The organism is Synechococcus sp. RS9916, assembly GCF_000153825.1.
Classification (GTDB): domain Bacteria; phylum Cyanobacteriota; class Cyanobacteriia; order PCC-6307; family Cyanobiaceae; genus Synechococcus_C.
Window position 1 is genome coordinate 791,247 of sequence record NZ_DS022299.1, and the last position, 41,522, is coordinate 832,768.

The following is a 41,522-nucleotide window of genomic DNA, read 5'->3' on the forward strand; positions in this document are numbered from 1 at the left end:
CTGGTACGACAATGCAGCGATCAGCATCTACGAAGCCCAACTGGAGGAGGCCTGCCTGGAGGCCGACGTCCCCTTTTTGCCTCTCCACCAACCGATGCAACTGGAGCCTGGCTGGCTTGGCTGGATCGAGCCGGATGGCATTCACCTCAATGCCGATGGCCACCACTGGATTCACCAACGCCTGATGCATTGGCCTGCGCTGCTGGACTGGGCAGGTCTGGAAACACGCACCCAGGCCACACCTCTCTGGAGCTAACGAAGACCTGAATCCCGCGCTGCGGCGTCCGTAAAGTCCGTGCGACTGCCGATCCGTCTGTGCCGAACCCAACCGCGGCGATCATCGCCCAGGCCTCGACATCTCAACTCAAGGACTACCTGCTCGGATTCACTGAAGACGCCGCCATCCTCACGGTGCGAGAACTGATGAAGCGGGGTGAATCAGCCCAACAGGTGATCAGCGACCTGGAGAAGGAGCTTCAGCCCAGCCTCGACAACGGCATGCCGATGCGGTCATGCCTGGCGCTGATCGCCGCCCTCAAGCAGGAATTTCTCTCCGATCAGAACTGAAACGCCTCATCCCCTATCAGCCTGCGTCCCTCTGAAGGGGGAATCGGATTCACCATTCCTGGGGAGGAGCACCGCATTGATCACGCAGAGCGTGAATGCAGTGCGATTCCCATGCATGACTTCCGAACCCATCAATCGTCTCCAACAACGGCGGATCCGCTGTGAACAGCGGCGAAAGCTGCCAGTGTCAATTCAGAAACGCAACGCGCAGGTCTTGCGTCACTGCGGATTGGCCCATCTCGCCACGCACCGGCAACTGGGCCGTGGCTGTGGAGAGCACGACGATCTGCTTCAAGAGGCCTATCTCGGCTTAATTCAGGGATCTGAGCGCTTCGAGGCATCGCGCGGCAACCGCTTCAGCAGCTATGCGATGCGACTGGCAACGGGGCGCATCCAACACTTTCGGCGCGACCGCGTGCGCTGCCTGCGCATCCCCTGGCGCTTGGATGCCCTTCACACCCAAGCAATCCGCCTGCAGGAGCAGCGCGCCCATGCCCAGCGTCCCCCTTTTTCGGATCATCAACTGGCATCAACACTGGGCGTCAGTCTTGAGCGATGGCGACAGGCCCTTATCGGCCATCAGCAGCATCATCTGATCAGCCTTGATCAGCCCAGAAGCAGAGATCGCTATCCCAGCGACGCGGATGGGGACATCCCCCTGATCCAGGAACTCTCTGACATGACCGTCAGCTGTGATGACGACCAACAACGTGAGTGGTTGCAGGAGCAATTGGAGCAGTTGCCGCAGCGAGCACGAAGCTGCATCGAGAGGCACTACCTGGCAGGGACTTCAGCCAAAGACATCGCCAAGGAAGACGGCTGCAGTTGCTCGGAGATCAGGCGAATCCTGCGGAGCTCACTGGAAAAACTGCGTCAACTGGCCAACACAACCACTGCAGCCATGCCCAACACAGCAGCAACGGCCGTCTGAATGGCGTTGACCATTTCATTGGTCAACCAGGGTGTGCGCTCCTGGAGAAGGGCACCAAGCAGACTTTCCAGCAATGTCGCCAGCAGACCAACGGCCGCCACCAACCAGGCCAGAGGCCCTGCTGGCACCAACTGCACAGCCACAACAACTGCTGTCATCACCAGGCTTCCGATTGCGCTGGCCAAGGTTCCCTCAAGGCTCACGGCGCCCTCTGTTCCGGGGGGCACGCGGCGCAAGGTGGTGATCAACACCGTGGTGCGCCCATAGCGCTTACCGATTTCGCTGCCGAAGGTGTCGGCCAACTTGGCGGCGAAGCTGGCGGAAAAGCCAACAAGCAACAACGGCTTAGGCCCGAGACCGCTTCCGATCAGCAACGCCAAAAACGCTCCAACAGCGGCCGAACCCCAAACATTCGCTGGGCTTCGACGGCCACCGCGGGCTTCGGCGAGCCCCTGTCGCTGCTTCTGCTGGAAGCCCACCTTGGTCACCAGCGAGCCCAGTGCGAGGTAGAGCACCACAGCGGTCCATCCCTGCCAGCCCAGACAGCCCCAGAGGATCGTGCCCAGGATCGCGGCGTGACACCAACCGGCCCGCGTCAGCAAGGGAACCCGTTGTGCCAGTGCAATCAACACCCCATTGAGGGCAAAAGCGGTGACCCAAGTGGTGAGTCCTGCAGCGTCCGAGGCCATCAACCTGTGTTGCACTGCCCTAAGCATCAACCGTAGAGGGACTGGCGCAACGGATAATCAGCGGAGGTCACTGTCGAGTTCGCGGCATGCTGTTCAACAAGAAAGGCTTTTTCCTCGAACTCGGGGACGGATCTGAGCCTTCAGCTCCTGCGGCGATCGTGGCTCCAGTGAGAGAAGCCACAGAAGACGACCAAGAGATCAAAACCGAACCTGAAGCCAAGTCTGCCCAGCTCGCCGTTGCAGTCGCAGCTCCCTTGGAGACCGTCAAGGAGAGCCCGACCGCTGCGACTCCAGCTCCGAGTCAGGCCAAGAAGCCCTCACTGACCACCGCTGAAGCGATTGCAGCTGAATTGGCCGCGGCTGAATCCGCACGCCCGGAGGTGACACTCACCACATTCGCTGTCGATGCCCTGCAACCTGGCAATGCACTGCGGCCTCAGAAGCGCCGGCCTGGAGCCAACCTGAGCGGTTTCCGCTCCATGGCCTCCGACCTGTTCAAGAGCTCATCGACTGGGCGGGAAACCAGCCTCTAAATCGAACTCGCGGCCGAACACTACAGTTCAGCACGACGACCGACCTCACCCCGCATCTTGACGAGAGAGCCTGCTGTGACCGGCAGACATATCGAGAGCGGGGCTTTTTGGTGAATACACAAGAGCACAACAAAAAATCAACGAGCAGCTTCAATATCAGCAAGAAATTCTTTGAAAGCATCAGCGGCACGCATCTCAAGCTGTTGATTCCGCCAATTTTGGAATTCAGGCAACGCACTTCGAGCCGCCTTTGCACTTTTGATGCCAGCGGGAGATTGGTAAAAGCTCAAAATTTCTCGCAGTTCATTGATGGACAATTGAGCCCCATACAACCTTGACCACTCATCAACCATCTCCTCAACCGTTACACCCGAGCTGATTTTTGCAACAAACCGATCAAAGGCAGCTTGGAAGGTTGGAGGAAGCGTGTCACCTGATTGCTTGGCGATTTGGTCCAAAAGCCCTTTTGCCATCTGTGTGTTGGCTTCAGCAGATTTCGCAAGAGACTCAGACCAGGCTATTGGAAGCTGCTGTGCTTCAACAATTTGACGAACAAGGGTGTCTCGCGCATCCTGCGCGACTACAGGCAGCTGCATCAGAGGAGACAAAGCAACGCCCATTCCAATCATCAAGGCAGCGAACCTCATAACCAACGCAATCAGATCTTTTGAGACTAGAGGTCAAATTCAGAACACGCCAAAACCTCAACAACGCTGGAAAGAAGAAACACGTTCACGTTCATTGACCTCTCCAACAGTCTTCTCCGTTCAACGATCGACCCACTAAACAAGGTTCAGCACTCTCCGATCAGAATCGGGACGACCTCATCGTTTCCGCTTTTGACGGTCTGTGTGGCCATGACGTCTTGCCCACACAACGGGGCGTTGGATGATCAGGCTGGAGCGCTCTCGTTGTCGCGCGGCAACCGGAATCGCCAGTGGCTCAGCAACGTTGCAGCGGCCACGGCTGCAGTCGAGGTCCTCAAAATCGTGCGCCCCATCTCGAGAGGTGTCCACCCATTCCGCTGGGCATCGTCCTGTTCCGTCGCCGTCCAACCGGCCTCTGGGCCAATCGCGATCCAAAGCTCAGGAATGTTGCCGTGATCCAGTGCCGCTTGTTCGCACGCAAGCCAGTCATCGAAACGCACTGAATCCGGCTGACGCGTGGTCGCCAGGGCCTTGAGACTGCCCTCAGCTGGCATCGACCACCAGTCCTTCGCCTCCACGGTGGAGAGCAGCTCGGGCATCCACAGGCGCTCACACTGCTCCACCGCTTCCTTCAAGATCGTGTGCCAGCGATCGGGGCGATCCTCTGCCTGGGGTGTGCGCCATTGGGAGGAGAGCGGCTGGATGCAATCAATCCCCAGCTCACACGCCATCCGCATCACATCGTCCATACCGCGACGTACGCCCACTACTGCCAAACCAAGGCGGGGCCGAGGAGCCGAAGCGGTTTCCAAAGGTTGATCCAACGGTTGATGGAGGTCCAGCTGTTCGCCGCCTTCCATGAGTTGGGCCGACCAACTATGCCCCTGACCATCAACAACAGCAAGGTGATCGCCGGGGCGAAGCCGCAGAACCCGGCGAAGGTAATGGCGTTCATCCCCCTCCAAGACCAACACTGACCCACTGGTTGGCAACCGGGTAGGAGCAATGAGCAGGCGACGGAGTTCCGCCATCGCAGCGAGTCAGTTCATGGAGGGGAAAACGCTGTCGGGATGCTCTTCAGCAGGCCAATCCTCGTTTTCACCACCCACCAGCAGCTCCTCCAGCTGAACGACATCACTGTCCAACTGGCGCAGTGCATTGATCAGCACATCGAGAGCAAAGGCATCGGTGGTACCCAGATCGATCCAGCAACGCCCCCATTGCTGGTTGTATTCCAGCTGTCCCATGTTGTGCATCAGTGCTGGCATCGCGGCAGTGGCTTGCTCGTTGTCGTAGCTCATCCAACTGAGGTCCTCCCCCGCCTCATGGGCTTGAAGGTTCTCAGCGTTGAACCCGCCGAGTCGGCCCATCACATACCAGCTGTCAAACACGCCATCCACGTAGTTCCGTTCCCCCTGACTGGGGACATCCGAAAAACGCAGCCACAGCCAGCAGTTGAACGGGTCGACTTCACGAAAACGAACGTCCATGGTTGTGGCCATCTCACCCTCATCATCGCTGCAAGGGGGAGGGATCAAGCAAGCTGTGGCCACTGGCTCAAGGGAATCGGCTCAACCGGCGCACCATGCTTGAACTGAACGACCTGCAGTACCAACCCGCAACCACGGAACAACCCGTACTGAAAGGGATCAACTTGCGGGTCAGTTCCGGTCGGCCCGTGCTGATTTCGGGGGCGAGCGGCAGCGGAAAGACCAGTCTGATCGAGGTCGTCAGCGGTCTTGCAGGGGAGCAGCGAGGAACGGTGACGTGGAAGGGACAAAGCCTCACCCGTCGGCAGCGACGGTGGCTCTGTGGCGTGCTGTTTCAGTTCCCGGAACGCCATTTCCTCGGGCTGAGCGTGAGCCAGGAACTGAAGCTGGGGCATCGGCGCCTCAGCACCGACGCGATGCACCAAGCGCTGCGTCGCGTGGGCCTGAGCAATGTTGACCTCAAACAAGCACCCGAACGGTTGAGTGGCGGTCAGCAGCGACGGTTGGCATTGGCTGTGCAGCTGATGCGCCAAACCGATGTCCTGCTGCTGGATGAACCCACTGCAGGGTTGGATTGGTCGGTGCGCGATGACGTCCTCGAACTGCTGCAGGACCTGGCCCGCGACAAAGTGTTGATTGTGGTGACCCATGAGCCGGATCTATTCCAGCGCTGGGAGTGTGAGCAATGGAAACTGCAAGCCGGTCAGCTCCGTGCTCTGTCACCATTGGCCGCAGTTGACTGACCTCCATGAGTGACCGCCTTGTCCGGGCGACCGCCGCCGGAGGCGGCATCCGTCTCGTGGCCGTCACCACCACGGAGGCCACCCGTGAAGCCCGCCGCCGGCACGGTTTGTCCTATCTGACCACGGTGATGCTGGGGCGGGGCATGGGTGCGGGTCTGCTTCTGGCGAGCTCGATGAAAGTGGCCCATGGCCGCGTCAGCCTGCGCTTTGGGTCTGATGGCCCGCTCAAGGGGCTGATGGTCGATGCAGGACGGAACGGCACCGTTCGGGGTTACGTCGGGAACCCAAGCCTGGAACTGGACCCGATCGCCGATGCGGGCGGGCACTACAGCTTCGATTTCGCAGAAGCGGCGGGAACGGGGTACCTCCACGTCGTGCGTGATGAAGGCAAAGGAGAACCCTTCAGCAGCACCGTGGAGCTTGTGCGTGGAGGGATTGGCGAGGACGTGGCGTCCTATCTGCTCCACTCTGAGCAGACACCATCAGCCGTCTTTGTGGGGGAGCAGATCAACAGTGATGGGCTGATCTGCAGTGGAGCCCTTCTGGTGCAGGTGCTACCGAAAGCCGCCGAAGAACCGGCCCTTGTTGCTCTTCTCGAGGAACGTTGCCGTGAAATCGATAATTTCAGTGGCCGGTTGGCAGCATGCCAAAACAACCTGGAAGAACTCCTCAAAGACGTTTTCCCCGACCTGGATCCACAGCCCATTCCAGCGGGTGAACCCAGCCAGCCCATCCAGTTCCACTGCCCCTGCAGTTATGAGCGCAGCCTCGGAGCACTGCAAATGCTGGGCAGAGAAGAGTTGACGTCGATGTTGGAAGAAGACGGCGGCGCAGAACTGACCTGCCACTTCTGCAGTGAGGTCTATCGGGTCGACAGCGATGGGCTCAAGGCGCTGATCGATGGGCTGCCTACCGCCAGCTAAAGCGCCCTAGGCCAACAGCAACGCGCCGGCCAGCAACAGCAGCAAGGCCGGCAAGGCTTGAAGTTGGTCAGCGCCGAACAGAGGCACAACTGCTGAACCAGCAACTGCCACGAAAAGCGCTCCAATTGCAAGACCGACGGCCAGAAGCAACACACTCCAGCCAAGGGAGGCAAGAGGTCGACGACCACGCTTGATCTGGCTGAGGAAGAGGCCGATGGTGCCCAACGACAACACCAAATCAGCCGAACCCGACGTCGCCACCAGCAGCAGCAGACCAAGACCCCCAGCAACTGCGCGAACAAGAAGACCTTGGCCCTCAACAAGAGAGAGGGTGGGCGTCCAAGAGCCCACACTGACCGATGGTTTGGGAATGGAGAGCTGGCGGAGGCGGGTGAGAACCGTTGGACCGTTATTGAGTGCGGAAGCCTGGGAGGCCACCTGCTGCTCTCGCTCAGACGCACTCGCTGCAGCGACACTGAGCTTTCCGGTCTGCCGTTCCCGAAGACGAGCCATCAAGACCGCGTCGTAGGCGGCTTCAACCTTGGCCCTGGCCTGGGGGTCATCCCCCGCAGCATCGAGGGCTGCAGCCTTGGCTTGTTGCACCGCTTCAAAGCCGCTTTCGGCTGTGATGCCAAGCCTGGCGTAGGGATCCTGAGAGCCGGAATCGGAACCGGAATCAACCCCGGAGGCCATAACCGCAAGAAGCACTCAACTGAGCGTATCGAGACGGCTGCAGCAGCGGCGACGAATGCAACGGAGCCACGTCAAAAGACGGGGGGACCGTGCCTGTAACCGAGACAGTTCTCGAGGTGATCACGCCGATGTCGCGCTTGAGCAGAACCCAACGACAAGCGCGTTTTGATCAACGGCATTTGCGGGGGGAGGTGGTAACCCTCAAGGATCTCGACTTCCCCCTGTCGAGAGCGGAAACAGACGTAATCAATCCCGCCGTCATCACTGGGACGGTGCAACCAGATGGTGTCCACCATCGCGGTTCAAAAAAGTTGAAAAAGTCTGGCGAGCCCCCGGCCTGATCGCGAGAGCTGAGAAGGCGAACTAGAGACTGATGGGTTCCACACCGCTCACGACCGGCGCAACAGCACTCAGAGCAAAATCGGGATGCTCTTCACGCAACTGGTTGAGATTCCACTCGTTCTTGAACAGCAACACAGGCCGATTCCAGGCATCCCGGACCGTTTTGCAATTGAAGATACGGCCCACTTTCTCCAACTCCTGCCATCCACCGGTGACCCAACGGGCCACCTGGTAGCCGAGCGGTTCAAGCCGAGTGGCAACGCCATATTCATTCTCAAGGCGGTGCTGCACCACCTCCAGCTGCAGCTGGCCAACCGCAGCCAGAATCGGATCCCGCTTGCTTTCGTCAGTGTCGTAGAGGATCTGAACAGCCCCTTCTTCGCGTAGTTCGTTCACGCCCTTGCGGAAGTTTTTGAAAGCGGAAGGGTTGGGATTCCGCAACCAGCTGAAGATCTCCGGGCTGAAACAGGGAATTCCTTCGTATTCCACCTTGGAGCCCAGATAAAGGGTGTCACCAATGGCAAACATTCCTGGGTTGTTCAAACCGATCACATCGCCGGGGTAGGCGTCTTCCACCACTTCACGATCCTGGCCAAACAATTTCTGAGGCCGGGATAAACGAATGGTTTTGCCGGTGCGTGCATGCTGCACCGCCATGTCCTTCTCAAACTTGCCGCTACAGACGCGGACAAACGCCACGCGATCGCGGTGGCGAGGATCCATGTTGGCCTGGAGCTTGAACACAAAGCCGCTGAAACCTGGGCGAATGGTCTCAATTTCACCGGCACTGCTCGTGCGGGGCATGGGCTTCTGGGCCAGCTCAAGGAAGGCATCAAGAAAAGGCCGGACGCCGAAATTGGTCATCGCAGACCCGAAAAACACCGGTGTGAGCTCACCGGCATGGACCATTTCCAAATCCAGTTCCGCCCCTGCTGCCTCCAGCAGGTCCAGTTCCTCAAGCGCTAGTTCCAGCAGGTCAGACTCCACCATCTCCAGGAGACGGGGATCATCCGCGTCCATTTCAAGTTCTTCCGCCTGACGGCCCCGTTCAGCTCGGCTGAACAAGATCACGCGTCGCGTGCGGCGATCAATGACGCCTCGGAATTGCTCGCCACTGCCAATTGGCCAATTCACCGCCCAAGGGGTGAGACCAAGCTCTGACTCAATTTCATCGAGCAGCGACAAGGGATCGCGTCCTGGGCGATCCATCTTGTTGATGAAAGTGAAAATGGGGATCTGCCGCATGCGACAGACCTCAAACAACTTGCGCGTCTGAGGTTCAAGCCCCTTGGCCGCATCCTCCAGCATCACAGCGTTGTCCGCTGCGGCCAGGGTCCGGTAGGTGTCTTCTGAAAAGTCCTGGTGACCTGGGGTATCCAGCAGATTGATGGTGTTGGTGCCGTAGTCGAACTGCAACACCGTCGACGTGATGGAGATGCCGCGCTGCTTCTCCAGCTCCATCCAATCGGAAGTGACCTTGCGTTGCTCACCGCGGGCCTTCACGGCCCCGGCCTGCTGGATCGCCCCCCCGTAGAGGAGGAGCTTCTCGGTCAGCGTGGTCTTACCCGCGTCAGGGTGGGAGATGATCGCGAAATTGCGACGTCGATCCACCGCTTCAGCCAGGGCCTGAAGCTCGGGGTTTTCAGCTGAGACGGAGGGACTTGTCATCGGGCCAGCTTCTCAGAACAAGTGACCCCAGACCTCGAGATAGCGATCGTCGACGCTGGCGACGGAGAGCTGATCAGCCAAACCAGCATTCACAAGCTGTTCTGCCACCTCCTCCACCGTGAAAGCGGCATGCAAGGAAGCGACGTAATCCCGTTGCAACACGTCGGGAGCATCGCGCAGATAACGGTCTTTGAGGGCGTGCACGTCTTCTTCGCTGACGGGGCGACGCAGGTCTTTGATGTAAATGACTGCTCCTGGCATCCCAAGCGCTCTCACCGACTGCCAGAGCACGGCCGGATCATGGAGATGATGCAACAGGCTGTTGCTGATCACAGCGCTGTAGTCGCGATCAAGTGAACAGTCAGGCAAAACCACCTGACGGAAGTTGACACGCGCGCAGAGATCTGAACACTCTGCGCGGGCCTCTTCGGCCAATGCCAACATCACTGATGCCCCGTCGAAGCCCACCACATCAGCAGCTAAGAAGTGTCGCGCGAGACGAAAGCTGATGTTGCCGGGCCCGCAACCAAGGTCTGCAATGCGCTCACCAAGACCAGCGGGAAACAGAGCTTGAACACGATCGATCAACGCCTGATCACCCGCACTGAAATCAGCTGATGCATAAGCCAGAGCCTGCTCCTGGCCATTCATCAATTCAGGTTCAGGAATGCGTTTCATCGTGCATTCACTCACTTGAAATTAAGTGTTTGGGTGGGATAGGGGATATCAATTCCCTGCTCGCAAAGTGCTTGGATGAGTCGCCGATTCAAAGAATGCATGCTGTCTTCAAAAGCATTGTGGTCATCGTGGGTGGAGCCGAGCTCAATAACATAGTCGTAGCTATAGGGAGCAATTCTTTCCAATCGGCAGGAGAAGAATTCCAAATTTGGATCCTGCATCAGCGCCTGCTGAACCAAGCCAGGAACACACTGCAACTGCGCTGGAGAAGACCCTCTCGCGACCGGCAAAACAACCTCAGAAGCTTTTGCTTGAGCAACCAACTGCACAAGCCTCACAAGAATGACTTCACGAAGGGCTAAATACGATTCCCAGCCATGGAGTTCGATAATTGCGAAGACCACCAATGTTTCAGAATCATCCTCAACACGCCTGTGCAGCGTGACCAGAGGCTGCTGAAGAAGAGAATTAGCGTCCAAGAAACGGCGTGCTTGCTTCAGCAGCTCTCGCAACTGAAAAGGCGACATGGAAGAATCCAATGGAATCTTGAGATCCAAGCTTTGAACCGGGTGAGGAGATGGCGTTCTGTGAGATCGTGAATAGTTGACAATTGTTGCCTCATCAGCAACTGAATTAGGGATTGTGACCCTGCTTTCGAGGGTCTGCATCTCCAAAGAGCGCAGGCCAATTTTGTTGATATAGCCTATGTTTTCACCCACCATGCAAAATTCTCCAACCCGAAGCGGTCGATCCGTTTGGATCGAGAATCCAGCAAAGAGGTTCCCGAGCAGCTTCGAAGCCCCCAAACCGATTGCCAGACCGGGCACTGCGGAGAAAGCGAGCAACGTGCTTGCGGGAAGCCCTAGACGAAGCAGAAGTCGGTAAAAAATCAACGCGGCAACCAACACCCCAATGGCGCGGCAAAGTGGAATCACAAGACTCGACACACGCTGCTGACGCAGCTGGGATTCAGCACCCCGCAAATGGCTTGTGATTCGAGCAATGGATCGACCGAGGGCTTCAAACAACAGATAGGCAACAACAGAACCAGCCAAATGCTTAATGACATAGGCCGCATACGTGACCACCACCAAAGGGAAGGCCGTAAAATTCACCACATCGCCAATTAGATACTTAGCGAAGCTGGTGAGCGGAACCAGCGGCACGATGATCAGCAAACGTCGCCAAGCCAAACGCTGCTGCAACAATGACTTACGTATGCCAGGCGGGTTGAATGGCTCACGCCATGTGAGCACCAACATCCTTAAAAGAAAGAATGTCACTAAAGAATAAATTACAACAACCAAGACTGCGCATACAATTTGAAAAACAGTTTGCCCAAAGAAAGGAAGCTCTAGAAAGGCACGCCAAGGCTCAGGCCAACCTAAATACCAATCAGGTGGCACAAGATATCCAGGCGTGAGAATAAAGTTTTTGTAGAAACCTGGAGTCGCGAAAGGCTGCCGAACAACTGGCAAATCACGAATCTCACCATACATCTTATTGATCCGAGACACAGTCTCTGCCGAGAAAAAATATTCGTTATTCTCTGGATCTCCAACCACTTCAGTGGTTAACGTTATTGCCGTTCCAGGTATCCGCCAGGCTTCAACAGGCTTTAAGCGCAAATCATTAAACGATTTCATCTCCCGAGCATCGGGAATAGAAATTGGCTTAACGCTGTGAGTGAACACGTAATCAAGAACGTGTTTCAGCCGAATTGCAGCCTCCTCTGACATATCGACACGGACGCTGGCTGGAAAAACGGATGCATCAAGAGCGCTGACTGCCTGCTGAAAGAGCAATGAGGTGTCTTCAATCTCTTCTCTTCTCGCAGCTGGATTCGCACGAGCAGCCTCAAGGGCATCAACTTGACCAAGGGCTTCGGCGCGACGCCCCACTTCGGCCATCACGGCGTAAAAATTCAGCAGGGTCGCCTGGGGGCTGTCGCCCACCACTTGCCCAAGAACCACCTCAGACAACCGGCCAGCGTCTTCCTCAAGATCGGGATAGAAGGGCTGCTCCTGGATCGGGATAAAGGTCGATCGTGCTGGCATGACCAGACCTCGACCGTTGTGGTCGGCGGACTGGCCTGCGTGGACACCAAACACGACCAGCAGGCTGGTCAAAACAAAGGCCCAGATCCAGCGCCCGGGGCGATTCATGAACAACGGGGCATTGACTTACCAATCAAGGCAATCTGACCAAAAACTGCTGTATGCCACAAGCCCGTCACATCAAGAGATACACCTAGAGACCACAAGGACACCGCCAATGGTGGCAACGATCACTTGCAGCCACCATGGGTGGCGTTAGGGTGCAAATACGATCGATACCGAGTCCCTACGTGACGCTGACACCAAGCCGTGTGACGGACGCCCAAACGCTTCCTCTCACCAACGGTGACTTCCCGGCCACGGCACCCGCAGCCAACCCCGTTTTTTATCGGACCTACAGCCGTAAAACGAGCACAGGGCGTGAGAGCTGGGCAGAGGTCGGAACCCGCAACCTCGAGGGTCTTCGTCGCCTCGGCAAGCTCTCCGATGCCGATGTTGCGTTGATGCAACGCATGCAAGCCGAGAAAAAGGCCCTGCCGTCTGGCCGGTGGCTCTGGATCGGCGGCACCCCATGGATTGAGCAGCAGCACAACTTCTCTGGGGCGTACAACTGCACATCCACGAATCTTGTGGATTGGGAAGCCTTCGGTCTGATGATGGACCTGGCGATGATGGGTTGTGGGACTGGCGCGATCATCGAACCACGCCTGATCGATCAGCTCCCAGTGGTGCTGAACCCGATTGAGGTGCTCAGCGTTAGTGACATCGGCGTGACGCCTGCCGGCCAACGTCAAGAGACCACGAGTCACACCATTGAAGGGAATACGGTCTCGATCAAGGTGGGGGACACCCGCCGCGGATGGGTTGACAGCTACCAATTGCTGCTTGAACTCTGCAGCGACGAACGCTTCAACGGCGAGACCGTGCAGGTTCGCGTTGATTTGTCTGACGTCCGCCCCGTCGGTGAAACCCTGAAGGGTTTTGGTGGCATGGCCAACCCGGTCAAGCTGAAAGATCTCTACGCCCGTGTCGCACGACTGCTGGGCAAAGCCATCGGTCGTCGCCTGACCTCTGTCGAGTGTTGCCTCCTAATCGATGAAGCTGCCGTCACCATCGTGGCGGGGAACATTCGACGCAGTGCAGGCATGCGTCAATTCGCCTCCGACGATCACGCAGCCGCTTCTGCCAAAGACAACCTCTGGCAACAGGACGAAGACGGCAATTGGCGCATCGATCCCGAGCGGGACGCCTTGCGCATGGCGAATCACACCAGGGTTTACCACACCCGTCCCAGCAAACAAGTTTTGTTGGATGCGGTCACGAAGCAGTTTCACAGCGGTGAGGGCGCCATTCAGTTCGCACCTGAAGCCATTGCCCGTTCCAACGCCGATTTGCTCACCACTCCCGAACTTCGCCAGGAGTTTATTGATCTCTACTGCGATCAAGGACGCGATGAGGCTGGGCGCTGGTTATCCCTGAACCATGGTCCGATCGAAGCCGACGAACTCGAGCATCGTCTGAGCCGCTATGGCTTGAATCCCTGCGGTGAAATTCTGGGCGCGGATTTCCACTGCAATCTGGCTGAGGTCCACCTCAACCAAATCGATCCCAGCGACGAGGAAGGGCAACGTGATGCGTTCCGTGCGGGTGCGCTGTCGGTGGCCTGCCTGCTGAATCACAAGTTTGAAGTCGAGCGCTATCGCCAGAGCCGTGCCTGGGACCCGATCGTGGGCGTGAGCTTCACCGGCTTATTTGACTTCTTCGTCCATGCGTTTGGTACCCCCTGGCTGACCTGGTGGGAAGCTGGTCGACCCGACACGGAGGAGGGACGCGAATTCAAGCGCCAAGAGGCCGATTACCTCAAGCGCTGGAAAGCCGTGGTGAACGAAACGGTCTGGGACTACTGCGACCGGCATGGTCTGCGCCGGCCCAATCGCTGCACCACAGTGCAGCCTGCTGGCACCAAGAGTCTGCTGACCGGTGCAGCGCCTGGATGGCATCCCCCCAAGGCACAACGTTTCATTCGTCGCATTACCTTCCGGAAAAACGATCCGGTGGCGATGGCCTGCATGGACTACGGCTACACCGTTGTGCCTTCTCAGTCGGATAAGGACGATCAAGGACGTCTACTCGATGATCCCTTTGATCCCCGTTGCACCGAGTGGCTGGTGGAAATTCCCACAGAAGTGAGCTGGGCCAACCTGCCAGGCGCTGACGCTGTAGACATCAATGCCTTCTCTGCGATGGCGCAGTTCGACTTCTATATGCAGGTGCAGACCCACTACACCGCGCATAACACCTCTGCAACGATCGAGTTCCGTGAGAACGAGATTGAGCCGCTGACTGAAGCACTGCATCAGACCATCGAGAACGGAGACGGCTACATCTCCGCAGCCCTCCTGGCCCGTTTTGATGCAAACGCCACCTTCCCGAGGCTTCCGTTTGAACCGATCGATGCGGAAACCTATGAGCGGATGCAGGCAGACGTAGTCGCACGCCGTGTGAACACCAACTTCTTCGATGCCCTACAGCGCTATGACGGAGGCGAACTGACCGAAGCAGGGCCTGCCGGATGCGATTCCGACAAATGCCTTCTTCCTCTGGCCAAACCAGAGAATTAAGCGGGGTCACCCTTTAAAATGGGGATGATCCATTGATTGGGTCAGCCCGCCTGGAGAGGTGGTCGAGTGGTTGATGGCTCTGGTCTTGAAAACCAGCGAGGTGCGAGCCTCCGTGGGTTCGAATCCCACCCTCTCCGTTTACGAAAACCCAGTCACTGACTGGGTTTTTTAGTGTCTGGGCGCTGTTTTGGGCGCTTTTTCTAGGGGCCGCTTGGCGGGCCAGGAATGGCTAAAAGGTGGCAAACCTCGCCATAAAGTGGCAAAAAACTGGCAATGCCAGATATGGATCTCAGCCCGCTGAACGCCAGCCTCAAGTCCCGTGCCATCCGTGGCACCGTCGTCGCGGTGAGCGGCTCGCTGTACTGGCGGGTTGCTGTGACCGATGCGCAGGGCAAGAGAGGCACCAAGCGGATTCGGCTGGCTCTGAAGGCTCAGCCCACCACGTTGCTCAAAGCAGAAAACCGCGTTGTCGAGCTTGCCGGTCTGATTGAGGATTTAGGGCATCTTCCAAGTGAGCTGCCTTGGGATGCACCAGTCCCTGCAATTAAGACTGCAGCTAATTCAGTCCTCACCGTGGCCGAGGCGGTTGAGCGACTTGAGAAAGACTTCTGGCAGAGCAAGATGCGCACCAGTGCAGCCGAGAGGACGTGGGCTCGGATCACAGCCGAAACAGACCGTTTGCCACAGCAGGCCACGCTGACGATGGATCTGTTGGTTGGTGTTGGTGAGCAGCAGGTGCCTGGCTCACGAACCCGCGTTGAGTTCCTGAAGGTCTCGAAGAGGCTGGCCAAGCTCGTCGGAGTCGAAGGCACCGATCGGCTCGACGCCTTGCGGACGCCATATGAACCGGAGGCCAGGGACATCCCTTCAGATGCTGAGGTGGCATGGCTGCTTGAAACGGTGATGGCCGACCCCACCTGGGGGTGGTGTTCTTGGGCATTGGCTACCTACGGTTGCCGACCGGCTGAAGTCTTCTCGCTGCGCCCAGCCGATGACGGTACCGCCCAGGTGCTGACGATTAAGCGCAAGGGCAAGCTACCCACCTGGCGCACAGCCTTGGCGTTACCTGTTGCGGGCGAAGGTCCAGGGCAGAGGTCGGTGCCATGGGATGTGGCTGCTCCGGCTAAATACGATTCAGCGCAAGCAAAGCTGCAGTGCGATCGGTGGCAGGGCTGGCTTAAACGCCGTGTTGCTGGTGCCCAGCTCTATGACTTGCGCCATGCCTGGGCCATTCGCAGCATCAGCAAGTTGCCCTCAACTTCGATCGCCGCGAAATGCATGGGCCACGACATTGCCGTGCATCACCGGACGTATCACCGCTGGTTGGATCAGTCAGATATTGCTGCCATAGCCCGCCAACTTCAGACAAAAAACTGAGTCTTGCGGGGGCCTGAATAACGCTTGCCCGCAACCCTCGCCAGGATGAAACTGGAGACCTGAAGCATCCCCCCGATGCCCGATTTCTCACCACTGATGGATGGAATAGACGCGGTGGTGGCAGAGATCGACGTGCATTGCGACTGCTTGGCTCAAGACCTGCTGCCTGATGACCGGGAGCACATTGAGCGGAACCTTGCTGGCGGCTGCGCCAGGGGGCTGATGCTGATCGCCTTGCACCAGCAGCTGCTCAACATCCAGCTCGATCGGATGGTGCTTGATCAGCTGGTTGAGGCCGACTGATGCCCAGGGCGCTTACCTACACCGAAATGATGAACGGCGGCCGCCAGCAGATGGATGAAGACGAGCACGCCCGCGAGCAGGAGCTGCAGCAGCGGGTTGATGCCCTGGAGAAGAACGTTGATCAGCTGGAGCAATGCCTTGTTAAGCCGTTGCCTTAACAACAAAAGTCATGACCATTACTGCAATCGCGACAGTGCCACCGAAGTAGGCAACGTTCGTGTGGAGTCCTTTCATGCAGCCTCTGCGAGTCGTATGAGTCTGCTGTTTTTTCTCTGGTCGATGGCTAAGGCTTAATGCCTAAATCTCCGCCAAAGAGGAAGGCCGCCCCTCCCGGTGGAGAGACGGCCTAGCTCGCTCGCTTGTGCATGGATCAACCCATCACGTCAGAAGAGAGAGATGTTGGAAGCTTCTGGCTAGAGGCGCCCTGGGGCCATTTGCTCTAAGGATTGGGTCGTTTTCTCCGAGGGCACCTAGGGCGGTGCAAGTGGAGCGTCGATTGGCGTGGCGGACCATTGCGTGCCTACCAAAGGACCAACCCAGGTCATTTTTGAGACTGTTGGAGCAGGGGCCAGAAAGTCAGTCTGCTTCTGGGGTTTGCTCCGGTGGAGTGTCGGCCGTCATTGGCTCCTCCGATCTCGATGGCCACACTTTGTCTCTGCAGCAGTCCATCTGGCATCGGTCGAATCGCGCATTGCCTCACAGGGCAAAACATTCCAAATTCAGACCGGCGTGCCTGAGGTCAGCGACAGCCTGATCCACCCTCCGCAAGCCCGAAAACCGGAGGAGGATCATTGGCTCGCCGGATCCGGCAGGGCACTGCCCCTAGGGAACGTTCCAGGCGTCGGTGATTGAGTCGATTGCCCTGGCTGCTGCCAATACGGGCGCAACCAGGCAAAACCCGGCATCATGCGCGCACTAACGCCTGATCCATGCAGCGTTCCCTGCGCCTGTCGTTATCGCTGAGCGGCGTTGCTGCACTGGCACTCTCCAACACCCTTCTCTTCCCTGCTGCTGCTCAAGATGCAGACACCGCTGAGGATCTTGGCGGTGTGATGAGCATCAGGCTCAAGGATGTGGTCAAGCCACGTATTGGCTTCCAAGGCGCACTGCAGGGTGCTGGTACTCCCAACCAAGCAGGCATCGGCGGGTTCCTGCCGCTGTCTGTTAGCGAGAACAGCGTTTGGTTCCTTGATGCCCTCGCAAACGTCAACTTCGCTGATCGTGATGGCTATAGCAGCATTATCAACACCGATGTTGCTGGCACCACCATCTCAACCTCATCACGGCTTGGTTACCGCTGGCTGAATGGAGAACGCAGCTGGATGTATGGGCTGAATGCTGGTTATGACAGCCGGCCCCTGACTTCAGGTGATGCAGATACAGGAGTGAACGTCAGCAATAAAAGAACCGCTTTCTTCCAGCAGCTTGCTTTCAATGCAGAAGCAGTTTCCAATAGCTGGACATTGAACGGTTATGGACTGATCCCTGTCGGTGATGTGGAACAGAAGCTCAATAGCGTTTACCAGGGCGGTGCATTGAACACCTACGGGCTTGATGCTGGTTATTTTATTACTCCAGTCTTGAAAGCATCAGCTGGTTATTACTACCAACACCGTGATCAAGAAGAAGTTGATGGATCTGGCGTGCGTGGACGCTTGGCTTATGAAATGACCAGTGGAGTCACAGCAGGGGTAAACATCTCCTATGACGAAGCATTCGATACGCGGGTTTCTGCAGACCTTAAAGTTCGCATTGGTGGTGCAAGTACAACAGCGCAGCGCAAAGCGGTTCAACAACTGCCTGTAATCAAAGCCTTAACATCAACACCAAGCAACAGAGATGTTAGGGTGCACGACCAATGTTACTGCACAGAGGGTTGCGGTACAGATCGGTACACTATGTACTGTCCATATACAGGAAAGTCGCTACAGAGATATAGAGAGGAGGAAGCAGCAGCACATGAGTCCCAAATGCGCGCTATGGAGTCCCAAGAGCGCGCTGAAGAACGCAAAGAAGACCCAAATGACCCTTTAGCAAAATTGGGATTTCCGCGATTTTAATTAGACAAAATGCTATTGACCTTAACCTCCAAAGCCCCTGCGGTTACAGGGGCTTTTTATTTCTTCAGACACACCCGTAAGCCAGCAAATCAGCCTCCAATACCTGGCACCATCGCCAGCATTATGTGGGCTTTTTTATTAGATAGTTGGCTCGGTGGTGCAACTGCAGCCGAAGCCCTGTGACCAAGATCACAGCGACTGTTGACCCAGATCAATGAAGCGGGTGGCGATCACGGCGATGGTGTGTGAGTCGGAGGGAGACCTCCACCACACCTCACCTACAAAGAACAATGACCAACACTGAACTCACCCTCGATCAACTGCAAGCCATCAGCGGTGGTGCTGCTTTTATGAAAATTGGAGGCATCAGGGGTGAATATCGCCAGGTGCGTCGATCCAACTTTGCAGGTCGTGGCTGCACCTCCCCGAAGAACAACGTCGGCGGCAGCGCTGGTCCTGGTGGTGACGACATCTGATCAGCTGCTGACAACACGATCACCAGCCCCGCCACGAGCGGGGTTTTTTATTGCCTGCTGCATTGAGCTGCCGACCGTTGCTATGACTGCTGAAGCGACCTAGCCAGCGATGTCCGAAAAAAACACCGACAACAAAGAACTCTCAATGGATGAGTTGAAGGATGTAGCTGGTGGTGGAATGAGTTTAGACAGACTCGGCACTCATAACTTCAAGGGCAAAAAGGTGACCAAGGAGAACCGTTCTGTAATTGATGGCGACCTCAACGACAGGGCTGATGACATTTGCACATGACCTAATTAGAAGGCAAAACTACCGACTGTAGCGGGGCTTTTTATTGCCAGCTGCCGCCGCTGCCGCTGCCGCTGCCGACCGTTGCTATGACTGTTGGAGCGACCGTTGCCAGCTATGTCAGAAGAACAACTCAAAGCCTTCCTGGAGAAGGTCAAAGCAGACACCAGCCTTCAGGAGAAGCTGAAAGCTGCTTCGGATGCTGATGCAGTAGTTGCGATTGCAAAGGCTGCAGGGTTCACGATCACCACAGAAGACCTAAACTCTCATAGACAAAATCTGACTGAGGATGAGCTTGAGGGTGTGGCTGGGGGAGGGTGTGCTGGGACTAATATGTGTGTATACACATCATAATATGTGTGCTGGGGTGACTGGATGTGTGGGCTTGGGTTGCCGAGGTAGCCTACACACTCACAAAACCCCTGCAACCGCAGGGGCTTTTTACTTCTTCAACCTCGCCAATAAGCTCATAAATTAGCCTTCAATACCTGACACTTCAAATGACTTAGCCCCACCAAGAGCGGCGTAATTACTGAACCAGTGCTATGACTACTGTATTAGCACCTGTCCTATGTCAGAAGAACAACTCAAGGCATTCCTGGAGAAGGTCAAAGCTGACACCAGCCTTCAGGAGAAGCTGAAAGCCGCTTCGGATGCCAATGCTGCTAGTGCTATTGCCAAAGAAGCAGGATTTAGTATCTCTGCTGATGAATTCACTAAGGCTCCATCAACTGAGCTTTCAGCCGAAGAGCTGGAAGGCGTGGCTGGGGGGGCGACGAAGCCGCCGAGAGCAACGAACTTGTGGAACTGGTGCAACTGCTGATTGTTGATTCTTTGGTTGCATAACTAGCACAGCAAAGCCCTTGCATTAACAAGGGCTTTTTATTTCTTCAATCACCCCAAAAAGACCATCAATCAGCCTCCAATACCTGGCACCATCGCCCGCATTTAGCGTGCTTTTTTATTAGATAGTGGGCTCAACGGTGCATCCGCAGATGACCCAACCTGAACATCACCCACGGCGATGCAGAGAAGTTGAAATTGAAGGACTCAAAGGACTGGTGCCCCCACAGCCCCAGTCCTTTGCCACGGGGTGGACGCCCCAGCCCTGAATCACAGATTCAGAGACCTCACCCGCTATTAACGGGCAAGCAACCACATCGGCAGACCCTCCAGCATCCAGTGGCTTGATCAGACATGAAACCTAGAAAGACACCAGTTTCTTAAGAGAATCCATCGAAGACAAGCAGAGGACGTGAAGCCGGAGTGATGGTGAAGATGCATCGAGGAATCGAACTCCGACTAGAGGTATTCAACATGAATTTCCTTGTCACAGCACTGTCACCACTTGCAGTAGCGACAGCACCAAACGTTGACCTCAACACCAATTACTTTAAGGGTGAAGCTATTGAATTCAACGTGAAACACGAATTTATCGCTGGAGACACACGCGACTTTTTTCTACATCTCACACAGCAACAACAAGAAGACGTGATTGCATCAAATTGACAAAGAAAACTAAAAAAGCGAATACACTATAAATTCCTTGCACAAGTCGGACAAGGCCAGGTCGGCTAGGAGCTAGTAATTCGACATGCAAACATCAACTTCTCTTTGATTTCCAGAAATTCACAGGGCTTGTGTTCAAGCCGTTAGATTAATTCGGTTGGAAATAGTATGCGGCACTGAACAACACGTCAGATTCCCATCCTTAATTGCTTCGAGACCACCAATCTCTAAAAGAGGAAACGGAAGTCTCCTTTCAACGCTCCCTATGCCGTGCTTGCCCTCGATTCATTGACCTGGCGCGACGAGGTTTGTGATCTTGGTCAGGAGCACAGACAACTGGTGATATCTCAACAGTCATAAAGCAAGGCACCACGCTGCTCACGCCGGTCAGGATCGGCTTCCTTCATCTGCGATTCGTCATATTGCGTCGCTCGCAATGGGCATGCACTTGCCCTGAAAGGCCTGTGTTGTCCATCAGCGATCCATTCACCAACAGGGTGACCATGCGCAGTGTGGATTGGCATCAAACAGATGCAACATCAACCCTGGTTTAGCCCATGCAATCCCAGAATGCTCAGCCATTGTTGCCAAGAATCACCAATTCAGAACCTCTTCGTCTGTCAAACAACCGCAGGCATTAAAAAACCCCGCCTGTGGCGGGGAGTGAGACTAATAGGGGCGTGATCGAGGCAAGCCAGCTTGGCGCTGTCTCTTGAGCCACCAACCGTCGTCTTCCGGTGGAAAACCAGGCGCAGATTCCATCACATCAAGGCCTGCAGAGACGGTTTCAAGGAGATCATCAGCCAACTCAATGAGCTGATTGGGAGTCATTCGTTCTGTCATGGATTTAGTCGCGTGTGATTTGATTGGTGATGTGTTGGGGTTGTGGCCCCTTGACTTCTCCAAGGTCACACCCTGAATGGTGCAAAGCAGTCCATGGAGTGGGTGGAGAGAGAGAGAAGAGATGGTGAAGGTCTGGTGAAAGAGCACGAGCCGATGGCCCACGAAAACGCGCGTGACGGGGATTCGTTTCGTCGTGGGACAAGGTCTTCAATGACCACGGTTGCGACCGCTAGACATTGTTCAAAGCAGGAAGGGTTGGTCGTTGAGAAGGGTTCTGGCACAGGCTTTACTGACGTCGAAAGCCAAGATGAACAACACTGTTTGAGTTCCTCGCAATAGCAAGCTGCCCTAGAAAATTTCCCTGGCTATCCCTAGAGCAGCAGACTCGATGCGCCGATGCTTCGCAATTGGCATGTGTTCTGGTCCGACCCTGATGGTGAAGCAGGGGTGGCGCCAGTCTCAGCGAGAACGCATGAGCATGCCTGCCAGGTGGTTCTGGAGCTTCACCCGGGAGCACGCGTCAGCGCCATTGACGCGGAGGTGATGGACCCAACATGGAGGCCATCGCTGATGGTCGACTGGCTGCAGGACTGGGAAGACGACTTCACTCCCTAGCCAACGACCAAACTCCTCTCAACGCGCAACGATTCAGGCTTGCTAAGCGGTCGCGTGATGGAGTGGCTAGGTTCGCTACGCCTTTCATCAAAGCGATGATCCCCGAACCTTACGAGCTTTTCGATATTGACAAGACCTCTGACAAATTGTTCCTGATCGGAACTTCGTGGGTCGTACTGTTCTTGATGCTTCTTTGAAGCCAAAAGATCACTCGCTTTCAGTGACGCATTCGATGAGGCATCTCTGCAGAGATGTTTTTTTTTCGAAATGACAGAAGCGAACTAATAATTCCGGCCCTTCAGATATCGTTTCACAATCTTGTGGATGATCAAAGCGCCACCCGCAGATGATGCGATAATAATCAATCCTAGAATAATATCTCCATCAAGGAGGCCAATTAGACCAAAGACAGCGATGATGAGGCAGAAGACATAAAGCGAGGCGACACCCTGCCAGAGCCTTGAGCTCATTTCAAATTTCGAGAATTCGTCGAAGTTCATAACTACAACCTTGAGCTACCAACTCGAGTTTCGACATGTTAAACCTGGCCAATTCGAAGATCCCCCTAGCTTAAGACTTCATTGGGAATCGTGAGAGAGCCGTCGTTATTGGCCTTCTGCGTACTTTGATCAAAGCAGAACTGCATGCGCCAAAGCCCACAAGCCAAGCCGCATGCTCTTTAGCAGTTGCATTGTGCATGCAATGGACATCCACTTGACACACCAGGATTTGATACTGACGTATGAATCCAATCAATTAAATCAAAAGACTGATGATGATCATCGACGCCTTTGTGCAGACAAGGTAAACATGCAGAGGTGCAGCTGCAACGAAACACTCAAAAATACACATTTGTCATGACTGTTGCAATTCAATAGACTGCAAGCAGTGAAATACAGACGACACAGTGACAGCGACTGATCGGCCCATCAAGCGGATTCAAAATCTCACCGGACTCCTTGCGTTATCAACCGCAGCCTGGGTTTATACGCCAACAGCGCTTGCAAATGAAAAGCCAACCCAGATCTTTCAACAGCAATCTATTCCACTTTCCAGCATCCTCAACGAATGGAAAGCCAAGGGCCTCAACGCCAACACCTACCTCTGTGTTTGCGACCAAACCCTTTGCGACACAAGGCCAAGTTGGCCATTTCGAACCTTCAAGACTGGTGAGGCCATTCCTGTGCTGGGAGAGTTCAATCGTGATCAAGCCAGCCGGCAAGGGTTTATCTGCGCCCGGAGAATGAATTAGCCTTCTGATGTATTTAGCAAGGATGAATCGAACTATCCTTGCTGCCACTGGATCGATTGATCAACGTTTGCAGCTCACCAATGGGCCAACCAAGATTTCGCAGGTGACCCAAGAGTTGCTTTGAGGCAGTGAAATACCCAGCTCCATACGTTGAGGAAAAGCCAATTTCCTCAACAGTCATCAACAGCAAACGATGCTCTCTCTGCGTTCCCTCGCGCTCACCAAAGAGAACAAAACCACGGTCATCCAAAAGCTGACGTTGCTCTCGATTCAGTTCCTCAGCAAAACCAATACGCAGGGTGTGATCCATTTCGCGATAGGCCGTAAAGACTCGGGCTTGGCGATGCTCTTCTAAATACTGATAGCGCTCGGTGACGGCAATCACCGACTCCATGCAAGGCGCCACAAGCGCCTGCTCCATTGCCTCAAGACTGACCATCACGCACCTCCAAGACCACTGGCTGCAAGGCGCTCCTCGCAGGCCAGTTCGTAATTACGGATCGCTCCGGCAGGAATCGAGCCATTGCTCTTGAGCTGCCGAACCGAGAGCTCAACGCACTGCAGCACGACACTCGTGAGCTCACGCCCTTCGCATTGCGCCCAGCTACGCAGAAGCACATGAAGACTCGGCGGCACAGACACCGTGAGCTTCACCTGATTTTCACGGGGCAAGGCCTTCATCCATCCGGCTTGCAGTGCCTCAAGAATACCGCTTGAGTGACTTCCGAGCAACTCACCAGTAACTCCAGAGCAACTACAGAGCATCCCCGAAGAGCTTCTCAAGCCTTCAGGGAAGGCCAGAAGAATCCGGATCACAGGCGCAACGTGTGCAGCCGAGCCGGTGATGTGCTGGCAGAAAACGATCAAGGCGGCGAACCAACAAGCAAGACCCAAACCCCCAACATGCATTGGGTCGAGGCGATCGATGAAACGCGGCCTCCTGGCTGTCTTCGATCAGCGCGTGAAGGCCACCATCAAATTGTTAGCAGGCATGGTTTCAACCCGCGTCGCAGTGAACCCACAGACACCAGCGAGATGCTGCACAGACTCCAAGTCCCGAACCCCCCAGCTGGCGCAACGGCTTCGCAACGAAAGATCAAAGCCTGCATTGCTCTCGCTGGTGTGCGCACCTCCCTGCCGAAATGGCCCATAGAGCACCAATGGACCACCGGGATTCAAACGATCAGCGGCCTCAGCAACCAAGGCCTCACAACATGCCCAAGGGGCGATATGGATCAGATTGATCGCCAACACCGCATCCAACCCCGCTTCGAAAGGATTGGGGAGGGACCAAGGCCTGCTCCTCACATCGAGCTGAATCGGGGCTGGCATCGTGTGACTGAAGCCGACATGGGAACGCCAGGCTTCCGCACTGGCGCAATGGTCAGGGTCTGGATCGCTCGCAAGCCAATGAATCCCGGGGAATTCACGCTGAAACGCGACCGCGTGCTCTCCACTTCCGCAGGCGATCTCGAGCACGTAGCCCCTTGTGGGAAGCCAGCGCTTGAGCACCGCTGCGATGGGCTCCCGATTCCTCTGGGTCGCCGGGAACCACAAACGGTGGTCAGCGTCAGGCCCCAGAGGCTCAACCATCGCAACAGCGTGCAGTCGCCTGAGAGCGGAGAACTAGGGCCGCAAGCCAGTCTTGCAATCCCTGAATGACCTCAGGGCGCAATCGGTAATACACCCATCGACCGCTCTGACGATCCGCCAACAGGCCGCATTCCTTCAAGACCTTCAGATGGAAGGAAAGACGGGACTGAGCGAGACCGAGATCAGTGGTGAGCTCGCAAACACAGCGCTCTCCTGCGGCAAGAGCCTCAATGATCTGCAGTCGCACAGGGTCCGCCAAGGCCTTCAGAAGGCTGCGGGCTAAGGCGGAATCTGTCGCAACTTGCACAGGGCTCATCCATTCGGGCACCTCCAGAGGTGCCTTCGCTCGTAAGTCAACGGTATCGAGACAGGGACCAAAGCAGTTGCATCAACAGTTGTTGATGCATCAAGATTGATTGATGAACTGAGTTGGGCTCCCGGCTTCCACACCATGCGCATTGGCATCAACGGATTCGGACGCATCGGCAGGCTTGTGTTTCGCGCCCTCTGGGGACGAGCTGGCATCGAATTGGTGCATGTGAATGATCCGGCCGGTGATGCTGCCGCAGGAGCCCATCTGCTGGAGTTCGATTCGGTTCATGGTCGCTGGAATCAAGAGATCCAAGTCCACGCAGAGGGTTTCAGCGTGGGAGGCCAACCACTGACCTGGTCACAGCACAACACCCCAACGGACGTGCCTTGGCAAGACCTTGGTGTGGACATGGTGCTGGAGGCCAGTGGTCGCTTCAAAACCCCCGACACCCTCAATCCCTATTTCGATCAGGCGGGCCTCCAACGCGTTGTGGTGGGCTGCCCCGTGAAAGGCACCGTGGCGGGTCATGAAGCCCTCAACATCGTCTACGGCATCAACCACGATCTCTACAAACCCGAGCAACACCGATTGGTGACTGCCGCCTCCTGCACCACCAATTGCCTGGCCCCAGTGGTGAAGGTGGTGCACGAAACCTTCGGCATCGACCACGGGATGATCACCACCATTCACGACATCACCAACACCCAGGTGACCGTGGATGCCTTCAAATCGGATCTCCGTCGTGCCCGTTCCGGACTGACCTCACTGATTCCGACCACAACGGGATCAGCCAAGGCGATCGCCATGATCTTCCCCGAGCTGAAAGGCAAACTCAACGGCCATGCAGTGCGTGTGCCGCTGCTGAACGGCTCCCTTACCGACGCCGTGTTTGAACTCAAGCGAGCGGTCACAGTCGACGAGGTCAATGCAGCCTTTGAAGCAGCTGCTGCAGGGCCCCTCAAGGGAATTCTGGGCTTCGAAACACGCCCGCTCGTGTCGTGTGATTACACCAACGACAACCGCAGCTCCGTCATTGATGGTCCTTCAACGATGGTGGTGGATGGCACCCAGCTGAAGGTTTACGCCTGGTACGACAACGAGTGGGGATACAGCAGCCGAATGGCTGACCTGGTTTGCCACATCGTCGAACTGGATGAGGCTTGCGATCAGCGATGAAGCTCTCCGCTCTCCAGCAGTACGGCGTGGTGACAGCCAATTACTGGGCTTTCACCCTCACCGACGGGGCCCTGCGCATGCTCGTGGTGTTCCATTTCCACGAACTTGGCTACAGCACCCTTGAAATCGCCTTCCTGTTCCTCTTCTACGAGTTCTTTGGCGTCATTACCAACCTCTATGGCGGCTGGATCGGTGCCCGCTACGGACTGCGTCTCACCCTTTGGGTCGGCACGCTGCTGCAGATCTTGGCCCTGATGATGCTGATCCCAGTCTCAGAGAGTTGGCCAAAGCTCTTGAGCGTGGGCTACGTGATGGCAGCTCAGGCGATCAGCGGCATCGCGAAAGACCTCAACAAAATGAGTGCCAAAAGCGCCATCAAAACGGTGGTCGGCAGCGGCTCGGACGCAGCCGACCAGAACAATCAACAGTTGTTCCGCTGGGTAGCCATTCTCACCGGCTCTAAGAACGCACTGAAGGGTGTGGGTTTCTTCCTCGGTGGCATCTTGCTCACGGCACTGGGATTCAATGCAGCCGTGGGCTGGATGGCGGGAGGTCTCGCCATGGCCTTCCTGATCACCCTGGTGCTGCCGGCTGAAATCGGAAAAATGAAGAGCAAGCCTGCCTTCTCGGCGCTGTTCTCCAAATCCCACGGAATCAATGTGTTGTCCCTGGCGCGGTTCTTCCTGTTCGGAGCCCGGGATGTGTGGTTTGTGGTCGCCCTGCCGGTGTTCCTTGAGGCCTCACTCAAGTGGAGCTTCTGGGAGATCGGTGGCTTCCTGGGCCTGTGGGTGATCGGCTACGGAATCGTGCAGGGTTCCGCTCCGGGGCTGCGCAAGCTCTGGGGGCAGAGCCAAAGTCCTGGCTCTGCAGCAGTGCAATTTTGGTCGGCGTTACTCACCGCCATTCCTGGTTTGATCGCGGTCGCCCTATGGCGCAATGCCGATGTGAGCATCGCAATCACCGCAGGGCTGGCAGCCTTTGGCGTTGTGTTCGCGATGAATTCATCCATCCACTCCTACATGGTGCTCGCCTACACCGACCAGGAGAACGTCAGCCTCAACGTTGGTTTCTATTACATGGCCAACGCTGCCGGACGCCTGGTGGGCACCCTGCTCTCCGGCGCTGTCTTCATGCTCGGGCGCACCGAAGCAGCGGGCATGCAGGCCTGCCTGTGGGCATCGACTCTGTTGGTGTTGCTGTCATGGGTGACAAGCCTGCGTTTGCCACCCACCAAAGCCGCAACGGCCTGACACAACCAGGATGATGCTCCTTAGATCGCTCCATAAGCATTCCTCGGCCATGACATTCCGCAACCGGATCATCAAAGGGATGGCCTGGACCATGGCAGCAACGATCGGGTTCGCCGGTGAGCTGGTGCGAGCAGCCGAACCCCAACCCCGCCAAACAGTGACTGTGCTGAGGGTGAACAACGGCCAGGAAGTCTTGGTGGAGATGAATGGGACAGGCCTCAGCGTCCGGCTGAGCTGTCTGCAAGCACCACGACCCTCGCAACAACCCTGGGCCCAACAAGCCACTGAAGCGCTTCAACAACAGCTCCCCAAAGGCAGTGAGCTGATCTTTGAACTCCGCGCCCGCGATGTTTACGGGCGCCAGGTGGGACGCCTTCTCCGGCGCAGAACCGACGCCGGTCCTGGTGAAGACGTGGCCGAACGACTGCTCCGTGACGGCAAGGTGTTCACCTACGACGGCTATCTCGGTCGCTGTGACGATCTCCCCTACAGCCGCTGGGAAATCGAAGCCCGCAAAAAGCGTTTGGGTGTTTGGAAAAAGCCAGGAGGGCTGGCACGTCCCTGGGACGTGCGCGATCGGATGGGGGACAACCCGCCTCCCCCGTAGGAAGGAGAAACCGTCTTCATCGACACATCAGCAATGGCCGCCGCAAGGCTGAATGGAAGGGTCTCTACGCCATCTATGGCCTACGAACCAGGTAGTCAGGACTGCCGCCTCTTAATTGATGCAAAGGTCAGTTTGGAGAGGGCCTTGCACACCTTGAGTGGATTGCCGCATACCGACCACATCCAACGACAGCTCGTCTCGATCTATAACCAACTGGAAGGCCTCCATGACCTGAAACGGGCTGGAGGCACCGACGTGTCATTGCGCACTGCCGACTGGAGTGCCTCCAATCCCAGCCTCAACCCACCCGCTTGATCAAGACTCTGTGACTGCGTGATGAGGTGCGGTAGCACTTGCGCTTGGCAAAGTGCTGCTGCGCCATCGATTGGCGTGAGTCAACCTTGATCCACTCCGATAACAATTTGCTTGGCAGATTGGTCTGCCTTTCCTGCTCCTGCCGCCAGTATTCCTGGATCGAGCGTGGCCAGTGTTTTGCCATGCGCTCACTGTGCGGGCGCTGCTCTTCGGTGATCATCACCTTCATCTCGCCACACCAACCGAGGGACAACTCACACCTAGCTACGCCAACAAGAGCTAGCCAATCCGCAACAATTCAAAGGCCATGGATGTTGTGCTGATGGCTTCAGCCGATGATCGGTTCGAGAGCGACTGGCATCTGGATGACCAACCGACTGGAGCAACTGTTTGCAGTTGTGATCACAGCCGGTCTTGTACTGGGAAATTTTTTGCTGTTCACACCATGGCGGAACGGTAAGGATCCGCGCCAGAACCAAGCCACGCCAACCGAGTTACGACCTCAACTCAAACCGTGACAAGGAACTGACTGGATCGGCCTTGGCTAGAGAAGATGGAGAGCCATTTGATTGCGTCGTGTTCGAAAACAAGCAGCGTCCTGCATGGATGAACTGGCTGTTCCTGGCCATTTTTCTCTGGTCGAGTTGGCAGCTGGCTGGATTCTGGTTTGCCCAACTGAACGGCTGATCACGGGAGCGCGGGCCAACGGCGTCAGATCCTGTCATCGGTCCCGAGCTAGTCAGTCAGATCCGACGACCCTGATCAATCCAGCATGAACGTGTCCCACGGAGCACGTTCATGCATTCTTCGGTTCTCTTGAAGCAGGGCCTCTGTTTTGCCCCCTGCGCCGCCTTGGCGGCCATGGCTCTGGCGACAGGTGCAGCGCCCTCTCAGGCCCATCACAGGGTGTCTTCCAATGCTGGATGGCATGGACAACAGCATCAGCATGCACTGTTCCACACACGCAAAGACTGGGAGCTTCGGAATTTGCATCGGCGACGCGCGATCGTTCGCAACGCTTCGCGGTGCATGCGTCGCGCCCAATCCACGCGTGCTTTAAAGCGTTGTGAACACAACTTTGATCAAGCCCTCAGCGACTTTCGCCACGACAGGGCACGCGCATTGAGGAAAGAACGCATCAAACGATGGAGGCATCGACACAACAACCGTTGGAACGATCCAACAGCGAGGAACGCCTGGAGGCGCCGTTAAACGCCCGCCATCAGCGACGCGCACCAGAGTCGCCAGCCATGCAGCGAGAACATCCCGAAACTCTCTGTTTATGGCCCTCAGCCAAGGTCAAGAGGTAAGGGTCGACATCAAACTCGTAGCCGCAGTCGCAAACGACGTGGTAGCGAAGCTTCTTTGACTTCACCAACCTTTTGACCAATGTGACACGGCCAAAACTCTGTCCGGGCTTGAAGTTCTCGAGGGAATGACCGCCGGAGGAAGGGCGCCGGATCTTGGCTTTGACCAGAGCATTACGCACAGACGTCTCACTCCCTTTTCCAAGGATTCGAGAGATCTGTGCGTAAGAGCGACCTTCATCGAGATACAGACGCTTGATCTCATCAAACTCGCTTGCGCTGAAACCCGACTTGCCGGCCACAGACCTTACCTCCGTTAGGGCATGCGACAGCCCAGTTGAATCGAACCTTCGTCCATCAAGCGACCAAGACGCAAGGCCGTGGCTTCTTCAATGCGGCTGAAGCTGCGCTGATGGGCGGTCAACCAATCAACTTCACGTTCGGTGATCACCCCAGTGGAGATCGCCTCGAGAAACAGTTCTCCAAGGGTCATCGTTGGGCTGCAACTGTCTGCACGTTGCTCGGGGAGATCACGGCATGCATGACCCTCTCAACTTTCTTCACGCACCACCGAGAGTCACCCCACAAAGAGTCGGTCAGTAGGGATAGGCATTCGGGACAAAAAACTGTTCATTGATCGGGGGCCTTGTGTAATCGCCCTGATCAGGTCGATCAGGAAGCTTGATCGCGGGTGGCGTCATGTCTTCCCAAGGCACCTTGCTCAGCACATGGCGCAGGCAATTGAGCCGAGCTCGACGTTTGTCATCAGCCTCAACGGTGAACCAGGGCGCTTCCGGAATATTGGTGCGCGCAAACATGGCGTCCTTCGCTTTTGAAAAGTCCACCCAACGGTTGCGGGCCTCAAGATCCATGGGGCTGAGCTTCCAGCGCCGGGTGGGGTCATCAATGCGTGACTGGAAGCGCGCTTCCTGTTCGGTGTCACTGACCGAAAACCAATACTTGAGCAGCAAGATGCCGCTGTTCACCAGCATCTGCTCGAAGCGCGGACAATCATCGAGGAACTGCTCAACCTGGTCATCGCTGCAAAACCCCATCACCCGCTCCACACCAGCGCGGTTGTACCAACTGCGGTCAAACACCACAATTTCGCCAGCACTGGGGAAATGCTCGACATAGCGCTGGAAATACCACTGGGTCTTCTGTTGATCCGACGGGGTACCGAGAGCCACCACACGACATCCCCGGGGGTTCATGGGTTCCGTCAGTCGCTTGATCGTGCCGCCCTTTCCAGCAGCATCACGACCTTCGAACAGCACAATCATTCGAAAGCCAGTGGCTTTCACCCAGTACTGCATCTTCACCAGGTCAGTCTGAAGACGTTCCAGCTCACTCTCATAGAGCTTCTTGTTCAAACGCTCGGCTTTGGCAGAACCAGTTTCAACCAGGTCATCGAGTAACTCAGAAGGGTGGTGAATGTCCTGATCACTGCCATCCAAGGCGGCGATTAACGCATCGGGTAATTTCCCGGCTTCCTTGGCGACGTGCTTCGGCTTGGAGGGATGGCGTTTCTTATCGCCATGCTTGTCACCCATTGGTCCCTTGCACTTGGTTTTGACTTTGCCTGCGTGCCCCATGACTGCAATCGCGCCCAGTCCATATCTGGCGCCGGCGAGGTGCAACAGCAGGGGATCTCAGCTTTTCTCAACCATTCACACCCCTGGTTTGCAGAGGTTCAAAGGCAGGCACAGACGAATCACAAAACGACCTGGAGCATCGTGATCGCTGAATCCACAGCTGAGATCACCACCATGGATGCGGGCGACGTGGGCCACGATCGCCAATCCCAAACCGCAGTGGCCTTGTTGACCGCGGGATTCATCCAATCGCTGGAACGGTTGCAACGCACGCTCCCATTGATCTGCCGGCATCCCGTCCCCTTGATCCCAGACCTCAATTACCGCTTGATTGGCGCGCTCAAACAGGCGAACGACGACCGGTGCGGAGCCATAACTGAATGCATTGTCGATCAAGTTGGCAACGGCGCGACTCAACGCCACTGGCTTGATGCAGGCCTGAACGGAATCAAGTTGAAGCTCAAGTTGCTCTGGAGCATGACTGGTGGAGAGTTCCGCAAGCAACTGATCCAATGGCACTTCAACAGCGACTTCCCCATCACCGCCACCCGCAAAGAGAAGGAATTGCCCAGTGATACGTTCCAACGATTGGAGATCACCAGAGCAGCGGTCCCGCTCCTGGGTAGAGAGCGTTGGCATCGACAAGCGAAATTGAAGCCGGGTAATCGGAGCCCTCAAATCGTGGGCGATCCCCGCCAACATCGTGGCGCGATCACGCCGATTGGCCGCAAGCCGCTCCACCATCGCATTGAAGTGGTGGGTGATACGGCGCACCTCAGGAGCACCACGGGCGGCAACCGCTTCGGGTTCATCGCCATCACCCACGCGTACAAGCGCTTTCTCCAAACCACGCAACGGTCGTTCAACCTCCAGCAACAGGAACAACGCACCACAGCTGATCCCCGCCCCCAGCAAAGACAGCACCAGCAAGGTTGGTTCAGGAGGCCAAGCCATCGGAGAACGCAGGGAGACCCGCAACCAGATCGGCTCCAGAGGAGAGATCAATTCCACCCACACATCCCAGCTGCTTCCGTTCGCAACGACCATCGGGCAATGGGCCAAGCGACGGCAGAGCTCCTGCTGCAGCGCATTGGCCTGCTGGGCAAGAGCCGGCGGCGGTGGGGGCTGACTGGATGGCTTGTTCACAACAGCCAACTGAAGCCCTGTCAGTTCTGACACCAAGTGGGGTGGGTATCGCTCCAGTGACAACTCCGTAAGGCGCACGTTGAGAGCAAGATTTCGACCCAACTGGACGGTCTGCAGAGCCTCCACCTGGCGCCCAAACAGGAGTTGCAACGCCAACAGGCACAGTGCCCAACTGCCAAGGCCCAGGGCAGACCAACGAAGCAGAGCGGCAAGCAGCGGTGACCAGCGTCGCGGAGCACGCATCAACGACAACCGCTATCGCGATCGGGGCGTCCCATCCGGCACAAAGACATAGCCATAGCCCCACACCGTCTGGATATAGCGCGGACGGCTGGGATCCGGCTCCACCAACTTGCGGACCCGAGACACCTGGACATCCATGCTGCGACTGTCTGTGTCACAGCCTGGACCGCGCGCCAATTCGATCAAACGCTCGCGGGAGAGCGGCCGATGTGGATGCTGAACAAACGCGGCCAGCAAACTGAATTCACCACTGGTGATCACCGCGGGCACCCCATCGCGGCTGAGTGTGCGGGCGGACAGATTGAGCACCATGTCGCCAAAACTCACATCCCCTCCCTCAGCAAGCGGAGTCCCAGCAGGCAAGGAACTGCGCCGGCGAAGCACAGCATCAATCCGGGCCGAGAGCTCACGGGGCAGAAAAGGCTTGCCCAGATAATCATCTGCACCTTGTTCCAGGCCGATAATCCGATCCACGCCCTCTCCGCGGGCGGTCAACATCACGACGGGTAGATCGTCGCCTGCATCCCGCAAACGACGAAGCGCCGTCAGTCCATCGTCGCCAGGCATCATCAGATCCAACACCACCAGATCAGGGCGCTGAAATTCGAGTCGTGCCTCGAACTGCTTGACGTCACTAAGGCATCGGACGTCGTAACCCTGATCGATCAAATAAGTGCCAACCATCTGACGCAGATCAGGATCGTCATCCACAACCCAGATCATTGAGGACCGTGTCATGGCGTTCGGGGTAAGGCGACGACTGGAGCGATCGTATGCAGATCAATGGGCAGTGTCTGCAGAACGCAGACCCTGTCACAGCTTGGGAGGCTCCGGTCATCATTGAGTCATGCCCTTTGCCGCTGCTCTTCATAGGCTGTATGCCATGAGATGCCTTTCACCACGCTGGAGCTTCCCCGGGCTAGCCCTGGCGGTGACGGGCACTGTCGTGGCGCAGCTTGCGGCGCCGATCGCGGCGACAGCACAGGAAGAAATTCGCCGCTACGGCCTGCGGATGGAAGCCATGTTCGTGCGCATGGATGCCAATCAGGATGGACGCTTGGTGCCTGCTGAGGTGCGAGGTCAGCCCTACCTGGAACAGCGCCTGCGCAGACCTGACTCGCGCGGGTTTCTGCTAAAGGAAGACCTGCACACCCGATCACAACATCACAACGGGCCCAGACTTCAACGTCGCTTCCTTCAGGCGGATCGCAACCGTGATGGGCGACTGAACCGCAACGAAGCCGAAGCACTGCCTTGGGTGTATCGCCACTTTGAAAGCCTCGATCTCAACGGGGATGCGTTGATCAGCCTTCGTGAACTCTGGGAACTGCAAAAAGCCTTGGCGCCGCGTCTGCGGCGGTAGCCCCTAACGCCGCCGGAGGGACGAGGGGCGCCGTGACGGGGGAACACGCCGACGCTGAACTTTCGGTCGGCGCGGGGTCTTCAACAAACGCACCAAAGCCCGCGTTAATCGGGTGCCACCGCCTAGCAGAGAAACCAGGCCAGCCAGCAAAACCGCGGCGATCAGCAGAACGGACGCCAACCCCAATAAAGCGGTCAAGAGTTTGACCAATCCGCTGATCAGATCGGAAATCATCTCGCTGACCAGAACCATGCCATCCACCTGCTGGGGCAACCAAGCAAGAAATGCCAGCAGGCCCACCCCCAACAGGACCATCAACACACCTTCAAGACCCTGCCTCCAAACAGAGGGGAGTGGACGAGGGCGACGCCTGCGAAAAACGCGGCGCTCACGATCACTGCTTTTTGGTCCTGTTAAGCGAACGGGATTCATGGCACCAGGGTGTGGCCAGCACCCCGCATCCAACGCTCAAATTCCTGAACAACAAGTTCATTCGGGCAATCAATCAGGGTAAGAACACCCACTGTGCAATCCCCATAACCGCTGTGATGAAGGGTCAAGTGGTATCCCGAACCACTCAGTCCGCAGACTTCGGGATCACTGCGCACCACAACGTCGAGGGAAGCCCCGATCCGCGCCACACGCCGCCGCAGATCTGACCAACTCGCTGCCATCCCGGTCTTTGTCGCTCACTGGCTCCAATTCTCCCTGTCGAAGGGAGAACGTCAACGATGCCTACTGATCCCCGGGTGCATCAGCATTGGTTTCGGATTTAGTTCCGGATTCGGAGTCGGCGGCTGGACTCGAGGTGGGTGTGGGTTCTGCAGCAGGTTGGGTGGGCTTCAGAGAAGGCAAAGGCAGGAGGGACACCAAAAGAGCGGCAGCCACCAGAGCAGAGCCACCCAAAACAGGTGCTGCAATCCGTTTCATCAACGGGATCCGTTCCGCCAACTCGCGGCGCGCGAGCGGGCGATCGTTCTGGGCCACCCAAGCGATCTGCACGCGGGGATCAAGGCGCATGGCATCGAGACAACGCACCAGATCCGCAAGCTCTGCATCATCGAGTTGGATCGACAGAGGCTCAACCCCTGGTTGGCTGCTGCGCAACTGCAACTGGTGACCACCTGAGGATGAAGGAGAGAGACTGACCGGAGACTCCGGACCTCCGCACGTCCTGGTCACACCCGACAGCAAGTAACGGGCGTAAGGAAGAACCGTGGCGAGCATGGCTTCGAGGTGTTCGCGGCGCCCTTCCAGTTCTGGAGATCCAACGAACTGCAGCTTCCAAGAGGAGAGAATCCCGATCACGCCCTGACCATGGTCAGCGGAGATGTCCGGCAGCCCCTCCACCATCAGACGAGCCGCTGTTTGGTCGTAGCGGTAGGCGAGCTTGAGCATTCGGACAAGAAGGGAACGGACAGAAGAGAACGACGGTGCCGCTAGAAGGCACGGACCATGCCTCGCTAAGGGGTGGGATCCTGCAGGCTGGCGCGGAGACGATCAATCCCGCCAGGCCCTGCGGCGAGAGCCAATGTGATCACCAATTGACGCTGCACTGGGGCGGCACTCTCGGTTTCCAGCAGATGTTGAACGGCGCAACGGCGCAGGTTCATGCGTTCAGCAATCAGATCCCGCAGGCGCTGGTCGACCAAGGCCCAGCGTTGTTGCGTGAGTTCTTCAGGCTCCCGACTGGACAGCAGCTGGTGAAGCATGGGATAGAGCCGGTCAGCCATGGCACAGACCACGCGAATCAGCGCCTCGATTTCAGCTCCACTCAGGGGCGTTCGGCGGGTGGAACGTCGGAGCGGGTTGGTGCAGCGACGTTTCCAAAGTTCGACGCGATTGGGGAACAGGTCGGTAAAGCCCAGTTGCTGGGTCGCCCAGAGCATGGCCTCACCACCGTTGAGATCCAGGGCTTCCACGGTGAGCAAAAGCAGATCAAGCCGTTCCAGCCCCCGGCGGTTGAGAACCGTTGAGGTGTCAGGTGCAATCACGCCGCTAGGGGCCGCGAGCTCAGGGGAAGCAGTGGCGTCGGTCATGGCTGCGATGATGCCAGCACTGAGGCCTCCGCGTCACCCTTCGTTGGATCTAAAACCACTAATTCGCGACATTCCTGATTTCCCCAAGCCTGGAATTCTGTTTCGCGACATCACTCCTTTGCTGCGTGATCCCGAGGGGTGGCGCGCTGTGATGAATCAGATGGGGGCCATTTGTGAGCGACTTCAACCCGACCTGATCGTGGGCATCGAATCCCGAGGCTTCATTGTCGGCACCGCCCTAGCAACAGACCGCAAGTTGGGATTTGTGCCAGTGCGCAAACCCGGGAAATTACCGGGTGAGATCCTCGGCATCGACTACGCCCTGGAATACGGCACCGATCGCCTCGAGATTCATGCCGATGCCCTTCAAGGGGGAGCCAAGGTGTTGTTGGTGGACGACTTGCTGGCAACAGGAGGCACAGCAGCAGCAGCAGCTCAGCTGATCAGCCAGGCAGGCGGAGACTTGGTGGGTTGCAGCTTTGTGATCGAACTCGCCGCACTGGCGGGGCGAGAAAAATTGCCGCAGGCCACTCCAGTGGAATCCCTGGTGATTTATTCCTGATCTTGCACCCAATCCAGCACCTGCTGGTATTGCGTCAGGGTGAGCAAGCCAAAGCTCCACAACACCACGGGGAGCGGAGCTTGCTCCAACTCGGCCTGGCGTTGCCCTAACTGCAATGCGTTCTCGCTCAGGCCCAGTTTCTCCCGCAGGAAACGCAGAAGCTTTGGGGAGTCTTGGGGCTGGGGATCACTGCTGAACACCATGACGTCCACCTCCTTCCCCCCACTGTGGCGAAGGCCGACCAATTGTCATCGGGCCATCACTCATCGCCTGAAGACAAAGCCTGCGCAAAACGGGTAGGTGTTGCAGCATCCGCAAAGCAAGGCTTCGCAAGGGAAGCAGTAGCCCGAAGCGATTGGAAAACAGACGCAGCAGTGCATCCGTGCCCAAAGCAATGAGCACAAGGTCAGGAAGCCGGCGGCGGTTGTAACGGCGGACCAAACGGGACAGCGATGACTGCTGGCTGCGCTGTTGTGCAACCAGATCGAGCAGATCACTGACATCACGCCAGCAAAGGTTGAGACCTTGACCACCCACCGGATGGCAGCGATGGCCAGCTTCCCCGACCAACAGACGGCGGCCACGCCCCAACTGGGGCGCCAAGCTCAACTGAAGCGGCACCGCCATCGGCTGATCGAGCAAGGCATCAGGGTTCATCCCTTCCGGCAGCACCGTGGCCAGTCGATCGAGCAGAGCTGCTGGTTCCAACGACGCCCGCTCACGACAGCGGTTGAAGGGGGCGCTCCAAACCAACTGGAAGATCTGCCCCCCCAGCGGCAGCACGGCAAAGGGACCCTCACTGCGGAAGATTTCATAGGCCGTCGCCGGGACAGCCCCGCGCAACAGCACTTTCATCGTCAGGCAACCTTGCCGATAGGGCATCGACCAGAAAGGAAACCCCCAGGCCTGGCGGTGGGGTGAGCGGGGACCATCACAGGCGATCTGCAGGTCAAACCGTTGCGCCGAAGAGGGGTGATCAGGTGTCACCGTCTCTCCAAGTTCTAAGGAAAGTCCTGGATGGGATTGCAGTCGCTCCATGAGCAACTGCATCAAAGGCTTGTGATCAAGGATCCAACCAATGGCCCCCGCGCCCCGATTGACAGGGGCCAGGTCATGGAGATCGAACCAAACCCGGGGATTAACGCCTTGATCCTCAAGGCGCAACCTGGTGAAAGGAACCAAGTGGGGTTGCAGCTCAGACCAAAGGTCGAGGCGTTGCAGCAGACGCTTGGACGAATGGGTAATCGCATAGGCACGACTGCGCGATGCGATCTGGTCCATCGACAGAGGATCGGAAAGCGCAACGTTGCAGCCCAATGAGGCCAAACCAAGGGCAAGCAAGGCTCCTGTGGGACCCGCTCCACAAACGGAAACCGACAAGGAGCTCACAGGCTCCCTGTCGGTCAAAGACTGCTCAAGGATGTGAGCAGACGAACCAGCCATAGGGGGTGAATGAAGCACCGGTGGTGCTCAAACTCCAACCATCCAATCAGCCCAGACCCAGCAGACCGTGAGTGAAGGCCTCACCACCCAAAGCGAACTCAGTCGCGAGCAGTGCAATGAAACCAAGCATGGCCATCCGACCATTCAGCTTCTCAGCACGGTCATGGAAGCCCCAACCGCTTTCCACTTCAACCACTTCCATGCGGGGCTCTGTGGCAAAAGCATTCAAACGACCACCGTCTTCTGTGGTGACGGAAGCACCGCGGATCACGGGAGCGGTGGAAGAAGTGGACTGAGTCATGAGTCGATCTCGCCTTTAAGCATTGTAACCCAATATTACGAAACTTTGCGAAGCCGATGCCTCGGCTCCAGCGGTTTGGGCTAGCGCTGGCGTCGTCCGCTCAGGCGGATCTGGCACAGCTCTTCAAAGGCTGGCCTGAGCAAGAAGGGATAATCGCCTGCCCAGAGCCGCAGTCCAGGCAGCCAGGCATCCGTTAAAGCAGCAACGCGCGAAAAATCATTTCGCTCACTGAGCACAAGGCAGCGAATACGCGCCCCGGGGCGGATCTGACCATGTTGTTTGGTCATCGGAAAACTGACGCGGCCCAGATAACCGTCTTCATCCGCCAACTCGAGCACGAGCCACGTGCGGCGATTTTCCACCAACTCCAGATCACCACGCTTGTTGGCTTGCTCCCGACGACTTTCGACCCGTTCCTGGGTAAATGCATCGGCCACTTCGCCCTCAAACAACGCTGCAGCAGGGAATCGGCGCAGTGTCGCGTTGCGGCGACCTGCCTCAAGGATCGGCCCCCAGAGCACGTAGAGGAAGAACACGACGCTGAGCAAGAGCCAGAAGGGGCCCCAGCGGCTGCCGAGCTGCGCCTGGTTGTAGATCAGAAAACTGATCACACCGCCAATCGCAGCGATCATCACCCGCTGCAAAATCTTTCGTGGATCGCCCAGGCATGCCGCGAACTGCGTGCTGGTACCCACCGCCGGAATCAGGCGCTGAAGTTCTCCGGGCTTCAGGGGAATCAGCATGAATCAGAACAACGGAACGGGAGCAAGAGTTCAGAGCAGCCGTTCAAGGCCATAAACCAGTGCCCCAAGCTGACGCACCTTGCGGATGCACAGCAACACCCCAGGCATGTAAGCGGAGCGATCAATCGTGTCGTGGCGGAGGGTATACGTCTCACCGGGGGCTCCAAACATCACCTCTTGGTGGGCCACCAGTCCGGGCAAACGCAGAGAGTGCAACCGCAAGCCACTGGGACGCACCCCCCCGCGGCTGCCCTCCAAGGATTCGTGCTCATCCACCTCAGCCGGATTGAACGTTTTACCCAGCTCCTCCATCAATTCAGCTGTTTTGATGCAGGTACCGCTGGGAGCATCCGCCTTGCGGTTGTGATGCAACTCGGTGAGCTCAGCATGGTCGTAAAAGCGAGCAGCAGCGGCAGAGGCTTGCTGCAACAACACCATGCCCACAGAGAAATTGGGGATAACGGCACCGCCCACGGACGCTTTCTCAGAAAACACCTGGAGGTCCTGGAGCTGTTCCGGAGACAGCCCCGTCGTACCGATCACGGGATGAACGCCATACGCAATAGCCGCTCGGGTGTTGGCGTAGACGACCGATGGGTGGGTGAAATCAACCATGACAGCCCCCGCTCCAGGACCCTTGTCACGCAGGGCCTGACTGACAGCACAAAGACAGCCTTCAAGATCCGCGGTCACCGCAACATTGAGAACGCCCAAGCCAAGAGCTTCTCCAACATCAACACCCTCTTTGCCGGGAGTGGTGTCGATGGCCCCCACCAGCTGGCAATCCTCTGCACCAACAACGGCCTTGATCACCTCAGCGCCCATCCGTCCCAGCGCTCCAGCAACAACCACATGGATTCGATCGGCCGTGGGAGCCTCAGTCATGGCGATGGGACAACACAGAGTTCGAATCATGCCCGATGCCCTGAAAAATCAGTGGCGGATCGGAAACTCCTACTAAGCAACGACTGTGTAACGCCTTAAACCCGAAACTCGCGACAGGGCCTTCATTCTCGTAGTGTCTTCACATAGCTCAATCCATGCTGATGTTCACGCAGGTTCGCTCTTCTGATCGCCGCGTCGTTCCTGCTGAACCCAACAACCACACATCAGTCATGAAGGCTGTGTATGTGGTGCTTGAACCGCAATATCAAAACGCGCTAACGCAGGCCGCAACAAGCCTCAACGCCCAGAACGGCCCTTTGGGCATCGACCTGAGCGGCTATCTGATCGAAGAGCTTCGAGATCCCGACAATTACGCAGACTTCTGCGCCGATGTCGCCCAGGCCGATGTGTTCGTGGCCTCCTTGATCTTTATTGAAGATCTGGCGCAAAAGGTGGTTGACGCTGTCACCCCCCACCGTGATCGGCTGAAAGCCGCTGTGGTCTTCCCCTCGATGCCCGAGGTGATGCGCCTGAACAAGCTCGGCAGCTTCTCCATGGCGCAGCTCGGCCAAAGCAAGAGCGCCATTGCCGGCTTCATGAAAAAGCGGAAGGAGTCGGGGGGAGCAGGCTTCCAAGACGCCATGCTCAAGCTGCTCAACACCCTTCCGACGGTGTTGAAGTACCTGCCTGTCGAAAAGGCTCAGGATGCTCGCAGCTTCATGCTCAGCTTCCAGTACTGGCTGGGTGGCACCCCAGACAACCTCCGCAATTTCCTCTTGATGCTTGCGGATAAATACGTCTTCCCAGCAGCTGAGGGTGAAAATCGCCCCGAGTTGGAGGTGGCAGACCCGGAGGTGTTCCCTGATCTGGGTATCTGGCACCCGCTCGCCCCAACCATGTTTGAGGATCTGAAGGAATACCTCAACTGGACTGCGAGTCGCCAGGATCTCAGCGATGAAGCCCGCAAAGGTCCTGTGATTGGCCTTGTGCTTCAACGCAGTCACATCGTGACTGGTGATGACGCCCACTACGTGGCCGTGATTCAGGAACTGGAATTCCGTGGTGCTCGCGTCCTCCCGATCTTCTGCGGCGGTCTTGACTTCTCCAAGCCGGTCAACACCTTCTTCTACGACCCCCTCAACCCCGAACAGTCACTCGTCGACGGCGTGGTGTCACTGACCGGCTTCGCTCTTGTGGGTGGTCCTGCGCGTCAGGACCACCCCAAATTCGCTCATGCACTCAAGCGGCTGAATCGCCCTTACATGGTTGCCCTGCCCCTGGGGTCCCAAACCACTCAGGAATGGGAGGACAGTGATCTGGGCTTGCACCCTGTTC

The 41,522-nt window shown here is 57.0% G+C and carries 53 protein-coding genes and 1 tRNA gene (1 of these 54 only partly in view); 27 read left to right on the plus strand and 27 right to left on the minus strand.

Annotated features, from left to right (window positions below; genetic code table 11):
• From RS9916_RS04255 to RS9916_RS04265, 3 genes are all read left to right on the plus strand, one after another.
• Nucleotides 1-256 carry the end of a GDSL-type esterase/lipase family protein gene (locus tag RS9916_RS04255; protein WP_007098014.1) on the plus strand. It extends 422 nt beyond the left edge of the window, so only the last 256 of its 678 coding nucleotides appear in the window; the start codon falls outside the window, past its left edge; it ends in the stop codon at nt 254-256.
• A 59-nt stretch (nt 257-315) separates the two neighbouring features.
• Nucleotides 316-567, plus strand: a complete 252-nt coding sequence (locus RS9916_RS04260; RefSeq protein ID WP_007098015.1) for a hypothetical protein — start codon at nt 316-318, stop codon at nt 565-567.
• A 115-nt stretch (nt 568-682) separates the two neighbouring features.
• Nucleotides 683-1,498, plus strand: a complete 816-nt coding sequence (locus tag RS9916_RS04265) for a sigma-70 family RNA polymerase sigma factor (RefSeq protein ID WP_050752241.1) — start codon at nt 683-685, stop codon at nt 1,496-1,498.
• Here RS9916_RS04265 and RS9916_RS04270 read toward each other — a convergent pair.
• Nucleotides 1,441-2,187, minus strand: a complete 747-nt coding sequence (locus RS9916_RS04270) for a TIGR00297 family protein (protein ID WP_007098019.1) — start codon at nt 2,185-2,187, stop codon at nt 1,441-1,443. The genes RS9916_RS04265 and RS9916_RS04270 overlap by 58 nt on opposite strands.
• 86 nt (nt 2,188-2,273) lie before the next feature.
• Here RS9916_RS04270 and RS9916_RS04275 point away from each other — a divergent pair, with 86 nt between their 5' ends.
• Nucleotides 2,274-2,720, plus strand: a complete 447-nt coding sequence (locus RS9916_RS04275; protein WP_007098020.1) for a hypothetical protein — start codon at nt 2,274-2,276, stop codon at nt 2,718-2,720.
• A gap of 137 nt (nt 2,721-2,857) precedes the next feature.
• Here the strand turns inward: RS9916_RS04275 and RS9916_RS13490 are convergent, their stop codons facing one another.
• The 3 genes from RS9916_RS13490 to RS9916_RS04290 all read right to left on the minus strand — a co-directional run bounded on the left by RS9916_RS13490 (nt 2,858) and on the right by RS9916_RS04290 (nt 4,857).
• Complete coding sequence (locus RS9916_RS13490) at nt 2,858-3,340, minus strand: DUF2059 domain-containing protein (RefSeq protein ID WP_198003394.1); 483 nt, start codon at nt 3,338-3,340, stop codon at nt 2,858-2,860.
• A 272-nt stretch (nt 3,341-3,612) separates the two neighbouring features.
• Nucleotides 3,613-4,398, minus strand: coding sequence for a 16S rRNA (uracil(1498)-N(3))-methyltransferase (locus RS9916_RS04285; RefSeq protein ID WP_007098022.1), 786 nt, complete (start codon nt 4,396-4,398; stop codon nt 3,613-3,615).
• A 9-nt stretch (nt 4,399-4,407) separates the two neighbouring features.
• Nucleotides 4,408-4,857, minus strand: a complete 450-nt coding sequence (locus RS9916_RS04290) for a DUF3531 family protein (protein ID WP_007098023.1) — start codon at nt 4,855-4,857, stop codon at nt 4,408-4,410.
• 95 nt (nt 4,858-4,952) lie between these two features.
• Here RS9916_RS04290 and RS9916_RS04295 point away from each other — a divergent pair, with 95 nt between their 5' ends.
• Both RS9916_RS04295 and hslO read left to right on the plus strand, forming a co-directional pair.
• On the plus strand, nt 4,953-5,600 hold the full coding sequence (locus RS9916_RS04295; protein ID WP_007098024.1) for an ABC transporter ATP-binding protein: 648 nt from the start codon (nt 4,953-4,955) through the stop codon (nt 5,598-5,600).
• 5 nt (nt 5,601-5,605) lie between these two features.
• A complete protein-coding gene (gene hslO / locus RS9916_RS04300) occupies nt 5,606-6,523 on the plus strand; it encodes an Hsp33 family molecular chaperone HslO (protein ID WP_007098025.1) in 918 nt (305 codons plus the stop codon).
• A 6-nt stretch (nt 6,524-6,529) separates the two neighbouring features.
• On the opposite strand, the gene RS9916_RS04305 is transcribed toward hslO, so the two are convergent.
• The 5 genes from RS9916_RS04305 to RS9916_RS04325 form a co-directional block, all read right to left on the minus strand.
• Entirely contained in the window at nt 6,530-7,216 is a 687-nt protein-coding gene (locus tag RS9916_RS04305) for a CPP1-like family protein (protein WP_007098026.1), read from the minus strand.
• Nucleotides 7,217-7,287: 71 nt separating this feature from the next.
• Complete coding sequence (locus RS9916_RS14785) at nt 7,288-7,509, minus strand: hypothetical protein (RefSeq protein WP_007098027.1); 222 nt, start codon at nt 7,507-7,509, stop codon at nt 7,288-7,290.
• Between the two features lie 70 nt (nt 7,510-7,579).
• The gene (locus tag RS9916_RS04315; RefSeq protein WP_007098029.1) at nt 7,580-9,226 is read right to left on the minus strand and encodes a peptide chain release factor 3; all 1,647 of its coding nucleotides are present in this window, start codon (nt 9,224-9,226) and stop codon (nt 7,580-7,582) included.
• Nucleotides 9,227-9,238: 12 nt separating this feature from the next.
• Complete coding sequence (locus tag RS9916_RS04320) at nt 9,239-9,904, minus strand: trans-aconitate 2-methyltransferase (RefSeq protein WP_007098030.1); 666 nt, start codon at nt 9,902-9,904, stop codon at nt 9,239-9,241.
• Nucleotides 9,905-9,915: 11 nt separating this feature from the next.
• On the minus strand, nt 9,916-12,069 hold the full coding sequence (locus tag RS9916_RS04325; protein ID WP_007098031.1) for a mechanosensitive ion channel family protein: 2,154 nt from the start codon (nt 12,067-12,069) through the stop codon (nt 9,916-9,918).
• A 182-nt stretch (nt 12,070-12,251) separates the two neighbouring features.
• Here RS9916_RS04325 and nrdJ point away from each other — a divergent pair, with 182 nt between their 5' ends.
• The 13 genes from nrdJ to RS9916_RS04390 all read left to right on the plus strand — a co-directional run bounded on the left by nrdJ (nt 12,252) and on the right by RS9916_RS04390 (nt 23,306).
• On the plus strand, nt 12,252-14,582 hold the full coding sequence (gene nrdJ / locus RS9916_RS04330) for a ribonucleoside-triphosphate reductase, adenosylcobalamin-dependent (RefSeq protein ID WP_038023258.1): 2,331 nt from the start codon (nt 12,252-12,254) through the stop codon (nt 14,580-14,582).
• A 52-nt stretch (nt 14,583-14,634) separates the two neighbouring features.
• Nucleotides 14,635-14,719, plus strand: a tRNA-Ser gene (locus tag RS9916_RS04335).
• Between the two features lie 145 nt (nt 14,720-14,864).
• A complete protein-coding gene (locus RS9916_RS04340; RefSeq protein ID WP_007098034.1) occupies nt 14,865-15,959 on the plus strand; it encodes a hypothetical protein in 1,095 nt (364 codons plus the stop codon).
• A gap of 75 nt (nt 15,960-16,034) precedes the next feature.
• Nucleotides 16,035-16,262 (plus strand): hypothetical protein, encoded by a 228-nt coding sequence (locus RS9916_RS04345; protein WP_007098035.1) that lies wholly within the window; start codon nt 16,035-16,037, stop codon nt 16,260-16,262.
• Entirely contained in the window at nt 16,262-16,420 is a 159-nt protein-coding gene (locus RS9916_RS14790; protein ID WP_007098036.1) for a hypothetical protein, read from the plus strand. Before RS9916_RS04345 ends, RS9916_RS14790 begins: the two co-directional genes overlap by 1 nt.
• 771 nt (nt 16,421-17,191) lie before the next feature.
• Nucleotides 17,192-18,322: a hypothetical protein gene (locus tag RS9916_RS04350; RefSeq protein WP_007098039.1), complete on the plus strand. Its 1,131-nt coding sequence runs from the start codon at nt 17,192-17,194 to the stop codon at nt 18,320-18,322.
• A 290-nt stretch (nt 18,323-18,612) separates the two neighbouring features.
• Nucleotides 18,613-18,798, plus strand: coding sequence for a CCRG-2 family RiPP (locus RS9916_RS04355; RefSeq protein WP_007098041.1), 186 nt, complete (start codon nt 18,613-18,615; stop codon nt 18,796-18,798).
• Nucleotides 18,799-18,907: 109 nt separating this feature from the next.
• On the plus strand, nt 18,908-19,090 hold the full coding sequence (locus RS9916_RS04360) for a hypothetical protein (protein WP_007098042.1): 183 nt from the start codon (nt 18,908-18,910) through the stop codon (nt 19,088-19,090).
• Between the two features lie 114 nt (nt 19,091-19,204).
• The gene (locus RS9916_RS04365; protein WP_007098043.1) at nt 19,205-19,441 is read left to right on the plus strand and encodes a Nif11-like leader peptide family natural product precursor; all 237 of its coding nucleotides are present in this window, start codon (nt 19,205-19,207) and stop codon (nt 19,439-19,441) included.
• 217 nt (nt 19,442-19,658) lie between these two features.
• Complete coding sequence (locus RS9916_RS04370) at nt 19,659-19,910, plus strand: Nif11-like leader peptide family natural product precursor (protein WP_007098044.1); 252 nt, start codon at nt 19,659-19,661, stop codon at nt 19,908-19,910.
• 494 nt (nt 19,911-20,404) lie between these two features.
• A complete protein-coding gene (locus RS9916_RS04375) occupies nt 20,405-20,596 on the plus strand; it encodes a hypothetical protein (protein WP_198003395.1) in 192 nt (63 codons plus the stop codon).
• A gap of 1,332 nt (nt 20,597-21,928) precedes the next feature.
• Nucleotides 21,929-22,054, plus strand: a complete 126-nt coding sequence (locus RS9916_RS15245; protein ID WP_255346325.1) for a hypothetical protein — start codon at nt 21,929-21,931, stop codon at nt 22,052-22,054.
• 907 nt (nt 22,055-22,961) lie between these two features.
• Nucleotides 22,962-23,306 carry a hypothetical protein gene (locus tag RS9916_RS04390; protein WP_038023261.1) on the plus strand — a complete coding sequence of 115 codons (345 nt, stop codon included), beginning with the start codon at nt 22,962-22,964 and terminating at the stop codon, nt 23,304-23,306.
• A 13-nt stretch (nt 23,307-23,319) separates the two neighbouring features.
• Here the strand turns inward: RS9916_RS04390 and RS9916_RS04395 are convergent, their stop codons facing one another.
• The 4 genes from RS9916_RS04395 to RS9916_RS04410 all read right to left on the minus strand — a co-directional run bounded on the left by RS9916_RS04395 (nt 23,320) and on the right by RS9916_RS04410 (nt 25,215).
• Nucleotides 23,320-23,700 (minus strand): hypothetical protein, encoded by a 381-nt coding sequence (locus tag RS9916_RS04395; RefSeq protein WP_232199615.1) that lies wholly within the window; start codon nt 23,698-23,700, stop codon nt 23,320-23,322.
• A gap of 44 nt (nt 23,701-23,744) precedes the next feature.
• On the minus strand, nt 23,745-23,987 hold the full coding sequence (locus RS9916_RS04400; protein WP_038024169.1) for a hypothetical protein: 243 nt from the start codon (nt 23,985-23,987) through the stop codon (nt 23,745-23,747).
• Between the two features lie 273 nt (nt 23,988-24,260).
• Nucleotides 24,261-24,899: a DUF938 domain-containing protein gene (locus tag RS9916_RS04405; protein ID WP_007098053.1), complete on the minus strand. Its 639-nt coding sequence runs from the start codon at nt 24,897-24,899 to the stop codon at nt 24,261-24,263.
• Entirely contained in the window at nt 24,892-25,215 is a 324-nt protein-coding gene (locus RS9916_RS04410) for a helix-turn-helix transcriptional regulator (RefSeq protein WP_038023263.1), read from the minus strand. Before RS9916_RS04410 ends, RS9916_RS04405 begins: the two co-directional genes overlap by 8 nt.
• Before the next feature lie 135 nt (nt 25,216-25,350).
• Here RS9916_RS04410 and RS9916_RS04415 point away from each other — a divergent pair, with 135 nt between their 5' ends.
• From RS9916_RS04415 to RS9916_RS04430, 4 genes are all read left to right on the plus strand, one after another.
• A complete protein-coding gene (locus tag RS9916_RS04415; RefSeq protein ID WP_038024170.1) occupies nt 25,351-26,388 on the plus strand; it encodes an ArsJ-associated glyceraldehyde-3-phosphate dehydrogenase in 1,038 nt (345 codons plus the stop codon).
• Nucleotides 26,385-27,638: an organoarsenical effux MFS transporter ArsJ gene (arsJ, locus tag RS9916_RS04420; protein ID WP_007098056.1), complete on the plus strand. Its 1,254-nt coding sequence runs from the start codon at nt 26,385-26,387 to the stop codon at nt 27,636-27,638. Before RS9916_RS04415 ends, arsJ begins: the two co-directional genes overlap by 4 nt.
• 49 nt (nt 27,639-27,687) lie before the next feature.
• On the plus strand, nt 27,688-28,245 hold the full coding sequence (locus tag RS9916_RS04425; RefSeq protein ID WP_007098057.1) for a thermonuclease family protein: 558 nt from the start codon (nt 27,688-27,690) through the stop codon (nt 28,243-28,245).
• A gap of 75 nt (nt 28,246-28,320) precedes the next feature.
• Nucleotides 28,321-28,560 (plus strand): hypothetical protein, encoded by a 240-nt coding sequence (locus RS9916_RS04430; protein ID WP_007098058.1) that lies wholly within the window; start codon nt 28,321-28,323, stop codon nt 28,558-28,560.
• Here RS9916_RS04430 and RS9916_RS04435 read toward each other — a convergent pair.
• Nucleotides 28,544-28,789: a hypothetical protein gene (locus RS9916_RS04435; RefSeq protein WP_007098059.1), complete on the minus strand. Its 246-nt coding sequence runs from the start codon at nt 28,787-28,789 to the stop codon at nt 28,544-28,546. The genes RS9916_RS04430 and RS9916_RS04435 overlap by 17 nt on opposite strands.
• A gap of 185 nt (nt 28,790-28,974) precedes the next feature.
• Here RS9916_RS04435 and RS9916_RS14315 point away from each other — a divergent pair, with 185 nt between their 5' ends.
• Entirely contained in the window at nt 28,975-29,247 is a 273-nt protein-coding gene (locus RS9916_RS14315; RefSeq protein WP_156777467.1) for a hypothetical protein, read from the plus strand.
• Nucleotides 29,248-30,183: 936 nt separating this feature from the next.
• Here the strand turns inward: RS9916_RS14315 and RS9916_RS14795 are convergent.
• From RS9916_RS14795 to RS9916_RS04465, 4 genes are all read right to left on the minus strand, one after another.
• Nucleotides 30,184-30,360 carry a hypothetical protein gene (locus RS9916_RS14795; protein ID WP_007098063.1) on the minus strand — a complete coding sequence of 59 codons (177 nt, stop codon included), beginning with the start codon at nt 30,358-30,360 and terminating at the stop codon, nt 30,184-30,186.
• Nucleotides 30,361-30,463: 103 nt separating this feature from the next.
• Nucleotides 30,464-31,420 (minus strand): polyphosphate kinase 2, encoded by a 957-nt coding sequence (gene ppk2, locus RS9916_RS04455; RefSeq protein WP_038023267.1) that lies wholly within the window; start codon nt 31,418-31,420, stop codon nt 30,464-30,466.
• A 117-nt stretch (nt 31,421-31,537) separates the two neighbouring features.
• Nucleotides 31,538-32,851 carry an ATP-binding protein gene (locus RS9916_RS04460; RefSeq protein WP_007098065.1) on the minus strand — a complete coding sequence of 438 codons (1,314 nt, stop codon included), beginning with the start codon at nt 32,849-32,851 and terminating at the stop codon, nt 31,538-31,540.
• Between the two features lie 12 nt (nt 32,852-32,863).
• Nucleotides 32,864-33,589: a response regulator gene (locus tag RS9916_RS04465; RefSeq protein WP_198003396.1), complete on the minus strand. Its 726-nt coding sequence runs from the start codon at nt 33,587-33,589 to the stop codon at nt 32,864-32,866.
• A 145-nt stretch (nt 33,590-33,734) separates the two neighbouring features.
• Here RS9916_RS04465 and RS9916_RS04470 point away from each other — a divergent pair, with 145 nt between their 5' ends.
• Nucleotides 33,735-34,214: a hypothetical protein gene (locus RS9916_RS04470; protein WP_071961549.1), complete on the plus strand. Its 480-nt coding sequence runs from the start codon at nt 33,735-33,737 to the stop codon at nt 34,212-34,214.
• Between the two features lie 3 nt (nt 34,215-34,217).
• Here RS9916_RS04470 and RS9916_RS04475 read toward each other — a convergent pair whose 3' ends face one another.
• The 4 genes from RS9916_RS04475 to RS9916_RS04490 all read right to left on the minus strand — a co-directional run bounded on the left by RS9916_RS04475 (nt 34,218) and on the right by RS9916_RS04490 (nt 36,253).
• Nucleotides 34,218-34,529: a hypothetical protein gene (locus RS9916_RS04475; RefSeq protein ID WP_007098068.1), complete on the minus strand. Its 312-nt coding sequence runs from the start codon at nt 34,527-34,529 to the stop codon at nt 34,218-34,220.
• Between the two features lie 113 nt (nt 34,530-34,642).
• On the minus strand, nt 34,643-34,888 hold the full coding sequence (locus RS9916_RS04480; protein ID WP_038023271.1) for a hypothetical protein: 246 nt from the start codon (nt 34,886-34,888) through the stop codon (nt 34,643-34,645).
• A gap of 61 nt (nt 34,889-34,949) precedes the next feature.
• Nucleotides 34,950-35,612 (minus strand): DUF4335 domain-containing protein, encoded by a 663-nt coding sequence (locus RS9916_RS04485; RefSeq protein WP_007098071.1) that lies wholly within the window; start codon nt 35,610-35,612, stop codon nt 34,950-34,952.
• A 65-nt stretch (nt 35,613-35,677) separates the two neighbouring features.
• Nucleotides 35,678-36,253, minus strand: coding sequence for a DUF3038 domain-containing protein (locus RS9916_RS04490; RefSeq protein ID WP_007098072.1), 576 nt, complete (start codon nt 36,251-36,253; stop codon nt 35,678-35,680).
• Between RS9916_RS04490 and RS9916_RS04495 the strand changes: the two genes are divergently transcribed.
• Nucleotides 36,252-36,815, plus strand: a complete 564-nt coding sequence (locus tag RS9916_RS04495) for an adenine phosphoribosyltransferase (RefSeq protein WP_007098073.1) — start codon at nt 36,252-36,254, stop codon at nt 36,813-36,815. The two genes, RS9916_RS04490 and RS9916_RS04495, sit on opposite strands and share 2 nt — an antisense overlap.
• On the opposite strand, the gene RS9916_RS04500 is transcribed toward RS9916_RS04495, so the two are convergent.
• The 5 genes from RS9916_RS04500 to dapB form a co-directional block, all read right to left on the minus strand.
• Entirely contained in the window at nt 36,806-37,018 is a 213-nt protein-coding gene (locus RS9916_RS04500; protein ID WP_007098074.1) for a DUF2949 domain-containing protein, read from the minus strand. The genes RS9916_RS04495 and RS9916_RS04500 overlap by 10 nt on opposite strands.
• On the minus strand, nt 37,002-38,195 hold the full coding sequence (locus tag RS9916_RS04505; protein ID WP_232199526.1) for an FAD-dependent monooxygenase: 1,194 nt from the start codon (nt 38,193-38,195) through the stop codon (nt 37,002-37,004). Before RS9916_RS04505 ends, RS9916_RS04500 begins: the two co-directional genes overlap by 17 nt.
• Before the next feature lie 109 nt (nt 38,196-38,304).
• Nucleotides 38,305-38,559, minus strand: a complete 255-nt coding sequence (locus RS9916_RS04510; protein WP_007098076.1) for a hypothetical protein — start codon at nt 38,557-38,559, stop codon at nt 38,305-38,307.
• Nucleotides 38,560-38,639: 80 nt separating this feature from the next.
• Nucleotides 38,640-39,302 carry a hypothetical protein gene (locus RS9916_RS04515; protein ID WP_007098077.1) on the minus strand — a complete coding sequence of 221 codons (663 nt, stop codon included), beginning with the start codon at nt 39,300-39,302 and terminating at the stop codon, nt 38,640-38,642.
• Nucleotides 39,303-39,332: 30 nt separating this feature from the next.
• A complete protein-coding gene (gene dapB / locus RS9916_RS04520) occupies nt 39,333-40,187 on the minus strand; it encodes a 4-hydroxy-tetrahydrodipicolinate reductase (protein ID WP_007098078.1) in 855 nt (284 codons plus the stop codon).
• 161 nt (nt 40,188-40,348) lie between these two features.
• Here dapB and RS9916_RS04525 point away from each other — a divergent pair.
• Nucleotides 40,349-41,522: DUF3479 domain-containing protein (locus tag RS9916_RS04525; protein ID WP_156777603.1), on the plus strand; the 1,174-nt coding region annotated here is incomplete at its 3' end.

Coding starts and splice junctions, on each gene's coding strand:
- RS9916_RS04265 (WP_050752241.1), top strand. CDS start 683: ATGACTTCCGAACCCATCAATCGTCTCCAACAACGGCGGATCCGCTGT.
- RS9916_RS04270 (WP_007098019.1), bottom strand. CDS start 2,187: ATGGCCTCGGACGCTGCAGGACTCACCACTTGGGTCACCGCTTTTGCC.
- RS9916_RS04275 (WP_007098020.1), top strand. CDS start 2,274: ATGCTGTTCAACAAGAAAGGCTTTTTCCTCGAACTCGGGGACGGATCT.
- RS9916_RS13490 (WP_198003394.1), bottom strand. CDS start 3,340: ATGGGCGTTGCTTTGTCTCCTCTGATGCAGCTGCCTGTAGTCGCGCAG.
- RS9916_RS04285 (WP_007098022.1), bottom strand. CDS start 4,398: ATGGCGGAACTCCGTCGCCTGCTCATTGCTCCTACCCGGTTGCCAACC.
- RS9916_RS04290 (WP_007098023.1), bottom strand. CDS start 4,857: ATGGACGTTCGTTTTCGTGAAGTCGACCCGTTCAACTGCTGGCTGTGG.
- RS9916_RS04295 (WP_007098024.1), top strand. CDS start 4,953: ATGCTTGAACTGAACGACCTGCAGTACCAACCCGCAACCACGGAACAA.
- hslO (WP_007098025.1), top strand. CDS start 5,606: ATGAGTGACCGCCTTGTCCGGGCGACCGCCGCCGGAGGCGGCATCCGT.
- RS9916_RS04305 (WP_007098026.1), bottom strand. CDS start 7,216: ATGGCCTCCGGGGTTGATTCCGGTTCCGATTCCGGCTCTCAGGATCCC.
- RS9916_RS04315 (WP_007098029.1), bottom strand. CDS start 9,226: ATGACAAGTCCCTCCGTCTCAGCTGAAAACCCCGAGCTTCAGGCCCTG.
- RS9916_RS04320 (WP_007098030.1), bottom strand. CDS start 9,904: ATGAAACGCATTCCTGAACCTGAATTGATGAATGGCCAGGAGCAGGCT.
- RS9916_RS04325 (WP_007098031.1), bottom strand. CDS start 12,069: ATGAATCGCCCCGGGCGCTGGATCTGGGCCTTTGTTTTGACCAGCCTG.
- RS9916_RS04340 (WP_007098034.1), top strand. CDS start 14,865: ATGGATCTCAGCCCGCTGAACGCCAGCCTCAAGTCCCGTGCCATCCGT.
- RS9916_RS04345 (WP_007098035.1), top strand. CDS start 16,035: ATGCCCGATTTCTCACCACTGATGGATGGAATAGACGCGGTGGTGGCA.
- RS9916_RS14790 (WP_007098036.1), top strand. CDS start 16,262: ATGCCCAGGGCGCTTACCTACACCGAAATGATGAACGGCGGCCGCCAG.
- RS9916_RS04350 (WP_007098039.1), top strand. CDS start 17,192: ATGCAGCGTTCCCTGCGCCTGTCGTTATCGCTGAGCGGCGTTGCTGCA.
- RS9916_RS04355 (WP_007098041.1), top strand. CDS start 18,613: ATGACCAACACTGAACTCACCCTCGATCAACTGCAAGCCATCAGCGGT.
- RS9916_RS04360 (WP_007098042.1), top strand. CDS start 18,908: ATGTCCGAAAAAAACACCGACAACAAAGAACTCTCAATGGATGAGTTG.
- RS9916_RS04365 (WP_007098043.1), top strand. CDS start 19,205: ATGTCAGAAGAACAACTCAAAGCCTTCCTGGAGAAGGTCAAAGCAGAC.
- RS9916_RS04370 (WP_007098044.1), top strand. CDS start 19,659: ATGTCAGAAGAACAACTCAAGGCATTCCTGGAGAAGGTCAAAGCTGAC.
- RS9916_RS04375 (WP_198003395.1), top strand. CDS start 20,405: ATGAATTTCCTTGTCACAGCACTGTCACCACTTGCAGTAGCGACAGCA.
- RS9916_RS04395 (WP_232199615.1), bottom strand. CDS start 23,700: ATGGAGTCGGTGATTGCCGTCACCGAGCGCTATCAGTATTTAGAAGAG.
- RS9916_RS04400 (WP_038024169.1), bottom strand. CDS start 23,987: ATGAAGGCCTTGCCCCGTGAAAATCAGGTGAAGCTCACGGTGTCTGTG.
- RS9916_RS04405 (WP_007098053.1), bottom strand. CDS start 24,899: ATGGTTGAGCCTCTGGGGCCTGACGCTGACCACCGTTTGTGGTTCCCG.
- RS9916_RS04410 (WP_038023263.1), bottom strand. CDS start 25,215: ATGAGCCCTGTGCAAGTTGCGACAGATTCCGCCTTAGCCCGCAGCCTT.
- RS9916_RS04415 (WP_038024170.1), top strand. CDS start 25,351: ATGCGCATTGGCATCAACGGATTCGGACGCATCGGCAGGCTTGTGTTT.
- arsJ (WP_007098056.1), top strand. CDS start 26,385: ATGAAGCTCTCCGCTCTCCAGCAGTACGGCGTGGTGACAGCCAATTAC.
- RS9916_RS04425 (WP_007098057.1), top strand. CDS start 27,688: ATGACATTCCGCAACCGGATCATCAAAGGGATGGCCTGGACCATGGCA.
- RS9916_RS04430 (WP_007098058.1), top strand. CDS start 28,321: ATGGCCTACGAACCAGGTAGTCAGGACTGCCGCCTCTTAATTGATGCA.
- RS9916_RS04435 (WP_007098059.1), bottom strand. CDS start 28,789: ATGAAGGTGATGATCACCGAAGAGCAGCGCCCGCACAGTGAGCGCATG.
- RS9916_RS14795 (WP_007098063.1), bottom strand. CDS start 30,360: ATGACCCTTGGAGAACTGTTTCTCGAGGCGATCTCCACTGGGGTGATC.
- ppk2 (WP_038023267.1), bottom strand. CDS start 31,420: ATGGGTGACAAGCATGGCGATAAGAAACGCCATCCCTCCAAGCCGAAG.
- RS9916_RS04460 (WP_007098065.1), bottom strand. CDS start 32,851: ATGCGTGCTCCGCGACGCTGGTCACCGCTGCTTGCCGCTCTGCTTCGT.
- RS9916_RS04465 (WP_198003396.1), bottom strand. CDS start 33,589: ATGACACGGTCCTCAATGATCTGGGTTGTGGATGACGATCCTGATCTG.
- RS9916_RS04470 (WP_071961549.1), top strand. CDS start 33,735: ATGAGATGCCTTTCACCACGCTGGAGCTTCCCCGGGCTAGCCCTGGCG.
- RS9916_RS04475 (WP_007098068.1), bottom strand. CDS start 34,529: ATGGTCCTGTTGGGGGTGGGCCTGCTGGCATTTCTTGCTTGGTTGCCC.
- RS9916_RS04480 (WP_038023271.1), bottom strand. CDS start 34,888: ATGGCAGCGAGTTGGTCAGATCTGCGGCGGCGTGTGGCGCGGATCGGG.
- RS9916_RS04485 (WP_007098071.1), bottom strand. CDS start 35,612: ATGCTCAAGCTCGCCTACCGCTACGACCAAACAGCGGCTCGTCTGATG.
- RS9916_RS04495 (WP_007098073.1), top strand. CDS start 36,252: ATGGCTGCGATGATGCCAGCACTGAGGCCTCCGCGTCACCCTTCGTTG.
- RS9916_RS04490 (WP_007098072.1), bottom strand. CDS start 36,253: ATGACCGACGCCACTGCTTCCCCTGAGCTCGCGGCCCCTAGCGGCGTG.
- RS9916_RS04500 (WP_007098074.1), bottom strand. CDS start 37,018: ATGGTGTTCAGCAGTGATCCCCAGCCCCAAGACTCCCCAAAGCTTCTG.
- RS9916_RS04510 (WP_007098076.1), bottom strand. CDS start 38,559: ATGACTCAGTCCACTTCTTCCACCGCTCCCGTGATCCGCGGTGCTTCC.
- RS9916_RS04515 (WP_007098077.1), bottom strand. CDS start 39,302: ATGCTGATTCCCCTGAAGCCCGGAGAACTTCAGCGCCTGATTCCGGCG.
- dapB (WP_007098078.1), bottom strand. CDS start 40,187: ATGACTGAGGCTCCCACGGCCGATCGAATCCATGTGGTTGTTGCTGGA.